Origin of the sequence: Mesorhizobium sp. M0848 (assembly GCF_040319805.1) — a bacterium.
Classification (GTDB): domain Bacteria; phylum Pseudomonadota; class Alphaproteobacteria; order Rhizobiales; family Rhizobiaceae; genus Mesorhizobium.
Genome location: NZ_JAMYOM010000006.1, coordinates 114,093 through 168,926, shown reverse-complemented (window position 1 = coordinate 168,926; position 54,834 = coordinate 114,093). Strand labels below are relative to the sequence as shown.

General features: G+C 63.8%; 62 protein-coding genes (2 of these 62 running past the window's edge). 23 read left to right on the top strand and 39 right to left on the bottom strand.

Features of this window, described 5'->3' with window-relative positions:
• On the bottom strand, positions 1-596 hold the 5' portion of the coding sequence (locus NKH95_RS08825) for an FAD binding domain-containing protein (protein WP_128304201.1). 265 nt of this gene lie to the left of the window's left edge; only the first 596 of its 861 coding nucleotides appear in the window; it begins with the start codon at positions 594-596; the stop codon falls past the left edge of the window.
• Between the two features lie 246 nt (positions 597-842).
• On the opposite strand from NKH95_RS08825, the gene pncA reads away from it, so the two are divergent.
• Together pncA and NKH95_RS08815 are read left to right on the top strand one after the other, a co-directional pair.
• A complete protein-coding gene (gene pncA / locus NKH95_RS08820) occupies positions 843-1,457 on the top strand; it encodes a bifunctional nicotinamidase/pyrazinamidase (protein ID WP_352440580.1) in 615 nt (204 codons plus the stop codon).
• A 205-nt stretch (positions 1,458-1,662) separates the two neighbouring features.
• Entirely contained in the window at positions 1,663-3,108 is a 1,446-nt protein-coding gene (locus NKH95_RS08815) for a sodium:proton antiporter (RefSeq protein ID WP_050592679.1), read from the top strand.
• On the opposite strand, the gene NKH95_RS08810 is transcribed toward NKH95_RS08815, so the two are convergent.
• From NKH95_RS08810 to gcvA (NKH95_RS08775), 8 genes are all read right to left on the bottom strand, one after another.
• The gene (locus NKH95_RS08810) at positions 3,109-3,843 is read right to left on the bottom strand and encodes an ABC transporter ATP-binding protein (RefSeq protein ID WP_023810733.1); all 735 of its coding nucleotides are present in this window, start codon (positions 3,841-3,843) and stop codon (positions 3,109-3,111) included.
• Positions 3,840-4,568, bottom strand: coding sequence for an ABC transporter ATP-binding protein (locus NKH95_RS08805; RefSeq protein WP_352440577.1), 729 nt, complete (start codon positions 4,566-4,568; stop codon positions 3,840-3,842). The genes NKH95_RS08810 and NKH95_RS08805 overlap by 4 nt, the downstream gene beginning before the upstream one ends.
• Positions 4,565-5,527, bottom strand: a complete 963-nt coding sequence (locus NKH95_RS08800; RefSeq protein ID WP_352891356.1) for a branched-chain amino acid ABC transporter permease — start codon at positions 5,525-5,527, stop codon at positions 4,565-4,567. The genes NKH95_RS08805 and NKH95_RS08800 overlap by 4 nt, the downstream gene beginning before the upstream one ends.
• A complete protein-coding gene (locus NKH95_RS08795) occupies positions 5,524-6,405 on the bottom strand; it encodes a branched-chain amino acid ABC transporter permease (RefSeq protein WP_352891355.1) in 882 nt (293 codons plus the stop codon). The genes NKH95_RS08800 and NKH95_RS08795 overlap by 4 nt, the downstream gene beginning before the upstream one ends.
• Before the next feature lie 214 nt (positions 6,406-6,619).
• Entirely contained in the window at positions 6,620-7,924 is a 1,305-nt protein-coding gene (locus NKH95_RS08790) for an ABC transporter substrate-binding protein (RefSeq protein WP_352891354.1), read from the bottom strand.
• Between the two features lie 128 nt (positions 7,925-8,052).
• The gene (locus tag NKH95_RS08785) at positions 8,053-9,501 is read right to left on the bottom strand and encodes a hypothetical protein (RefSeq protein ID WP_352891353.1); all 1,449 of its coding nucleotides are present in this window, start codon (positions 9,499-9,501) and stop codon (positions 8,053-8,055) included.
• A 197-nt stretch (positions 9,502-9,698) separates the two neighbouring features.
• Positions 9,699-11,003: a nicotinate phosphoribosyltransferase gene (gene pncB, locus NKH95_RS08780; protein ID WP_352891351.1), complete on the bottom strand. Its 1,305-nt coding sequence runs from the start codon at positions 11,001-11,003 to the stop codon at positions 9,699-9,701.
• A 136-nt stretch (positions 11,004-11,139) separates the two neighbouring features.
• Complete coding sequence (gene gcvA / locus NKH95_RS08775; protein ID WP_352891350.1) at positions 11,140-12,114, bottom strand: transcriptional regulator GcvA; 975 nt, start codon at positions 12,112-12,114, stop codon at positions 11,140-11,142.
• A 206-nt stretch (positions 12,115-12,320) separates the two neighbouring features.
• Here gcvA (NKH95_RS08775) and speB point away from each other — a divergent pair, with 206 nt between their 5' ends.
• From speB to NKH95_RS08755, 4 genes are all read left to right on the top strand, one after another.
• Positions 12,321-13,382, top strand: coding sequence for an agmatinase (gene speB, locus NKH95_RS08770; protein ID WP_352891349.1), 1,062 nt, complete (start codon positions 12,321-12,323; stop codon positions 13,380-13,382).
• A gap of 78 nt (positions 13,383-13,460) precedes the next feature.
• Complete coding sequence (locus NKH95_RS08765; protein WP_352891348.1) at positions 13,461-14,267, top strand: transporter substrate-binding domain-containing protein; 807 nt, start codon at positions 13,461-13,463, stop codon at positions 14,265-14,267.
• Positions 14,268-14,273: 6 nt separating this feature from the next.
• A complete protein-coding gene (locus NKH95_RS08760; RefSeq protein WP_023810724.1) occupies positions 14,274-14,930 on the top strand; it encodes an amino acid ABC transporter permease in 657 nt (218 codons plus the stop codon).
• Positions 14,927-15,574 carry an amino acid ABC transporter permease gene (locus tag NKH95_RS08755; protein ID WP_128304213.1) on the top strand — a complete coding sequence of 216 codons (648 nt, stop codon included), beginning with the start codon at positions 14,927-14,929 and terminating at the stop codon, positions 15,572-15,574. Before NKH95_RS08760 ends, NKH95_RS08755 begins: the two co-directional genes overlap by 4 nt.
• Before the next feature lie 38 nt (positions 15,575-15,612).
• On the opposite strand, the gene NKH95_RS08750 is transcribed toward NKH95_RS08755, so the two are convergent.
• From NKH95_RS08750 to NKH95_RS08740, 3 genes are all read right to left on the bottom strand, one after another.
• Positions 15,613-16,428 (bottom strand): oxidoreductase, encoded by an 816-nt coding sequence (locus tag NKH95_RS08750; RefSeq protein ID WP_352891346.1) that lies wholly within the window; start codon positions 16,426-16,428, stop codon positions 15,613-15,615.
• A gap of 93 nt (positions 16,429-16,521) precedes the next feature.
• Positions 16,522-17,787: a beta-ketoacyl-ACP synthase II gene (gene fabF, locus NKH95_RS08745; protein ID WP_352891345.1), complete on the bottom strand. Its 1,266-nt coding sequence runs from the start codon at positions 17,785-17,787 to the stop codon at positions 16,522-16,524.
• Positions 17,788-17,831: 44 nt separating this feature from the next.
• Positions 17,832-18,410, bottom strand: a complete 579-nt coding sequence (locus tag NKH95_RS08740; RefSeq protein WP_127297537.1) for a TetR/AcrR family transcriptional regulator — start codon at positions 18,408-18,410, stop codon at positions 17,832-17,834.
• Between the two features lie 80 nt (positions 18,411-18,490).
• On the opposite strand from NKH95_RS08740, the gene NKH95_RS08735 reads away from it, so the two are divergent.
• From NKH95_RS08735 to NKH95_RS08690, 10 genes are all read left to right on the top strand, one after another.
• A complete protein-coding gene (locus NKH95_RS08735) occupies positions 18,491-18,850 on the top strand; it encodes a hypothetical protein (protein WP_023810720.1) in 360 nt (119 codons plus the stop codon).
• Positions 18,851-18,934: 84 nt separating this feature from the next.
• Positions 18,935-19,393, top strand: a complete 459-nt coding sequence (locus tag NKH95_RS08730) for a nuclear transport factor 2 family protein (RefSeq protein WP_128304215.1) — start codon at positions 18,935-18,937, stop codon at positions 19,391-19,393.
• Positions 19,394-19,724: 331 nt separating this feature from the next.
• Entirely contained in the window at positions 19,725-20,483 is a 759-nt protein-coding gene (locus NKH95_RS08725) for an ABC transporter ATP-binding protein (RefSeq protein ID WP_245486190.1), read from the top strand.
• Positions 20,470-21,201: an ABC transporter ATP-binding protein gene (locus NKH95_RS08720; protein ID WP_352610978.1), complete on the top strand. Its 732-nt coding sequence runs from the start codon at positions 20,470-20,472 to the stop codon at positions 21,199-21,201. Before NKH95_RS08725 ends, NKH95_RS08720 begins: the two co-directional genes overlap by 14 nt.
• The gene (locus NKH95_RS08715) at positions 21,198-22,100 is read left to right on the top strand and encodes a branched-chain amino acid ABC transporter permease (protein WP_352610979.1); all 903 of its coding nucleotides are present in this window, start codon (positions 21,198-21,200) and stop codon (positions 22,098-22,100) included. The genes NKH95_RS08720 and NKH95_RS08715 overlap by 4 nt, the downstream gene beginning before the upstream one ends.
• The gene (locus NKH95_RS08710) at positions 22,097-23,146 is read left to right on the top strand and encodes a branched-chain amino acid ABC transporter permease (RefSeq protein ID WP_023810716.1); all 1,050 of its coding nucleotides are present in this window, start codon (positions 22,097-22,099) and stop codon (positions 23,144-23,146) included. Before NKH95_RS08715 ends, NKH95_RS08710 begins: the two co-directional genes overlap by 4 nt.
• Positions 23,143-24,321, top strand: a complete 1,179-nt coding sequence (locus tag NKH95_RS08705; protein WP_023810715.1) for an ABC transporter substrate-binding protein — start codon at positions 23,143-23,145, stop codon at positions 24,319-24,321. Before NKH95_RS08710 ends, NKH95_RS08705 begins: the two co-directional genes overlap by 4 nt.
• A 2-nt stretch (positions 24,322-24,323) precedes the next feature.
• A complete protein-coding gene (locus NKH95_RS08700; protein ID WP_023810714.1) occupies positions 24,324-25,082 on the top strand; it encodes a cyclase family protein in 759 nt (252 codons plus the stop codon).
• Between the two features lie 71 nt (positions 25,083-25,153).
• Complete coding sequence (locus tag NKH95_RS08695) at positions 25,154-26,410, top strand: cysteine desulfurase-like protein (RefSeq protein WP_128304220.1); 1,257 nt, start codon at positions 25,154-25,156, stop codon at positions 26,408-26,410.
• 1 nt (position 26,411) lies between these two features.
• Complete coding sequence (locus NKH95_RS08690; protein WP_352891343.1) at positions 26,412-26,993, top strand: cupin domain-containing protein; 582 nt, start codon at positions 26,412-26,414, stop codon at positions 26,991-26,993.
• 86 nt (positions 26,994-27,079) lie between these two features.
• On the opposite strand, the gene NKH95_RS08685 is transcribed toward NKH95_RS08690, so the two are convergent.
• The 10 genes from NKH95_RS08685 to gcvA (NKH95_RS08640) all read right to left on the bottom strand — a co-directional run bounded on the left by NKH95_RS08685 (position 27,080) and on the right by gcvA (NKH95_RS08640) (position 38,669).
• Positions 27,080-28,483 (bottom strand): MATE family efflux transporter, encoded by a 1,404-nt coding sequence (locus NKH95_RS08685; RefSeq protein WP_352891342.1) that lies wholly within the window; start codon positions 28,481-28,483, stop codon positions 27,080-27,082.
• A 166-nt stretch (positions 28,484-28,649) separates the two neighbouring features.
• Positions 28,650-30,236, bottom strand: coding sequence for an FGGY-family carbohydrate kinase (locus tag NKH95_RS08680; RefSeq protein ID WP_023810709.1), 1,587 nt, complete (start codon positions 30,234-30,236; stop codon positions 28,650-28,652).
• Positions 30,233-30,916, bottom strand: a complete 684-nt coding sequence (locus NKH95_RS08675; RefSeq protein ID WP_023810708.1) for an HAD family hydrolase — start codon at positions 30,914-30,916, stop codon at positions 30,233-30,235. Before NKH95_RS08675 ends, NKH95_RS08680 begins: the two co-directional genes overlap by 4 nt.
• Positions 30,917-30,931: 15 nt before the next feature.
• Positions 30,932-32,410, bottom strand: a complete 1,479-nt coding sequence (locus tag NKH95_RS08670) for a mannitol dehydrogenase family protein (RefSeq protein ID WP_023810707.1) — start codon at positions 32,408-32,410, stop codon at positions 30,932-30,934.
• A gap of 146 nt (positions 32,411-32,556) precedes the next feature.
• Positions 32,557-33,327 (bottom strand): L-iditol 2-dehydrogenase, encoded by a 771-nt coding sequence (locus tag NKH95_RS08665; RefSeq protein ID WP_128304237.1) that lies wholly within the window; start codon positions 33,325-33,327, stop codon positions 32,557-32,559.
• A gap of 2 nt (positions 33,328-33,329) precedes the next feature.
• On the bottom strand, positions 33,330-34,328 hold the full coding sequence (locus NKH95_RS08660) for an ABC transporter ATP-binding protein (protein WP_023810706.1): 999 nt from the start codon (positions 34,326-34,328) through the stop codon (positions 33,330-33,332).
• Positions 34,329-34,397: 69 nt separating this feature from the next.
• The gene (locus NKH95_RS08655) at positions 34,398-35,222 is read right to left on the bottom strand and encodes a carbohydrate ABC transporter permease (RefSeq protein WP_023810705.1); all 825 of its coding nucleotides are present in this window, start codon (positions 35,220-35,222) and stop codon (positions 34,398-34,400) included.
• Positions 35,223-35,233: 11 nt separating this feature from the next.
• Entirely contained in the window at positions 35,234-36,106 is an 873-nt protein-coding gene (locus NKH95_RS08650; protein WP_013528414.1) for a carbohydrate ABC transporter permease, read from the bottom strand.
• A gap of 123 nt (positions 36,107-36,229) precedes the next feature.
• Entirely contained in the window at positions 36,230-37,540 is a 1,311-nt protein-coding gene (locus NKH95_RS08645; protein ID WP_127297546.1) for an ABC transporter substrate-binding protein, read from the bottom strand.
• Between the two features lie 223 nt (positions 37,541-37,763).
• On the bottom strand, positions 37,764-38,669 hold the full coding sequence (gene gcvA / locus NKH95_RS08640) for a transcriptional regulator GcvA (protein ID WP_023810703.1): 906 nt from the start codon (positions 38,667-38,669) through the stop codon (positions 37,764-37,766).
• Between the two features lie 110 nt (positions 38,670-38,779).
• Between gcvA (NKH95_RS08640) and NKH95_RS08635 the strand changes: the two genes are divergently transcribed.
• Positions 38,780-38,965: a hypothetical protein gene (locus tag NKH95_RS08635; protein WP_023810702.1), complete on the top strand. Its 186-nt coding sequence runs from the start codon at positions 38,780-38,782 to the stop codon at positions 38,963-38,965.
• 37 nt (positions 38,966-39,002) lie between these two features.
• On the opposite strand, the gene NKH95_RS08630 is transcribed toward NKH95_RS08635, so the two are convergent.
• Positions 39,003-39,962, bottom strand: a complete 960-nt coding sequence (locus tag NKH95_RS08630; protein WP_023810701.1) for a sugar-binding transcriptional regulator — start codon at positions 39,960-39,962, stop codon at positions 39,003-39,005.
• 259 nt (positions 39,963-40,221) lie between these two features.
• Here NKH95_RS08630 and NKH95_RS08625 point away from each other — a divergent pair, with 259 nt between their 5' ends.
• Complete coding sequence (locus NKH95_RS08625; RefSeq protein WP_352440557.1) at positions 40,222-40,854, top strand: HAD family hydrolase; 633 nt, start codon at positions 40,222-40,224, stop codon at positions 40,852-40,854.
• A 5-nt stretch (positions 40,855-40,859) separates the two neighbouring features.
• Here the strand turns inward: NKH95_RS08625 and NKH95_RS08620 are convergent, their stop codons facing one another.
• The 8 genes from NKH95_RS08620 to ureC form a co-directional block, all read right to left on the bottom strand.
• On the bottom strand, positions 40,860-41,627 hold the full coding sequence (locus tag NKH95_RS08620; protein ID WP_292338211.1) for a class II aldolase and adducin N-terminal domain-containing protein: 768 nt from the start codon (positions 41,625-41,627) through the stop codon (positions 40,860-40,862).
• An 82-nt stretch (positions 41,628-41,709) separates the two neighbouring features.
• Positions 41,710-42,354 carry an urease accessory protein UreG gene (ureG, locus tag NKH95_RS08615; protein ID WP_013528407.1) on the bottom strand — a complete coding sequence of 215 codons (645 nt, stop codon included), beginning with the start codon at positions 42,352-42,354 and terminating at the stop codon, positions 41,710-41,712.
• A complete protein-coding gene (locus NKH95_RS08610; RefSeq protein ID WP_352891340.1) occupies positions 42,351-42,791 on the bottom strand; it encodes a DUF3995 domain-containing protein in 441 nt (146 codons plus the stop codon). Before NKH95_RS08610 ends, ureG begins: the two co-directional genes overlap by 4 nt.
• Positions 42,788-43,459, bottom strand: a complete 672-nt coding sequence (locus tag NKH95_RS08605) for an urease accessory protein UreF (protein ID WP_023810697.1) — start codon at positions 43,457-43,459, stop codon at positions 42,788-42,790. The genes NKH95_RS08610 and NKH95_RS08605 overlap by 4 nt, the downstream gene beginning before the upstream one ends.
• A complete protein-coding gene (gene ureE / locus NKH95_RS08600; protein ID WP_023810696.1) occupies positions 43,452-44,045 on the bottom strand; it encodes an urease accessory protein UreE in 594 nt (197 codons plus the stop codon). Before ureE ends, NKH95_RS08605 begins: the two co-directional genes overlap by 8 nt.
• Complete coding sequence (locus tag NKH95_RS08595) at positions 44,042-44,647, bottom strand: glutathione S-transferase family protein (RefSeq protein ID WP_023810695.1); 606 nt, start codon at positions 44,645-44,647, stop codon at positions 44,042-44,044. Before NKH95_RS08595 ends, ureE begins: the two co-directional genes overlap by 4 nt.
• A gap of 44 nt (positions 44,648-44,691) precedes the next feature.
• On the bottom strand, positions 44,692-45,285 hold the full coding sequence (locus tag NKH95_RS08590; RefSeq protein ID WP_023810694.1) for a hypothetical protein: 594 nt from the start codon (positions 45,283-45,285) through the stop codon (positions 44,692-44,694).
• Positions 45,286-45,377: 92 nt separating this feature from the next.
• Positions 45,378-47,090: an urease subunit alpha gene (ureC, locus tag NKH95_RS08585; RefSeq protein ID WP_502895176.1), complete on the bottom strand. Its 1,713-nt coding sequence runs from the start codon at positions 47,088-47,090 to the stop codon at positions 45,378-45,380.
• Positions 47,091-47,272: 182 nt separating this feature from the next.
• Between ureC and NKH95_RS08580 the strand changes: the two genes are divergently transcribed.
• Together NKH95_RS08580 and NKH95_RS08575 are read left to right on the top strand one after the other, a co-directional pair.
• Entirely contained in the window at positions 47,273-47,656 is a 384-nt protein-coding gene (locus tag NKH95_RS08580) for a hypothetical protein (protein WP_352440556.1), read from the top strand.
• A 129-nt stretch (positions 47,657-47,785) separates the two neighbouring features.
• Positions 47,786-48,274 carry a hypothetical protein gene (locus tag NKH95_RS08575; protein ID WP_352440555.1) on the top strand — a complete coding sequence of 163 codons (489 nt, stop codon included), beginning with the start codon at positions 47,786-47,788 and terminating at the stop codon, positions 48,272-48,274.
• Positions 48,275-48,294: 20 nt separating this feature from the next.
• Here the strand turns inward: NKH95_RS08575 and NKH95_RS08570 are convergent, their stop codons facing one another.
• From NKH95_RS08570 to NKH95_RS08550, 5 genes are read right to left on the bottom strand one after another with little or no spacing between them, the layout of a single operon-like run.
• Complete coding sequence (locus tag NKH95_RS08570; RefSeq protein ID WP_352891339.1) at positions 48,295-48,600, bottom strand: urease subunit beta; 306 nt, start codon at positions 48,598-48,600, stop codon at positions 48,295-48,297.
• A gap of 8 nt (positions 48,601-48,608) precedes the next feature.
• Positions 48,609-49,196, bottom strand: a complete 588-nt coding sequence (locus tag NKH95_RS08565) for a HupE/UreJ family protein (RefSeq protein WP_128304229.1) — start codon at positions 49,194-49,196, stop codon at positions 48,609-48,611.
• A 32-nt stretch (positions 49,197-49,228) separates the two neighbouring features.
• Positions 49,229-49,483 (bottom strand): DUF1272 domain-containing protein, encoded by a 255-nt coding sequence (locus NKH95_RS08560; protein ID WP_027161066.1) that lies wholly within the window; start codon positions 49,481-49,483, stop codon positions 49,229-49,231.
• Positions 49,484-49,493: 10 nt separating this feature from the next.
• Positions 49,494-49,796 (bottom strand): urease subunit gamma, encoded by a 303-nt coding sequence (locus NKH95_RS08555; protein WP_015314510.1) that lies wholly within the window; start codon positions 49,794-49,796, stop codon positions 49,494-49,496.
• 28 nt (positions 49,797-49,824) lie between these two features.
• The gene (locus tag NKH95_RS08550; RefSeq protein ID WP_502895174.1) at positions 49,825-50,658 is read right to left on the bottom strand and encodes an urease accessory protein UreD; all 834 of its coding nucleotides are present in this window, start codon (positions 50,656-50,658) and stop codon (positions 49,825-49,827) included.
• A gap of 216 nt (positions 50,659-50,874) precedes the next feature.
• Between NKH95_RS08550 and NKH95_RS08545 the strand changes: the two genes are divergently transcribed.
• The 3 genes from NKH95_RS08545 to NKH95_RS08535 all read left to right on the top strand — a co-directional run bounded on the left by NKH95_RS08545 (position 50,875) and on the right by NKH95_RS08535 (position 53,213).
• A complete protein-coding gene (locus NKH95_RS08545; protein ID WP_013528393.1) occupies positions 50,875-51,129 on the top strand; it encodes an acyl carrier protein in 255 nt (84 codons plus the stop codon).
• Between the two features lie 5 nt (positions 51,130-51,134).
• The gene (locus NKH95_RS08540) at positions 51,135-52,343 is read left to right on the top strand and encodes a beta-ketoacyl-[acyl-carrier-protein] synthase family protein (RefSeq protein WP_128304230.1); all 1,209 of its coding nucleotides are present in this window, start codon (positions 51,135-51,137) and stop codon (positions 52,341-52,343) included.
• Between the two features lie 165 nt (positions 52,344-52,508).
• Positions 52,509-53,213 carry a glutathione S-transferase family protein gene (locus tag NKH95_RS08535; RefSeq protein ID WP_128304231.1) on the top strand — a complete coding sequence of 235 codons (705 nt, stop codon included), beginning with the start codon at positions 52,509-52,511 and terminating at the stop codon, positions 53,211-53,213.
• Positions 53,214-53,236: 23 nt separating this feature from the next.
• Here NKH95_RS08535 and NKH95_RS08530 read toward each other — a convergent pair whose 3' ends face one another.
• From NKH95_RS08530 to NKH95_RS08520, 3 genes are all read right to left on the bottom strand, one after another.
• Positions 53,237-53,584, bottom strand: coding sequence for a hypothetical protein (locus tag NKH95_RS08530; protein WP_352553299.1), 348 nt, complete (start codon positions 53,582-53,584; stop codon positions 53,237-53,239).
• 85 nt (positions 53,585-53,669) lie between these two features.
• Complete coding sequence (locus tag NKH95_RS08525; protein ID WP_352891337.1) at positions 53,670-54,290, bottom strand: nucleoside triphosphate hydrolase; 621 nt, start codon at positions 54,288-54,290, stop codon at positions 53,670-53,672.
• A gap of 110 nt (positions 54,291-54,400) precedes the next feature.
• Positions 54,401-54,834, bottom strand: the 3' portion of a protein-coding gene (locus NKH95_RS08520) for a hypothetical protein (RefSeq protein ID WP_352793355.1). 667 nt of this gene lie beyond the right edge of the window; 434 of the gene's 1,101 nt are visible here — the last part of the coding sequence; its start codon lies beyond the right edge, outside the window — the gene reads right to left on this strand; the stop codon is at positions 54,401-54,403.

Below are 54,834 nucleotides of genomic sequence, written 5' to 3'. Positions count from 1 at the left end.
TTTTCGACGACCAGACGTGCCGCCACCATGGCAATGGAAATGACGAGATAACGGCGCGCGCCGAGCTTGACGAAAGCCGACATGCCCGTAGCAGCGGGTCTCGGCACGCGGATGGCCGTGACCATCTCACCGGGCAGCAGAGCCGTTCGGCGGTTGCCGAGAATGAAGTCCTGCAGCGGCAGGTGCCGCGTGGCTGCCACCGAGCGCAGCTCGACCTCGGCATCGAGGACGAGCAGGGCAGGCACACCGTCGGCGGCCGGCGACGCGTTGCAGACATTGCCGGCGACCGAGGCGACGTTCTGGATCTGCACCGAGCCGACCTCGCGCGCCGCCTGTTTCAAGGCATCGAAGGCCGGCGGCAAGGGGTGGCGGACGATGTCGGTCCAGGTCGTGCGCGCGCCGATGACGAAATGGTCGCTCGTCTCGGCAATGCCGCGCAGCGAACCCAGGCCGTTAATGTCGAGAACATTGTCGCGGAAGGGTTTGCTGCCCTGTGCCGGATAGAAATCGGTGCCGCCGGCAAGGATGCGCCAGGCGCCCTCGCCAAGCAAAGCGAGCGCTTCGTCGACCGAGGTGGGTTTCGCGTAACGGATCACGCTTTGCCTTCCAGAAAAGGAACTTTCCGAATCCGGTATTTCCGGCGTTCAAGCCGAGAAATTCATTCGTATGCAAATGATATCAAGCCCGCAGGATTTGTCAAAGCCGGAGTTTGCGGCGGCTTCGGCGGCACGCATTTGTTATGTCCCGAGAGGTTGACGCCGCCGGCCATCTGGTCAAGTTTCTGCGTCCGGTCGCGTCAGCGGCATTCTCCACTGGAGCCTGCATACGGAAGAGGAAAGCCCATGGCCGACGAAGCGCTTGTCGTCATTGACCTGCAGAACGACTTTTGTCCCGGCGGCGCGCTGGCGGTTGCCGGCGGCGACGAGATCGTGCCGCTGGTCAACGACCTGATCCGGCGAACCGACCATGTCGTGCTGACGCAGGACTGGCATCCCGCCGGTCACTCCAGCTTCGCTTCCAGCCATCCGGGCGCGCAGCCCTTCACCATGATCGAGATGCCATACGGCCAGCAGACGCTGTGGCCGGATCATTGCATTCAGGGCAGCCTGGGCTCCGATTTCCATTCCGGCCTCGCCTGGACCAAGGCCGAACTCGTCATCCGCAAGGGATTCCGGCCTGATATCGACAGCTACTCGGCCTTCTTCGAAAACGATCGCACGACACAGACCGGCCTTGCCGGCTACCTCCGGGAGCGCGGCATCGACACGCTGACCCTGGTCGGGCTGGCGACCGATTTCTGCGTTGCCTTCTCGGCGCTGGACGCCGTTAGCCAGGGCTTTAAAACCATAGTGCGGCTCGATGCCTGCCGCGGCATCGATCTCAACGGCTCGCTCCATGCCATGCTGCAGCGCATGCGCGACGCCGGCGTGACGCTCGAAGACCCTTTGTCGGATTGAACGGATCGTGGGGCAACAGGTAGAGATCCGATGTTTAAAGGCAGGATTGTCGCCTTCGGTGAAGGTCCCCCTCACCCGGATTGCCAGCCGAATTGCGAAGGGCAATTCGGGGCGATCCGACCTCTCCCCTAGGGGAGAGGAGGCTGCCGGCGCCGAAGCTCGTCTCTTCTCCCCAACGGGGAGCAGGTGGCCGCGTAGCGGCCGGATGAGGGGGCCTTTTTCATATCCGATTCCCCTGTTGGCTGCATGCGCTGCGATAATTGCCGCTACGCTGTTTCCGGCACAAGCTTTCGCGGCGGAGGAACACGGCCTGCCCGGCGCTTCGATGTCGCTGTGGTGGGCGCTGCCCTTTGCCGGGCTGTTGTTGTCGATCGCCACCGGTCCGCTGCTGTTTCCTCATGCCTGGGAGCATCACTACGGCAAGATCGCGGCCCTTTGGGGCGCTCTGGTGGTCCTGCCGCTGGCGGTTGCCTTCGGTGTCCCCACAGCGACCGAAGCGGTGCTGCATGCGTTGCTCACCGAATACATGTCGTTCATCATCCTGCTGTTTGCGCTGTTCACCATTTCGGGCGGCATTCTCATTGCCGGCAACATTCACGGCACGCCGCTGGTGAATGCAGGCCTGCTGCTGGTCGGCGCGCTGCTGGCATCGGTGATCGGCACGACCGGTGCCTCGATGATCCTGATCCGGCCGATCATCCGCGCCAACGACAACCGTCCGTTCAACGCCCATGTCGTGATCTTCTTCATCTTCCTCGTTTCCAACATCGGTGGCTCGCTGACGCCCTTGGGCGATCCACCGCTGTTCGTCGGCTTCCTCAGAGGCGTCGATTTCTTCTGGACGACCGCCAACCTCTGGCGCGAGACGCTGTTCGTCGGCGGTGCCGTGCTGACCGTCTTCCTGGGCATCGACATCATCCTGCACCGGCGCGAGGCTGGCGCGCCGAAGATCAAGGATCCGACACCGGATACCAAGGTGCGTCTGCGCGGCCTGGCCAACCTTCCGCTGCTGGCGGGCGTGATCGGCGCCATCCTGCTGTCGGCAACCTGGAAGCCGGGCGTCAGCTTCTCCGTGTGCGGGGTCAGCCTGGAACTGCAGAACCTGGTGCGCGACGCTCTCATCCTGGCGCTTGCCCTCTTTTCACTTGCCATTTCGCGCAAGGAATACCGCGAAGCCAACGGCTTCAACTGGGGTCCGATATCGGAGGTGGCGAAATTGTTTGCCGGCATCTTCATCTGCATCGTGCCGGTCGTCGCTATCCTGAGGGCCGGCCATGAGGGCGCGCTGGCGCCGCTGGTCGCCCTCGTCACTTCGCCTTCGGGCGGGCCCAATGACCTCGCCTATTTCTGGCTGACTGGGGCGCTGTCATCCTTCCTCGACAATGCGCCGACCTATCTGGTGTTCTTCGAGCTTGCCGGCGGCGACTCCCGGCACCTGATGACGGAATTCGCCTCGACTTTGGCTGCGATCTCGGCCGGTGCGGTGTTCATGGGCGCCAACACCTATATCGGCAATGCGCCGAACTTCATGGTCTACGCCATCGCCAGGCATCGCGGCGTCAAGATGCCGGGCTTTTTCGGCTATATGGCATGGTCGGGCCTGGTACTGATCCCGACATTTTTGGGTGCGGGTTTTCTGTTCTTCGGCTGATCAGCCCACGCCGACATAACGGCGCACCGCCGACGGGTCGGCACGCAATTCCTCGACATCGACCGTCTCGCGGTTGCGGCCGTTTTCGATGAAGGCAACATGGTCGGCGACAGAAAGCACCGCATCGACACGCTGTTCGACTAGGATGGTCGAAACGCCCATGTCGCGCAGCTTCGACACCGTCTCGCGGATCTTGGCGATCATCGACGGCATCAGCCCTTCGGTCGGCTCGTCGAGCAGCAGCACCTGCGGCTCGAGGCAGAGCGCGCGCGCCATCGCCAGCATCTGCTGCTCGCCGCCGGACAGTGTGCCTGAACGTTGCCGCAGCCGCTGGCGCAGCAACGGAAAGAGGTCGAGCACGTTTTCACGCGCCGCCTTGCCCTTGCCGCGCGCCATCAGCCCGATCTCGATGTTCTCCGCCACCGTCATCTCGGCGAACAGCCGCCTGCCTTGGGGCACATAGGCGACGCCGGCCTTGGGCACCTCATGCGCCGGCAGCCCGGTCAACTCTTGGCCAGCCAGTTTGATCGAGCCGGCGCTCGAGGGAACCAGCCCCATGATGGCTTTGAGCGTCGTCGTCTTGCCGGCGCCGTTGCGGCCGAACAGGCACAGCACCTCGCCCTTGTTCAGCACCAGGTCGAGGCCATAGAGCACCTGGACCTCGCCATAGAAGCAGTCGAGCCCCGAGATGGTGAGTGCTTGAGACGTCGCCTCGGCCTTGTTTGTCTCGGTCATGGGGCGGTCCCCAGATAGGCTTCCTGCACCGCCACGTTCCCGCGGATTGCTTCGGGCGTGCCTTCGGCGAGGATCTTGCCGGCGTTGAAGACGGTGATGCGGTCGGCCAGTTGCATGACCACGGGCATGTTGTGCTCGATCAGAAGCACGGTGGCGTTTTTGGCGATCTCGCGCGCCAACGTGATGAAATTGTCGATCTCAGAGTCGGCCAGGCCTTGCGTCGGTTCGTCGAGGATCAGCAGGCGCGGCTTCAGCGCCAGGCCCATCGCCACTTCCAGCAGGCGCTGATGGCCGTAGGACAATTGGCCGGCCGGCATGTGGGCACGATCGGCTAGGCCGGTGCGTTCGAGTGCTGACATGACAGCGGCCTGTATCGCGCTCTTGGAATGGCTGCCATGCCGCAGCGTCAGTTGCGCGGGCAGCGCGACGTTGGCGTAAACGGACAGGTTGGCATAGACGCTGGTGAGCTGGAAGGTGTAGGCGATGCCCCTGCGCACCCTGACATAGGCTGGCAGATTGGTGATGTCGGCGCCGTCGAAGACGATCATGCCGGCAGACGGCTGGATGCGGCCGCTGACAAGGCTGACGAAGGTGGTTTTCCCCGCCCCGTTGGGGCCGATGACGGCGCGGATCTCGCCCGGCATCAGCGCGAAATCGACATTGTCGACGGCGCGCAAGCCGCCAAAGTTGCGCGACAGGCCCTTGGTGGTCAAAAGCGGCATCATGGCAGCCACCCAAGCCAGCGCTGGCGGATGCTGCCCAGAATGCCTTTGGGGAAAAACAGCACCAAAAGGATGAGCGCGATGCCGACGATCAGCAGATAGGCGGAGGTGTAGCCGCTGGTGATGTCGATGACATAGTACATGAACAGCGTGCCGATCAGCGGCCCAAGTGTAGTGGCAGCACCCCCGAGCAGCACCCAGAGCAGCGGCAGGATCGAATACTGCACCGAAGCGAAGCTCGATCCGACATAGCCGAACAGCAGTGCATAGGCGGCACCCGAGGCCGCGCAGATGATGCCGGAGATGACGACGGCGGCGAGCTTGTTGGAGAAAGTGTCGTATCCCAGCATCTTCGTCCGCTCCTCGTTCTCGCGGATGGCGACCAGCACGCGGCCATAGCGGGAGCGGACCATGGCCAACTTGACGAGAAGCACGGTCGAAAACAGCCCGAGCGCTGTCAAGTAGCGCACCGTTGGATTGGTGAGCTCGAGCGATGTCGTGCCGAAGCTAAGCACCCGCGCCGGCTGCGGGACGACCATGCCCTGGTCGCCGCCAGTCCACGTCGCGAAATAAAGAATGAGGAGATAAAAAACCTGGGCGAACATCATGGTGACGATCATGAAGGCGACGCCCGAGGTGCGTAGCGCCAGCAGGCCGATCACCAGCGCCAGCACAGCGCCGCAGGCAATTCCGCAGAGGAAGGCCGCTGGTACGCCCCAGCCAAGCTGGATGACGGCGAGGCCGGCGCCATAGAGCCCGGCGGCAAAGAACATGGCGTGGCCGAGGCTAAGCAGGCCGACATAGCCGAACAGCATGTTGTAACCCATGGCAAAGACCGCCAGCACCATGATGCGGGCAAGCAGGCCGTGATAGTACTCCGGCAGCACGAAGCTCAGCACGAAGAGCAGCGCGATGACGCCGAGATGCAGGGCATAGGCTTTTGCCGGCGAAGCTTCGCTCATCGCGATGCCGTCCCGAACAGGCCTTGCGGGCGGAACACCAGCACCATCGCGACCAGCAGCGTTGCGATGATCTTCGCCAGCGTCGGCGAGAAGAACATCGAGATGATGCCGTCGGAGAGGCCGATCAGCACGGCGGCGACGACCGTGCCGCGCAGCGAGCCGAGACTGCCGATGATGACGACGATGAAGGAGAGCAGCAGCGGATCCTGTCCCATCAGATAATGCGCCTGGCTGATCGGCACGATCAGCACCGCGGCAATGGCCGCCAGCATGGCCCCAAGCGCGAAGACGCCGCCATAGACACGGCCGACAGGGATGCCGAAGGCTTGCGCCGTTTCGCTGTCATACTGCGTGGCCCGCATGACGAGGCCGATCCTGGTGCGGGTCAGCACCAGCCATGTCGCGGTGAGCAGCAGCGCGGAAGCGGCGATAACAGACAGTTTGTAGCCGGAGTAACCGAACCAAGGCAAAAGGATGCGATAGCTGAACGGCGGCTCCACCGGCCGCGCCTCCGGGCCGTAAAAAGTCAGCGCCAATTGCTGGATGATGTAGAGCATGCCGATGGTGGCGACGATGGTGGCTTCCGGATTGTAATTGAGCCGGCGCAGCACCAGCCGTTCGGCGACCAACGCAATGGCGCCGACGATCAGCGGCGCAATGACCAGCGCCGCCAGGAAGCCGAGCGCAGGGTGACCGCCGATGGCCGTGGTGATCCCCCAGGCGAGCACCGCGCCCAGCATGAAGAACTCGCCATGCGCGACATTGACCACCCGCATGACGCCGAACACCAGGGACAGCCCGAGCGCGGTCAGCGCCAGCACCGCGGATGTGACGAGGCCTTCGAGGGCGGCGAGGAGAAGGTGGGGACCGAAGTGCATCGGCTACGCACCGGCGGATGCGCGAGGCACCCCCCTCTGTCCTGCCGGACATCTCCCCCGCAAGGGGGGAGATTGGATGTCCTCACTGGTTTCGCCAACCATCAACGCTCGCAGATGGGCGCCGCCGCACGAACTGCCGATCTCCCCCCATGCGGGGGAGATGTCCGGCAGGACAGAGGGGGGTGCCTTGGCGCTCACGCTGCTGAAGCTAACCTCACAGCGCCTGCGTCGTATAATCCCCCTCGGCCTCGTAAAGCCCGTCCTCGATCTTGGTCTTGTGCACGACCTTGAGCTTGCCGCCTTCGACCTTGGAGATGTTCTGGATGCCAAAGCACTGGTGGATCATGCCGTTGAAGATTTTCGGCCCCTGCGGATGCTCCGGACCTTCGGCGAATTCGGTCAGTGCTTCGGTCGCCTCGACCAGCTTGGCGCGGTCTTCCGGGCCCTTGTAGCCGGCATCTTCCATCGCTTTCTTGACGACGTAGAGCGTCTCCCAGCAGCCGAACATGTGCGCGGCAGTGGAGACGTCCTTGGGATCGCCGACGGCAGCGCCATTGTCGTCGATGCCGACAGCGGTGCGGTAGGCCTTCTGCGCTTCGGAATCATCGGCCTGCGCATAGCGCGGCGAGCCTTCCCAGAAATGGCTGCCGTCGAGGAATTCGAGGCCGGGGCTGTTGATGTCGGTGGCCTCGAGCGAATCGATGAAGCCGAACAGTTGCGGCCGGTTGGAGCCGTAGAACTCGCCGAGCTCCTTGACGAAGGTGAGCACGGCCGGGCCAACCATGACGTGGTAGATCACCTCGGTCTCGGCCGGGATCTGCGGGAAGTATTTGGTGAAGGACGATTCCGTCGGCGGAATGGCGATCTGCGCGATGACCTCGGCGCCTTGCGCCTTCAGTGCCGGCGGCAGGTAGTCGCGATGGTCGTAGCCGAAAGCGAAATCGGGGAAGATCTGCGTCACCTTCTTGCCGGCATTGGCCGCGATCCACGGCGCCATCGACTGGATCTGGCTCTTCACGTCGGTGATGCCGGGCTGGAAGACATAGCGGTTCAGCTTTGTCGAGGCGACGTGATGGCCTTCGCTGACGACGAAATAGGGCATCTTGTTTTCGCCGGCGGCGGGCGCCGAGCCGATGACGACATGCGAGAACAGCGTGCCGAAGACGATGTCGGTCTTGTGCTGGGTGGCGAACTTGCCGACCACCTCGGCGCCACGGCCGGGATCGGTGCCGTCGTCCTCGATGATCACCTCGACCTGGCGGCCGTTGATGCCGCCAGCGGCATTGATCGCCTTGACCGCGGCAGCCGTGGTCTTCTCGTACCAGCGGCCGTAGGCAGCGCCGATGCCGGTGCGGTGCGACTGGAAGCCGATCTTGATCGGCGCCGAGCTCTGCGCCTGGGAATAGCGGACGAAGCCGGGGGCCAGGCCGAGGCCGGCGCCCGCGGCCAGACCCTTCAGCGCCGTGCGGCGGGTGAGCGTGGATCTGGAGAGATCGAAAAACCCATTCTTGTCAGTCACGGCAGTTCCCCTGTTCTTGAGTTTTGACTGGCTGTAACGAGGCAAAAAATCGCATGTATACAAACTAAATCACCAAAGCCCCGACGTGGCAAGCGGGCTTTCCCCGAAGATATGTTGGTCGCCTTTTCTCACCCTGCGGTCGGCGTGGCAAGCAACCAGAGGCCGAAGACGGTGTAGGCGATCATCAGCAAGGTGAGCGGGAGCTGGCTGAGTGCCGCGCGGGAGGGCTGTGGGTGCAGGCGCCAGGCGAAGCCGTGAGCGACGAGGACGGCGAGCACATGGCCCAGGATGATGGCGCCGGCCTGGATATTCCACAGCCACCACGCAGAGTCCGCCCCCGCAACGATGCCGGTCTCGATCTGCATGTCGGCGGTGTCGAACAGGTTCCAGCCCATCGCGAACGGATCGGAAAGTGCCGCGAGCGCATATTGGCCGTCGACGAGCAGCGCCGTCAGATAATGCGCAACGTGATAGGCGAGCGCGATCGGCACGATCGACCACACCAGCAGGCCTGCGGCCTGGCCGAGAGTGTGATCGCTGCCGGCAAGACGCTGGCCGAGCCGGACGGCAAGCAGGAACACCGCGGCCAGCAGCGCGAATGTCAGGATCAGCCCGAAAGTGCCGCTGCCGATCAGCGCGGTGCGGCCGGGAAATTCGAGTGGGTTGATACCGAACAGGCCGAGCCAGAAGAAGGTCTTCGACAGGCCGTCGAAGGATACCGACGACAGGGCTAGTAGCAGGAAAGCTATGCCGCTGGCCGGCAAGGGCTCCGCGGCCAGCAGCTTGGCGCCGGGCCGGCAAAGTGCAAGCCGGCCGTCTTGGTTGCGTTCGACCACGGCGAAGCGCGCCACTATCGAGAAGAAAACCGTCAGGAATTCACCGCTGCGGCTCCAGCCGCGATAGCCGAACGCCAGCATGGCAAGGAAAGAGAACAGCCAGTAGAGGCCGGCGGCCAAGGCCAGTCGCGCCGGATCATCCGGAGCCGGATCGACAAGTTGCAACCAGGCAAAGGCGAAGAACAGTACTACAGCCGGCCAGCAGCCAATCCATCGCGGGAGACGCCATCTCCCTTCATTGTTTCCGCCCGACAGGCGCGAGGTAAGGCGCCACGGCCCATACCAGGGGTTCAGCCATGACCAGAGATCGCCGAAGACACCTTGCAGCAACGTGACGCCGGCCCATAGCAGCGTCCAGATCACCAAAGGCAGAGGGTTGGAAAGCGGGTCGCGGCTGCCGAAAAGGCCGGCGGCGATGAGAATTGCAAAGCCGGCGAAGGATAGCAGGCTGATGGCGGCGCGGGTGGCGTCTCTGAGGGCAAACAAAGGCAGGCGCCGGCGCCAGAAACGGTCGAGCAAATCCGCAGGCAGCAGCGCCAGGACGAGGAAGCTAACGGCCACGGCGAAGGCGCCGCCGACCAGATAGTAGCCGGTCGGCAGGAGCAGGACATGGCCGCGATCGGAGGCGTGCGCGAAGGCCGGGGTGGGGAGGGATACGAATAAGCAGATGAAGCTTGTGATCAAGAGGCGATAACCTTCGCCGCCGCGATCCTTCACACCCCCCTCTGGCCTACCGGCCATCTCCCCCGCAAGGGGGGAGATCGGATGTCGCCCAGGCTTTCGCCAATCTTCAACTTCGGAGAAAAAGGCGGACTGGTCGAAGCGGCCAATCTCCCCCCTTGCGGGGGAGATGTCCGGCAGGACAGAGGGGGGTGGGCGGGAACTCAAGCTATCCGAGATTCCATCTTTGCCGGCGATGCAAGGTCGTCCATCACCGCTCACACCTTGACCAGTTGCTCCACGCGGTCCTTCTCGCCAAAGATCCTGAGATACCGCTCGATCTCTTTCACATCACCCGTCGCCTTGGCCGGATTGTCGGAAAGCTTGACCGCCGGCTTGCCATTGGCCTCTTTGACCTTGCAGACCAACGATATCGCGTCCAGCCTGTTGGTTTCCGTTGGCGCGCAGCCTTCGAAATCATTGGTCAGATTGGTGCCCCAGCCGAAGGACATGCGCACCTTGCCCTTGAAATGGCGGTAGGTCTCCTCGATGGTTTCGACCTCGAGCCCGTCGGAGAAGATCAGCAGTTTCTGGCGGGGATCCTTGCCCTTGTCGCGCCACCAGGACAGGATTTTTTCGCCGCCTTCGATCGGTGGCGCGCTGTCGGGGCGAAAGCCCGTCCAGTCGGCCACCCAGTCCGGCGCGTCGCGCAGGAACGACGCGGTGCCGAAAGCGTCGGGCAGCACGATCAGCAGATTGCCGCCATAGTAGCGCTGCCAGTCCTGCAGCACCTTGTAGGGTGATTGTTTCAGTTCCTTTTCCGAATTGGCCAGCGCGGCGAACACCATCGGCAATTCATGCGCGTTGGTGCCGAGCGCTTCAAGGTCGTTGTCCATGGCCAGAAGTACGTTGGAGGTGCCGGTGAACGCCTCGCCGATGCCTTCCTTGAGCGCTTCGACGCACCAGCGCTGCCACAGGAAGGAATGGCGCCGGCGCGTACCGAAGTCCGAGATGCGGATGCCGGGCAGCGCCTTCAGCCGCTCGGTCTTGGCCCACATCTTGGATTTGGCGCGGGCATAGAGCACGTCGAGCGCGAAGGGCCCGAACGCCCGCATGGCCGCGCGGGATCGGAGTTCGTTGATGATGGCGAGAGCCGGGATCTCCCACAGCGTGGTGTACATCCACGGCCCGCTGAAGGTCAGCTCATACTGCCCGTCGCGCTTCGACAGCTCGTACTCGGGCAGCCGGAAGCCTTCCAGCCAAGCGAGGAATTCCGGCTCGAAGATCTGCTTGCGGCCGTAGAAATTGTTACCGCCGAGCCAGATCATCTCCTTCTTGGAGAAGCGCAGCGTGCGGGCATGGTCGAGCTGTTCGCGCAGTTCGCTCTCGTCGATCTCGTCGGCAAGGCGCACCGAAGTCGTGCGGTTGATCAGCGAGAAGGTGGTGTCGACCTTGGGATACATGCCCCAGATCATCTGCAGCATCAAAAGCTTGTAGAAATCCGTGTCGAGCAGGCTGCGCACGATAGGATCGAGCTTCCAGGTGTGATTGTAGACGCGCCGCGCAATATCGGTCTTAGCCATGTTTCAACACCGCCTTCGCTGCCTGCCATCCACAATCGCGACAGGCCTCATAGCATCGAATCGGCCGGAACGCTGCCCGCTTTCAGGCTGGCCCGACAAAAAGAGCTGCCTGCATGCGGCGGCGCGCAGCCTGGCATCAGCCTGCGGATTTGGCGCCCATCACCCTGAGCGCCGGACGCTTGCGGCGGCTGACGATGCGGCCGGCCACAGGGGCGTCGGCGCGCCCGTCATCCCCGGCCTTCTCGGCGAACAGCCAGTCGATGAACACCTGCACGATCGGCGTCGTCCGCATCTCGTTGCGGCAGACGACATAGAAATCGTCGACCGCCGGCACCGACAGGCTGAACGGCGCGACCAGCATGCCCCTGGCCAGCAGCGCGCTTGCCGTCACCGAGTCGCCCAGCGCCACGCCATGGCCGTGCACCGCCGCCTCGGTCGCCATGCGCGCATCGCCGAGGTGATGGCGGCGACCCCGCTCTAGGTCCAGCGCATCGGCCGCCGCCAGCCAGGTGTGCCATTCGCGGCCGTCATCGCCATGCAGGAAGACATGGTCAGCGAGATCCCTGACGCTGCGGATCGGCCGGTTGTTGATCAGTGTCGGGCTGACCACGGGAAACAGTTCGAGGCCCGACCATTTGCGCATCCAGCAATCGGCCCAGCTGCCGTCGCCATAATGCACGCAGACATCGATGGTGGGCGCCCGCAAATCCTTGGGATCGTTGGAAGGAATAAGCGTCAGCCTTATGTCGGGATATTGCGCCATGAAACTGCCGAGCCGCGGTGTCATCCACAACAACAGAAGCGCCGGCACGCAGGAGACCGAAAGTGTGCCGCTGCTCGCCGGCCTTGTCATGCGCTGGGTGGCGGCCGCGATGCCGTCGAAGGCGGTCGACACTGCCGGCAGAAGCTCCGCGCCATGCGGTGTCAGTTTGACCCGCTGACCGACCCGCTCGAACAGCTTGACACTGAGCGACTGCTCAAGCGCCTTGATCTGGTGGCTGACGGCGCCATGCGTGACATTCAGCTCATTGGCCGCCTTGGTCAGCGAGCCATGCCGGGCCGTTGCCTCGAAGGCGCGCAGCGGATTAAGCGGTGGCAGGCGTTTGGTCATGGGTATCAACTTTATTGTGAGATTTTCTCACAGAAAGCACCCTAACAATATCAATTGATTTTTCAATGCCGCTGCCAGACACTGGCCTGGAACAGCATCAAGACGTGAAATCTGCAGGCAGCCAGCGGGACAGCGGCCCGGCCGGATGACGGTCGGTTCGCAGGCGTCACCCGCGTCGGCACTGTATCAGCCCAGGAGGAGCGGACATGGGATACGATCGCGGCAAGCTCGACGCGTTGCGTCGCAAATATGGTGAAAGCCATGGCGGCGAGATGTTCGACCCGAAATTCCGCAAGGTCGCCGACAAGATCTTCTCCAAAAGCGGCACGCGGCTGGCGCCCTATTCAGGCATCCCGACCTTCCTCGCCGCGCCCTACCGGGAAATATCGGCCGACAATCCGGATTTCGGCGACCTTCAGGTAGCGATGATCGGAGTGCCGATGGATCTCGGCGTCACCAACCGGCCAGGCTCGCGCTTCGGGCCGCGAGCGCTGCGCGCCATCGAGCGCATCGGCCCCTACAATCACGTGCTGGAATGCGCGCCCACACATGAGCTCCGGGTCGCCGACATCGGCGACACGCCGTTTCGCAGCCGCTACCGGCTTGAGACCAGTCATGAGGATATCGAGCGCCGCACCAACCAGATCGTCGATGCCGGCGTCATCCCGCTTTCGATCGGCGGCGACCATTCGATCAGCCACCCGATCCTAAAGGCCGTCGGCAAGAAAGCTCCGGTCGGGTTGATCCATATCGACGCCCACTGCGACACCAGTGGCCTGTTCGACATGACCAAGTTCCACCATGGCGGCCCGTTCCGCAACGCGGTGCTTGACGGCGTGCTCGACCCGACGCGCACGATCCAGATCGGCATCCGCGGCTCGGCCGAATATCTGTGGGAATTCACCTACGAGTCCGGCATGACCGTGGTGCATGCCGAGGAGGTGACCGGTATCGGCATTCCGGCCATCATCGAGAAGGCGCGCAGAATAGTCGGCGACGGCCCGACCTATGTCTCCTTCGACATCGACAGCGTCGATCCGGCCTTCGCGCCCGGCACCGGCACGCCGGAAGTCGGCGGGCTGACGACACGCGAGGTGCTCGAACTGCTGCGCGGCCTCAAGGGTCTCAACATCGTCGGCGGCGACGTCGTCGAGGTGGCGCCGCAATACGACTCGACCACCAACACGGCGCACGCCGCGGCACAGGTACTGTTCGAGATCCTGAGCCTGATGGTGTTCAGTCCGGCGATCACAGGCAAGGGCGCCTGACTTTCAGAAAAGCAAAGGCGGCCGCCGCGCTGGAGCCGGCGGTCGTGTCAAACAAAGCGTCCAGACAGGGGAATAACAATGACAATCCGCAAGACATTTGCCTCCATCACCGCCGTGCTGATGCTTGGCACCGCCGGTTTCGGCTTCGCCACACAAGCCGCAAGCGCCGATGCGCTGGCGGACATCACCAAGGCCGGCACCATCAATGTCGGCGTCTTCGCCGACTTTCCGCCCTTCTCCTCGGCCAGCGCCGATATGAGCCTCAAGGGCTATGACATGGACGTCGCGCAATACATTGCCGACACGCTCAAGGTGAAGCTCAATCCCGTCGCCGTCACCGGCCAGAACCGCATCCCGTATCTGAACGACAAGCGCGTCGACATCCTGATGAGCGTCGGCTACTCGAAGGAACGCGAACAGGTCATCGACTTCGCCGCCGCCTACGCGCCCTACTACATCGCCGTGATCGGTCCGGCGGCACTGACGGTCAAGGGCAAGGAAGACCTCGCCGACAAGTCGATCGCCGTCAATCGTGGCACGCTGGAAGACACCTCGCTCACCGAGGCAGCACCGGCGTCGGCCGACATCAAGCGCTTCGACAACTACAATTCGGTGATCCAGGCCTTCATCTCCGGCCAGACGCAGCTGATGGTCGTCGGCAACGATGTCGGCGCGCAGGTGCTGGCCAAGCAGGATGCGCTGAAGCCGGAGCAGAAGTTCCAGCTTCTGACCTCGCCTTCGCATATCGGCCTCAACAAGAACGAGGACGGCCTGAAGAAGGCCGTCAACGATGCGGTCGCCAAGATGCTGGCCGACGGCAAGCTGGACGAAAGCTCGAAAGCCTGGCTGAAGACGCCGCTCAATCCCGAAAACCTCAAGGATTGAGTTTCCGTGGCCTTTGCCTGGCTCCCGGATGCTCTGGGCGACATCGCGCACGGCGCGGCCACGACGATCCTGCTGATCGCCGTGACCACGCTTGCCGGAACGCTGCTCAGCATCCTGGGTGCCGCGGGGCGACGAAACGGCCCGGTTCTGCTCAAGCGGGCAATCGCCTGTTACGTCGAGGTGATGCGCAACACGCCGTTCCTGGTGCAGCTGTTTTTCATCTTCTTCGGGCTGCCCAGCCTCGGCATCCGGCTCGACCCGCTCCTGGCCGCCATGCTGGCAATGACGCTCAACATGGCGGCCTACACCATCGAGATCGTCGGCGCCGGGCTTGACGCCGTGCCTGGCGGGCAGACGGAAGCAGCGCTCGCATTGGGCTTGCGGCCACGCCAGGTCTTCATCAAGATCGTGCTGCCGCAGGCACTCAAGATCATCTATCCCGCGCTGACCAGCCAGATCGTCATCATGATGCTGGAGTCGGCCGTGGTGTCGCAGATCGCCGTGCGCGAGCTGACCTACGAGGCCGACATGCTGCAGGCACGCACCTTCCGCTCTTTCGAGACCTATTTCGTCGTGACGCTGGTCTATCTCGCTCTGTCGATGGCCTTGCGCCGGCTGCTGGTGTCAGGCGGGCGCCGTGCGCTCGGAGCCGGCGTGTCATGATCGAGTTCACCTTCTGGGACATCGTGCGCAACCTGCTGCTCGCTGCCCGCTGGACGGTGCTGCTATCGCTGGCCGCCTTCATCGGCGGCGGCATCGTCGGCCTGGTCGTGCTGTTCTTCAGGATCGCCAAGAACAAGTGGAGCAGGCGTGTTGCTTCCGGCTACATCGCCCTGTTCCAGGGAACGCCGCTCTTGATGCAGCTGTTCCTGATGTTCTTCGGCCTGCCGATGCTCGGCCTGCGCATCGAACCGTGGACGGCGGCGGCGCTCGGCCTCACCTTCTTCGCCAGCGCCTATCTCGCCGAGATCTGGCGCTCGGGCGTCGCGGCGCTACCCCTCGGCCAATGGGACGCCGGCGCCAGCCTTGGCCTGCACTATCTGCAGGAGCTGAGGCTGATCATCCTGCCGCAGGCCTTTTCGATCACCCGCGCACCCACCGTCGGCTTCCTGGTTCAGCTGATCAAATCGACCGCGCTGACCTCGATCATCGGCTTCGAGGAACTGGTGCGGACCTCTAACGCCATCAACAATGCGACCTTCGAACCGTTCAAGGTCTACGGGCTGGTGGCTCTGATCTTCTTCGTCATGTGCTTTCCGCTGACGCAATACGCCCGCAGGCTCGAGAAACAGGCGGCTGCCCGCTGACGCGCCAAGGCAGATGTCCTTGCGGTTAGCGCTCGATTTCAGGCCGGCAGCCCAAGCTGCTTGCGCAGGCTCTTGTCAAATGCGGACGCGGGGACGAAACGGCGCAGGAAACTGACCTGGCGCGCCATTTTTCCCGCCGCATAGCGTTTCTTCGGAGCGGGATCGGTTGCAGCGGCCAAAACGGTCTTGGCGACCACTTCGGGCGCATCCCCTTTTTCCATCGCCTTCCGCACTGATGTGGTCATGCCGGCACGCGCGGAGTCATAGATCTCGAGCGATTGGTCGGGAGCGGCAAGATTGTCCTCGAATGATGTGCGGGTATAGGCGGGCTCCACCAGCGAAACGCGGATGCCGAACGGGCGCAATTCGTGATCGAGCGACTCCGAATAACCCTCGATGGCATGTTTGGTCGCTGAGTAAAGCGCGAAATAGGGAGCGGGGATGAACCCCTGCACTGAACTCAAATTCACGATTCTGCCCTTCCCTTGGCGTCGCATTGCCGGCAGCACCGCGTTGGTCACGCGCAAGACGCCGAAGACGTTCACTTCGAACAGCGCCTTGGCCTGGGCGGTCGAGGACTCCTCCGCGCCGCCAAACAGGCCCATGCCGGCATTGTTGACAAGCAGGTCTACGCGTCCGGCCTTGGCCAGAACGTCATCGACCATTGTCGCGACGGACGCGTCGTCGGTCACGTCGCAGGTCAGCATGGTCACGCCGGCGGATTGCTGGGAGGCCGCGCGACGGCTGGTTCCGAAGACGCGAAAGCCGGCGCCTAGCAATGCGTCGGCGGTAGCGCGCCCGATGCCGGAAGACGCCCCTGTCACCAAGGCGACGCCGGGATTGGTCTTGTTCATGGAAATCGTGTCCTTCTTTGCGTTGGATCGGATTGGGAAAAGCATGAGAGGCCGGGGCAAAGGGCGTTGGTCATGACTGCGTCCGGCTACCGGTTAGTTCCAGCGTCTGAACAGGGCGCTGGCATTCACGCCGCCAAAGCCGAAGCCATTGGAGATCGCGTACTCCATCTCCATCGGCCGGGGCGCGTTTGCGACGAAGTCGATGCCGTCGCCGGCCGGATCGGCCTCGCCCAGGTTGAGGGTTGGCGGAGCAATCTGATCCCTGAGCGCCAGGATTGCGAAGATCGCACCAAGCCCGCCGGCCGCTCCGAGCAAATGTCCGGTCGCCGATTTCGTCGCACTGACAGCTATCGCGAAATCGCGCCCGAACACGCTCTTGATCGCTTCGATCTCACCCAGGTCGCCGACTGACGTGGAGGTCGCATGCGCATTGAGATGACGAACCTCGCGTGGCGAAATCCCTGCCTGGGCAATCGCGATCTGCATGGCCCGGCGCGCGCCGTCGCCGTCCTCCGGCCCGGAGGTGACGTGGTGGGCATCCGCGGTCGTGCCGTAGCCGACGAGCTCAGCCAACGGCTTTGCGCCGCGCGCCAACGCGTGGCTCAACGCCTCGATGACCAGCACGCCGGCTCCTTCGCCCATGACGAAGCCATCCCGCGATGTGTCGAAAGGGCGCGAGGCTTGAGCGGGTGCCCAATTAAAGCCGGTGGAAAGAGAGCGAGCCGCGGCGAACCCGCCGAGACTGACGGTGTTGATGCACGCTTCCGTTCCGCCACACACGGCGATGTCGGCTTCGTTGGCGCGGATCAGGCGGGCGGCGTCGCCGATCGCCTGGATGCCCGCCGCGCATGCCGTCACCGGTGCGCCGAGTGGACCTTTGAAACCATGACGGATCGAGATGTGGCCCGCCGCGAGGTTCACCAGGAAGGACGGCACCGTAAAGGGAGACAGGCGGCGGGCGCCACGCAGGTCCACCGTGCGCACCGCCTCGGTGATGGCGGGGAACCCGCCGATTCCTGAAGCGATGATCGTGGCCGTGCGCAGGCGCTCCGTTTCCAGGGCAGGCTTCCATTGCGCCTGCGCAAGCGCCTCTTCCGCCGCCGCCAACGCGAAGAGAATGAACCGGTCCACCTTGCGCTGATCCTTCGCGGATAGGACGGCATCGGCATCGAAACCAGTCTCCGGATCTTCGCCCAGGGAGGGAACCACGCCGCCAATCTTGACCGGCAGCTCTCCCACCACATCGTCCGGAAGCCTGCGAACGCCGGACCGGCCGGCAAGCAGGCGTGACCAGGACGCTTCGACATTGGCGGCCAGGGGCGTGACCGCTCCCATGCCCGTGACGACAATCCGTTGCATCTGCTCTCCTGTCCTTGGTGTGCCGGCGGCGCTGCTCGCGCCGTTCAAGTGGCGACTGCTTCGCGAACCTGATCGGCCGCCGCATCCAGAAAAGCCCGCGCAAGGTCGGGATCGTTGACGACCCGCGAGAGCACGACCGCGCCGACCATCGTCGAGAGAACGGCCATTGCCTTTTTTCCGCTCTTTTCGCTGTCGCCCTCGCCAACCCAACCGCCGAGCATCTCAAGGTACGCCTTGATGCCGTCTTCGAATGACGCCTTCACCTCGGCACCCTGCCTGGCTGCATCCGAACCGAGCGCAACGACCGGGCAGCCGTCCATCTTTTCCCTGCGATGGTCCATGCTGAGGTAGAATGAGATCACCCCGTCGAGCGGGTTCCCAGGATGTGCTGCGGTCGCGGCCGACCATTTGTGGGTGGCGCTTTCCATCGCCCGCCTGGACGCCAGCGCCGCCAGATCGTCCTTTGACTCGAATTGCTTGTAAAAGGCACCCTGGGTCAGCCCGGCACCCTTCATCAGATCCTTGAGGCCGATGCCGTCAAAGCCGCGCTCCCGAAAAAGCCGGCTTGCCACATTGATCACGGTCTCGCGGTTTTCCGCGGCCTGAGTGCGACTCACACGCATCGTCATCTCCTTTTTTAGATTGCATTCGTAATCTATACTCTATATAGAGGGTGAACGCAATCTAAAAAAGGACAAATGAGATGATCCGCAAAACCCTGAGCGCCTCGCTCCTGGCGGCGCTGTTTCTTGCAACCCCGGCTCTCGCCGAGGAAGCCACCATCGGACGCCCGATCGAAGGTGGCAGCCTGCACCAGGGACACCTGGACATGGTGGCCTACTACGTTCCGCGCGGCGACCTGCTTGAGGTCACCGCCACTTTCGCACCGAAGACCGGGGGTGATCCGCTGCGGTTCGTCATGGGCCTCGCCAACAGTGACGCCGTGGCGTTTTCCATACCGGGCCACCCGGGCTCGCTCTACGCGTTCTCAAGGTCCGGTAAGGAAGTGACGGTCTCGACCGGGACCGGCACATCCCTGCGAGCCGATGCGACAACGCCCTGACCTGGCGCGCAGGCCGCGGCCGCGCGATGCTGGCCGGGGCTCTCGCGTCCGATCACGCCATCCCAATGAGCCTGGAGAGGTCACATGCTTTACAGCTATTTTGTCGAGAAATCGATCCGGCAGAGCTTCGACGACGTCAACAACCATCGCTGGGACGCGGCGGTGAAGGCCATCGCGCCGCATGTCCATCACCGGGTTGGTGGCGCCCACGCGCTTGGTGGGGAGCGCCACGACAAGCAAGCCCTGCGCCGGTGGTTCGAGCGCCTCGGCCGTGTTCTGCCCACTCTCCATCTCACGGTCAACCACGTCTGGGTGAAGGGCTGGCCGTGGCATACCACCGTGTTTGCCCAGTGGGATGGCACCGCAACCCTGCTCAACGGCGATACGTCCTACGTCAACCATGGTCTCCACGTGTTCACGCTACGGTGGGGCAGGGTTCATGCGCTCGAGGAGTTTTACGATTCACAGGCGGCGGCGCGCGGTCTCGCCGCCCAGGCCGCAGCCGGCCTCGAAGAAGCTGTCGCCGAACAGATAACAAGCTAGCTGAAGCGCGGTCCGAGGACCAAGGTTTAAGGGCCGGTCGCGCTGATCTTTTTCGTCGCGTGCCTTCCGCCTGCGCAGTATGCGCGGAGGGTCGGGAAGCGAGCGCCGGCGCTGGACTGCAAGCCAGGAAACCCAGTGCGGGAGCGCAGCGCTGCATCGATGCCGGTGCTGTCGCGGCAACGGTCGAGCCGAGGCAGGCATATAGCTTTCCTGCTAGGAATAGGCCTTGACATCTTGCCGTTCGAATTGTCCATTTGATGCTTGACCGGGCCGAACGGGGCGGCGAGGGCGGACAGGGGCAAACCGGCGCGTGGATAGACAGTCGAGTCGAGTGCTGTTGAAGACGGTTGGGCTGACAAAAGCCTTTCGAGGGCTGGTTGCCCTGCGGGATCATTCCATCGAGCTGCACGAAGGTGAAATCGTTGGGGTAATCGGGCCGAATGGCTCGGGCAAGAGCACGCTTTTCAACCTGATCACCGGCTTCTCCCAGCCGAATTCCGGTAGCATCGAGATGGAGGGCCGTTCGATCGTCGGCCTGCGCACATCGCAGATCGTCGCGATGGGCATCGCCCGCACCTTCCAGGGTTCTCGCCTATTCGGCAGCCTCAGTGTCGCACAGAACGTGCTGACGGCGGCGCAGCTGCGCCATCCCGTCGGGCCCGCCGATACCGTGCTGCGCGGTCGGCGCTATCGCGAGCGGGTGGCCGCGACGCGGCAGCAGGCCGACGAACTCCTCGACCTCATGGGCCTGACAGATCAGGCCGGCAGGGTCGCCGCGGATCTTCCCTACGGCGATCAGCGGCGGCTGGAGATTGCGCGTGCGTTGGCGACCAGCCCGCAGCTGCTGCTGCTCGATGAGCCCGCAGCCGGGCTTGATTCCAACGAGACCAAGGTGCTGGCGGCGCTGATTCGGACGATCCGTGACCGCTACGGCGTAACGGTGGTCGTTGTCGAGCACGACATGGACCTGATCATGGCGCTGTGCGAACGCATCCAGGTGCTGGCGACCGGCGAGGTGATCTGCGTCGGAACACCGGAGCAGGTACGCGAACACCCGAAAGTGCGGGAGGCGTATCTTGGCCACGCCTAGCCCCGTTCTGCTCAGCGTCGAGAACCTCGAGGTCAATTTCGGCGCGGTGCGTGCGTTGAAGGGCATTTCGCTCGACGTCCATACCGGCGAGGTGGTGGCGTTGGTGGGGGCCAACGGCGCCGGCAAGAGCACGACCTTGCGCACCATTTCCGGCCTGTCGCGGCCGCGCGGCGGCAAGATCATCTTCGATGGCAAGCCGATCGGAGGTATCGCTCCGTCGCGTATCGTAACTCTGGGCATCGCGCAGAGCCCGGAGGGCAGGCGCCTGTTCGGCGGCCTGACGGTGGCCGACAATCTGCGGCTCGGCGCCTGCACCCGCACCGACAAGGAGGCCGTCGTCAGAGATAGCGAGCGCATGTTCATGCTGTTCCCGATTCTCAAGCAGCGGCTGAAGCAACTGGCCGGCACGCTGTCGGGCGGCGAACAGCAGCAGCTTGCTCTGGCGCGCGCGCTGATGGCGGCGCCGCGCCTGCTGCTGCTCGACGAGCCTTCGCTCGGCGTTGCGCCGCTGCTGGTGCGCCACATCTTCAGCGCGCTTGCCGAACTGAAGCGCCAGGGCATGACGATGCTGCTGGTGGAACAGAACATCACGCTCGCGCTGGACCTCGCCGACCGCGCCTATGTGCTGCGCACGGGTCAGGTGGCGCTGTCGGGCCGGTCCGCGGAACTGCGCGACAGCGAACGCGTGGCCCAGGCATATCTCGGGGCGGCAATATGACCCAGCTGGACTATATCCTGCAGCAGATCGTCAACGCGGTGAGCCTCGGCAGCCTCTACGCGCTGGTGGCGGTCGGCCTGTCGATCGTCTTCGGCGTCCTCAAGCTCACCAATTTCGCGCATGGCGACGTCATGATGGTAGGCGCATTCGGGGTAGCTCTGCTGGCGGGGATCGGCGTTCCGTTCCCTGTCGCCGTGATCTGCGGCATCGCCGCGGCGGCCGTCGCGGGCCTCCTCATCGAACGCATCGCCTATCGTCCGATCCGCGACGCGCCCGACGTTGCGCGACTGCTCACCAGCCTCGCCGTCACCTACATCATCGAGAACGTCGGCATCCTGGTGTTCACCTCCTCGCCGCGCAATTTTCCACTCCCCGATATTCTCAACACCTCCTGGGAAATGTCGAACGGCGCCATCACCTTCACCAGCATCAATCTCCTGACCATCGCGCTGACCTTCGTGTCGCTGCTGCTCCTCGGCTGGTTCATCACGCGCACCACGACCGGGCTCGGCATGCGCGCCGCAGCCGAGGACATGTCGGCGGCACACCTTGTCGGTCTGAACGTCAACCGGCTGATCATCGTCGCCTTCATCGTCGCATCCGCCTATGCCGGCCTTGCCGGCATTTTGTGGGCGGCACAGGCCGGCGTGGTGCAGCCGCAGATGGGCTTCACGCCGCTCCTGAAGGCTTTCGTGGCGGCGATCATCGGCGGCTTCGGGTCGATCGCGGGCGCCCTGGTGGGCGGCTACATATTGGGCGCGCTGGAGATATTCATCGTCGCATTCCTGCCGAGCAGCGTCTCGTCCTATCGCGACGCAATCGTCTTCGCCGTGCTGATCGCCTTTCTCCTGGTGCGCCCGGGCGGGCTGCTCCAGCCAAACCGGGAGATAAAGCTGTGAGCCGGGAAGCGCGGATCACACTCCTCGTCCTCGTCGCCCTGGTGGCGGGAGCAGCTGTCGCTTTCGGTGCACCGCACGTGCTGAGCGACTATTTCGTCCGGATTATCCTGCTGATCGCGCTGAATGCAATCCTGGTGCTGGCGCTGTCGCTGAGCAACGGTTTTACGGGCGTGTTTTCGCTCGGTCATGTCGGCTTCATCGGCGCCGGCGCGTATATATCGGGGATACTGTCGATTCCCGTACAGCAGAAGATGGCACTGCTGCCGCATCTGCCGGCGTTTCTGCATGCTTTCAGCCTCCCCTTCCTGCCGGCGACGCTGGTGGCAGGTCTTCTGACGGCGCTGCTTGCCGTGGTCGTCGGTTATCCCTTGATGCGCCTGTCGGGCTATTTCGTTTCGGTGGCGACGATGGGATTCTTGATTATCGTCAACGTGGTGCTGATCAATGCGTCGGATTTCACCCGAGGCGCCCGCACTTTCACCGGTGTGCCGCTGGAGACGACGTTGCCCTGGGTGATGGGTTGGCTCGCCATCACGGTGTTCGTTCTGGCGCGCCTGGTCTATTCGCCTTTCGGGCGCGCCATGAAGGCGGTGCGCGACGACACAATCGCGGCCAGCGCTGTCGGCATCGGCGTGTTGCGGACCAGACTGATCGCCTTCGTCATCGGCGCGTTCTTCTCAGGCGTCGGCGGGTCGCTCTACGCACATTATCTCGGCTCGTTTTCGCCGAACACCTTCTACTTCGCGCTGACCATGAGCCTGATCACAATGCTGGTGCTAGGCGGCATGGGCTCCCTGACCGGCGCGGTGGTTGGCGTCATCTGCGTTTCGCTGTTGTCGGAGGTCCTGCGCTCGGTCGAACGCGGCTTCACGATCGGCGATTTCGCGGTGCCGGCCCTGTTTGGCGCCAGCCAGATCGTGCTTGGCTTCATCTTCATTCTAGTCATGATCTTCCGGCCGAAGGGGATCATGGGGGACCGGGAACTTACGTTCGGATTAACCCAAAGATCGGCAACGGTGAACCAGACAGAGGAACGAAAACGATGATCAAACTCACTCGACGCGACACCATCGGCCTAGGACTGGGCGCATTCTTCGCGCTTGCCTCGGCCAGCACGGCACTTGCTGCCGACACGATCAAGATCGGCTATCCGGCAAACCTGACCGGCATTCAGGCCTCGCTCGACGGTCCGATGCTGAATGGCGCCAAGCTGGCGGCAAGCGAAATCAACGCCGCCGGCGGCGTGCTCGGCCAACAGATAGAACTGGTGATCTACGACTCCAAGAGCGATTCGACGACGATCTCGACCGTCGCCAGCCAGTTGATCGACAGCGACAAGGTCGTCGGCATCATCGGCTTCGCCGATTCCGATTCGGTGCTGGCCATCGGACCGCAGGTCCAGAAGGCGCAGATCCCGTTCATCACGCCCGGCGCGACCTCGCCGAAATTGCCGAGCCAGCTCGGCAACGAGATCTTCCTCGCCGCCTTCGGCGACAACGTTCAGGCTGCGGTTGGCGCGGAATTTGCGCTGAACAAGCTGAACGGCAAGACCGCCTACCTGCTGACCGACATCGGCACCGAATACACAACGCTGCTGTCGGACTACTTCGTCACCGCCTACGAGCATGGCGGGGGCAAGATCTTGGAGCGCGACACCTACAAGATCGGCGACAAGACCTTTACCGCGCAGATCGCCAAACTGAAGGCGCTGTCACCGCAGCCCGACTTCGTCTATGCCTCGTCGAATGCCGAGGAAATCGGCCTGATCTTGAAGCAGATGCGCCAGGCCGGCATCAACCTGCCGGTGGTCGGCGGCGACGGTTACGACACGCCCTTGCTGATCCAGGTCGGCGGCGACGCGGCCAAGGACACCTACTTCACCACCCATGCCTATATCGGTGAGGGCGCCACCCCGAAGGTGCAGGCCTTCATCGACGCCTACACCAAGTCGGCCGGCAATGCCCCGGAGAACGCGTTCGCTGCGCTCGGCTACGATTCGGTCAAGCTGATGACCGACGCGATCAAGCGTGCCGGTGCGCCGGATCCGGCCAAGATCCGTGACGCGCTGGCCGCTACGTCCGGGCTCGACGGCGTGACCGGAACGATCACCTACCGCCCGGGCATTTCGGTGCCGGACAAATCGGTCTCGGTCATCGGTGTCAAGGACGGCAAGCTTGTCCTTGCAAGTGAAGCGGCACCGACCTTCGTCGCGGAGCCGTGATCTTGTCCACTCCGGGTTCCCTTTGGGACATCTACAGGTCGCGGCTCTCCGCCGCGACCTTCACCGACCTGACGCATGCGTTTCATCCGGGCCAGCCGCACTTCCCGGCCTTCCCGGACGAGGAGCGCCGTGCGTTGCTCGATTTTTCGAAGGGCGACGCCTTCCAGGTCCACCACTACGCCTTCGTCGGACAGTGGGGCACCCATGTCGATCCGCCGGTGCACTTCATCGACGGCGGCCGCTCGATCGACCAACTGTCGGTGGCGGAGATGCTTCTGCCGTTGGTCATCCTCGACATCAGCGACAGGGTCGCCGCCGATCCCGACGCGACGCCGACGCTCGACGACATTTCCGCCTGGGAGACACGGAACGGCCGTATCCCGGAAAAGTGTTTTGTCGCGCTTCGCACCGGGTGGTGGCCGCGCTGGCCAGACCCCGTGGCGTTTCAGAACAAGTCGGCCGACGGTATCTCGCATGCGCCGGGCTGGTCGAAGCCGGTGCTGGAGGAACTTTTGGAACGCCGCGGTGTCGCTGCCATCGGGCACGAGGGCATGGACACCGATCCCGGCCGCGCCACTTCCGCGGGTGACGCAAGCCTGGAATACTATGTGCTGTCCCGCGACTGCTGGCAGATCGAGCTCCTGGCCAATCTCGACAAGGTGCCTGACGCCGGCGCGTTGATAATGGCAAGCTGGCCAAAGCCAAAGGCCGGATCCGGCTTCCCGGCTCGCGCTGTCGCCATCCATGAAGCGGCCGGCTGAACGCGTGAAACCGCAGCTGGCGGCGTCTAGGGGCCGCCACACAACGATCACCAGACACACGGAATTCAGACATGGATATAGACACAGTCCGCGATGCTTTTCCGGCGATGGCGAGAGGTGCCGAGCCGAAGAAGCGGATTTTCTTCGACAATCCCGCGGGAACCCAGATGGCGAGCCGTTCGATCGAGCGCATGACGCGTGCCATGATCGAGACCAACGCCAATCTTGGTGGCTATTTCGAAACCTCACTCGCGGCCCAGGCGATGGTCGACGACGCGCATCAGGCGATGGCCGATTTCTTCAATGCCGCGGACCGGCGTGAGGTGGTGTTCGGCCAGAACATGACGACGCTGACTTTCGCCGTCTCGCGCGCCATCGGCCGCGATCTGAACGCCGGCGACGCCATCGTGTTGACGCGCATGGATCATGACGCCAACGTCGCACCCTGGCTGATGCTGGCGGAGGATCGCGGGCTTGAGGTACGCTGGATCGACCTCGATCCAAAAACGTTCGAACTCGACCTGTCGACGCTGGAGGCCACTATCGACGAGGAGGTCAAGCTGGTCGCCGTCGGCTATGCCAGCAACGTTACCGGCACGATCAACGACGTGAAGCGGATCGCGCAGCGCGCACGCGCGGTCGGGGCGCTGAGCTATATCGACGCGGTGCAGTTCGCGCCGCATGGAGTGATCGACGTCCAGGAGATTGGCTGTGATTTCCTGGTTTGCTCGGCCTACAAATTTTTCGGACCGCATCACGGGGTGTTGTGGGGCCGGTTCGATCTGCTGCAGGCGCTGACCGCCTACAAGGTGCGCGCGGCTTCGAACACGCCACCTGGAAAATTCGAGACGGGGACGACAAGCCGCGAGTCGCTTGCCGGGGTGCTTGGCGCCGTCGAGCACTATGCCTGGCTCGGACAGTCCTTCGGCAACGTCCACCCGCAGGCGACGCGGCGCGAGCGCATCGTCGCCGGCATTGAAGTCGCCGACCGTTATGAGCGTGTCCTGACAGCACGGCTGATTGCCGGATTGTCCAGAATTGATGGCGTCTTGGTCCAGGGTATAACCGATGTGGCGGCGCTGGCGCGCCGGGTGCCTACCGTGTCGATCACCGTTGACGGAACCGATCCCGCCGATATCGCCAAGGCGATGGCAAAGGAAGGCATCTATCTCTGGCATGGCCACAATTACGGTTTGGAGCCAATCAAGCGGCTGGGGCTTGCGGACCGCAACGGCGTCGTCCGCATCGGGCTGGCCCATTATAACACCGAGGCGGAAGTCGATTTTCTGTTGGCGAAGCTGGCGGACTGGATGAAGACGCGGACCTGACATGCGCGACAGAAACGGAACCCCGAGGATCGGCGTCAAGCTGCGCCATGCCAGACAGGTGCTTGGCCTCAGCCTGGAAGAGCTCGGCGCCCGCATCGGGCTGACAGAGGGTTATCTCTCGAAGATCGAAAACGACCGCGCGACGCCCTCGATGGCGGCTCTGCACCGGCTGGTGCAGGCGCTGGGCATCAACATGAACGCTATGTTCGGCACGCTGCAGCACAATGCCTCGGAAGTGTTCGTGTTGCGGCAAAACGAGCGTCCGCACATGGAGACGGGACATCGGCGCTCGGGCAACCATGTCGTGCTCGAGCAATTGGTGCCATCCGGTCCGGAATATCTGCTGCAGATCAATGTCCACGTGATCGAGGCCGGCGGCGGCAGCCTCGAGTTGATCAGCCACAAGGGACAGGAATTCGGCTACGTGCTCGAAGGTTCCGTCGAGTTGCTGGTCGAGACGAACGTGGTGGCGCTCGAGGCAGGCGACGCGTTTTATTTCAACTCCGAACTCGGCCACGGCTACCGCAATATCGGTTCGACCACGGCCCGTATCCTCTGGGTCAACACGCCGCCGACATTCTGACCGCCTCTATCGCGGAGTTGTGAAGGCGTTGTTCAATGAGCCAACGCCCACAGGACAACAGCCGCCGGGCCATCGGCCGTTCTGTTTCAATGCCCGAACGCGAGCGGCGGCGCCAACCGGTCGCGCCGCAGCCAGCGCGCCAGCAGCAGCGCGGCCACCACGGCCAGCCCCGTCGACAGGCCGATCCAGATGCCGACGCCATGCAGGCCGAAATGGAAGGCGAGCAGCACGCCGAGCGGCAGGCCGACGCCCCAATAGCCGATCGCGGCATAGATCATCGGCACCTTGGTGTCATGCAGGCCGCGCAGCATGCCGGCGGCCACCGCCTGGGCGCCGTCGAAGACCTGGAACAGCGCCGCGAAGACCAGGAACGACACGGCAAGTTCGATCACCCTGGCATTGGCCGGATTGCCCAGATCGATGAAGGCGCTGATCAGCGGATGCGGCCACAGGATCATCACCAGCCCCATCAGCGCCATGAACGAGACGCCGATGACAAAGGCGGTCCAGCCGGCGCGCGAGACGCCTTCCGGATTGCCGGCGCCGTGCGCAAGGCCGACGCGCACCGTCACCGCCTGGTTGAGGCCGAGCGGCACCATGAAGGAGATCGAGGCGATCTGGATGGCGATCGCGTGCGCGGCCAGGGAATCCGCGTCGATCAGGCCCATCAGCAGGGCCGCCGCATTGAAGATCGTCACCTCGAAGGCGAGGATGCCGGCAATCGGCAGGCCGAGCCGCAACAGGCCCTTGAAGCGCGGCCAGTCGGCGCGCCAGAAACGGCCGAACAGACGGTAGCGGCGGAACTTCTTCTCCAGCATCACCACGGCAGCCATGCCGATGAACATCAGCGCTGAGGACAGCGAGGTGGCAAGGCCCGACCCGGCAATGCCCATTGCCGGCACGCCGAGATTGCCGAACATGAACACCCAGTTGAAGAAGACGTTGCAGGCGACGGCGACGAAGACGATGACCAGCGCCCAGCCCGGCCGTTCCAGCGCCGAGATGAACGAGCGCAGCACGATATAGAAGTAGAAGGGCAGCACCGCCCATTCGAGCCAGCGCAGATAGATGCCGGCCTGATGGGCCAGAACCGGGTCCTGGCCCATGGCCAATAGAATGCCCTCGCCGTGCCAAAGCACGAGCCAGATCGGGATCGAGATCAGGATCGCCAGCCACAGGCCCTGGCGCACGGTGCGGCGCAGGTCGCGCACCGAATAGCGGCAGCGGCCGAGCTCGGTAGCGATCATCGGCGAGGTCGCCAGCATCAGGCCGAGGCCGAAGATCAGCGGCATGAAATAAAGGTTGGCGCCAAGCGCGCCGCTGGCCAGCGTATCCGGGCCCAGACGACCCATCATCATGACGTCGGTGGCCGTCATCGCGGTCTGGCCGAGATTGGTCAGCACCATCGGCCAGGCGAGCGCCAGCGTCGCCCTGATTTCCTGACGCCAAAGATTTTCCGGCGCGCGAGCGCCGGCTTCGATCGCAGACATTGTTCCGCTCTTTCCACCTACGGCACGTCGGCCAGAGCCGGAAGCCGCATGTCAAACGGCAAAACCTTCGGTTTCGCCGCGTTTGCGTCAGCTTCTGGACGAAACGCGACATGAAGGCAAGAGAGGAGGGACGGGAACGGATTGAGCCAGCGACCGGCCCGATGCTCTAGCGGATCGCGTCCAGCATCCGGCGCTGGCGGTGCATCTCGAGGAAAACCTTGTAGTCGCGCTCGAAACGCCCTGATGATTTCGGGTTCGACGGGCGCGTCCTGCCGCCTTGCTGCATGGCAAGACAGGCGGCGTTGAGGTCGGGAAACAGCCCGGCAGCGGTGGCGGCGATCATGCCGGTACCGAGCAGCACCGCCTCGTCGGCCAGCGGCTCGATCACCGTGCAGCCGGTGGCGTCGGCGTAGAGTTCCATCAGCAGCGGGTTCTTGGTGTGGCCGCCGGTGACGTGCAGCGTGTCGATCAGATAGCCGTTCTCGTTCAGTGCCTCCAGCACGTGGCGCACGCCGAGCGCGATGCCGACGGCGGTGCGCCAATAGAGCTTGCACAGGCTGTCGAAGGAGGAATCCAGCGTCAGCCCGCTGACGACGCCGACGGCATGCGGATCGGCGAGCGGTGAGCGGTTGCCATGAAAGTCGGGCAGCACATGCAGCCTTGCGGCGAGGCTGTCGCCCTCGATGGCGCGCAGCTCGGCGACACGCCTGGCGATCTTCGCATGCATGGCGGCATCCGGCTCGCCGCCGGCGCCGTGCCAGCGGATGATGTGGTCGAGCAGGGCGCCGGTCGCCGACTGGCCGCCTTCCGACAGCCACAGCCTGGGCAGCGCCGCGCCGTAATACGGCCCCCAGACGCCGGCGAAAGGCTGCGGATCCGGTGACATCGCCATGACGCAGCTCGACGTGCCGGCGATCAGCGCCAAATGCCGGCCGATGTCCTGTTCGTCGCCGGCAAAGCCGCCGAGCACGCCAAGCGCGCCGGCATAGGCATCGATGACGCCGGAGCCCACCCGGCATTTCTCGCTCAGCCCAAGCTCGGCCGCCGCTTGCGCCGTCAATCGACCGATATCGGCGCCGACGGGACTGGCCTTTTCCGGCAGGCTGCCGTGCTCGAAAAGATCGCCGAGGCCGACGAGCTCGAAGAAGTCGCGCCGCCAGCCTGTCTCCTCATGCGCCAGATAGGTCCATTTGGCGGTCAGCGTGCATTGCGAGCGGGCCAGCGAACCCGTCGCTTGCCAGGTCAGGAAATCGGTCAGGTCGAATAAATAGCCGGCTTCATTCCACGTGTCCGGCAAATTGCGCTTCAGCCACATCAGTTTCGGCGTCGCCATTTCCGGCGACATGACGCCGCCGATGTAATTCAGCACGGCGTGGCCGCTTGCCGTGCATTCGTCGGCCTCGGCGATGGCGCGGTGGTCGAGCCAGACGACGGTGTCCCAGCGCTTGTCGCCCGTGACCGAGACACTGAGCTGGCTGCCTTGCCGGTCGCGCACCACCAGCGAACAGGTGGCATCGAAGGAGATGCCGACAATGTCCTCAGGCTCGACACCGGCTTTTTCGCGGGCAGCGCGCACGGCGGTGCAGACGGCCGACCAGATATCGCGCGAATCATGCTCGGCGTGATCGGGCTTCGGCTGGTTCATGGCGATCGGCCGCTCGGCGCGGCCGAGCAAGGTGCCACTGGTGTCGAGAATGCCCGCGCGAGCGCTCCCGGTGCCGACATCGACCGCGCAAACGAACTGTTTCGTCAAGATGCTCTGTCTCTCGCTCCCAAGCCTGCAATCAGATCGGGCAATTGCAGCATGTCAGCGAATATAAAGTCCGGTTCACTCGACGCAAGCCGCGCTTTCAAGGCGGGATTGCCGGCATGCGATCCGCCGGTGAAGGCGAGCACGCGCATCCCTGCCGCCCGCGCAGCAGCGATGCCGGCCGGGCTGTCCTCGATGACGAGGCATTTGCGCGGATGGGCCCGCATGCTGGCGGCGGCATGCAGGAACAGATCCGGCGCCGGCTTTCCCTTGGCCACCATGGTGGCACTGAACAGATGCGGCTCCATCAGCCCAAGCAATCCGGTGACGTCGAGCGCGTAGCGGATGCGGTCGAGCGTGCCTGAGGACGCGACACAGTACGGCAGCCCAAGCTTGGGCAGCATCTTCCTGACGCCGGCGATCGGCTTCAGCTCCTCGCGGAATTTGCGCATCAATTCGACGCGCATCTCGGTCAGGTGCAGGTCGGTGATATCGAGCCCGAAGTCGCGGCCGAGGATCTCGCGCACGCTTTTCATGCTCTTGCCGAGGAAATGCTCGTAGGCGGCGTCCTCACTGACGCTGCCGCCGGCAAGTTTGACCATGCCAAGCAGCGCCGAGACGGAGAGCGCCTCGCTGTCGACCAGCACGCCATCACAGTCGAAGATGACCAGCTCAGGCGTCATGATGGAGAATGGCTCTCAGAGCTTGCCGGCGAGGTAGCGCGTCAGCGTCGCGCGCGCGCCATTCGCCCACAGCACGTTGAGCGCATGGGCAAAGGCCTCGACAAACGCCGTCGCGCGGCCGACATCGCCATAGATGTCCTCCATGGCGAGCCAGGCGGCGGGAGCATCCTTTGCCGCCTTTGCCGTCGCTTGCAGCCGGTCCCAGCTCGGATCGTTGGGCTCGATGACGGCACCGCTGTCGGTCGTACCGAAGCAATAGCGGCACCAGAGCGCTGATTCCAGCGCCAGGCCGACGACGCTTTTCCCGGCCTTCAGCCGGTCGGCGATGGTCGGGATGATGAATTTCGGCTGGCGGTTGGAGCCGTCGAGGCAGAGCCGGCGCACCGTGTCGCCGATCTTGGGATTGGAGAAGCGGCTCTCGATGAGCTGGTAATAGTCTTCCAGGACCGTGTCCGGCACCGGCGGCACGGTCGGGATGATTTCGTCCCGTTCGAGCTTGGCCAGAAACCCGCTCACCAGCGGCTCCTGCATCGCCTCATGGACGAAATGGATGTCCATCAGCCCGGCCGGATAAGCGATGGTGGCGTGGCCGCCATTGAGGATGCGGATCTTCATCAATTCGTAGGGCGCAACGTCTTTGACGAACTGCACGCCGACCTTTTCCAGTGGCGGCCGGCCGCCGGTGAAATGGTCCTCCAGCACCCACTGCCGGAACGGCTCGCAGAACACCGGCCAGTTGTCCTCAAGGCCAAAATCCTTGGCGAGAATGCCGCGTTCGCGATCGGTGGTCGCCGGCGTGATGCGATCGACCATGCCGTTCGGAAAGGCGACATGCTCGCTGGCCCAGTTCGCCAGATCCTCGTCGATCAAACGGGCCAGGCCGATGACCCCGTCCGAGGTGACATGGCCGTTGTGGGGGATGTTGTCGCACGACATCACCGTGAACGGCACGGTACCCTCGTCGCGGCGGCGCACCAGCCCGGCAAGGATGATGCCGAACACCGTCTTCGGCGTCGCGCCGGGCTGCGCATCGGCGACGATGTCGGGATGGGTCGGGTTGAACACGCCGGAGGCCGGGTCGATGAAATAGCCGCCTTCGGTGATGGTCAGCGAAACGATCTTGATGGCCGGGTCGGCCAGCTGTTCGATGATGCCGGCCGCATCGCCGGGCATCAGGAAGTCGATCATGGCGCCGGTGACGCGTGCGCTCATATGGCCGCTGTCCTGCTCGACCACGGTGGTCAGCCAATCCTGCTCTTCCAGTTTGCCGCGACCGATCTTTTCACCGTCGAACACGCCGGCGCCGATCAGCGCCCAGTCATGGCCGATGCCCGCATTGAACAAATCGTCGAGATAGACGGCCTGATGCGAGCGGTGAAAATTGCCAACGCCGAAATGCACGATGCCGGCCTTCAATGTTGCGCGGTCATACTTCGGACCGGCGACCTCAGTGGGCAGCTTGGAGAGGTTTGAGGACGAGAGTTTCACGGTCATCTGTTTTACCCTTTGGCCGGATTTCGGCCTTCGTTACGCTCCTCTCCCGGTCGGGGAGAGGATAAGGGGTGGCACTTGCTACGCGCCCGCTGATGTCGGCCTCTGCTCCTCGCGGAGGTACGAGGAGCAGAGGCCGTCCCCCGCCCTCAACTCATCCACTGGCCGCCGTCGACATTGTAGGTCTGGGCGACGACGTATTCGGCGTCGGCGCTGGCGAGAAAAACCGCCATGCCGGTAAGGTCCTGCGCCGTGCCCATGCGGCCATAGGGCACCGCCTCGCCGACCAGTTTCTTCTTCTCGCCCCTCGGCCGGTTTTCATATTTGGCGAACAGCGAATCGACGTGATCCCAGTGCTCGCCGTCGACCACGCCAGGGGCAATCGCGTTGACGTTGATGCGGTGCTTGATGAGGTCGAGCCCCGCCGACTGGGTCAGCGAGATGACGGCGGCCTTGGTGGCGCAGTAGACGCCGACCAGCGCCTCGCCGCGGCGTCCGGCCTGGCTCGCCATGTTGATGATCCTGCCGCCCCGGCCAGCGGCGATCATCGAGCGGGCGGCAGCCTGCAGCATGAACAGCGTGCCGGCGACATTGACGGAAAACAATTTGTCGTAGCTTGCCTTGGTGATCTCGACGATCGGCGCCAGGTCGAACAGGGCGGCGTTGTTGATCAGGATATCCAGGCCACCGGTCTTCGTCTCGACGGCTTTCACCGCCGCTTCGATCGAGGCGAGGTCGGTGACGTCGAGCTTGACCGCATAGGCCTTGCCGCCGATCTCGGCGGCTGTCTTCTGCGCCGCCTCGAGATTGATGTCGGCGATGGCGACGGTTGCGCCTTCGCCGGCATAGGCTTCGGCGAAGGCTCTGCCGATGCCGCGGGCCGAACCCGTGATCAGCGCGGATTTGCCGGCCAGTCTCATGCTCACATCGCCTTTCCGTCGGCGCCGAAGCGGTGCAGCTTGGCCTTGTCCGCTGTCAGATAGATGGTGTCGCCGTGACGGACGGCGAGTTCGCCGTCGGCGCGCACTGTCAGCGGACCGACGCCATCGGACTGGACGTGCAGGAAGGTGTCGGAGCCGAGATGTTCGGCGACGCCGACAGTGGCTTTCCATTCGCCCGCCGTGGTCGAGATCTCCAGATGCTCGGGACGGATGCCGATGGTCTTGGCGCCGTTTTTGGCAGCCGGCGCGCCTTCTATCAGGTTCATCTTCGGCGAGCCGATGAAGCCGGCGACGAACAGGTTCTTCGGCGTCTTGTAGAGCTCCATCGGCGAGCCGACCTGCTCGATGTTGCCGGCGTTCAGCACGACGATCTTGTCGGCCATGGTCATGGCTTCGACCTGATCGTGGGTGACGTAGATCATGGTGGTCTTGAGCTGATGGTGCAACTCGCTGATCTCCAGCCGCATGGTGCCGCGCAGTGCCGCATCGAGGTTGGACAGCGGTTCGTCGAACAGGAAGGCGGTCGGCTGACGCACGATGGCGCGGCCGATGGCGACGCGTTGGCGCTGGCCGCCGGAAAGCTGGCCGGGCCGGCGTTCGAGATAGTTGGTCAAGTTGAGCACGCGCGCCGCGTCTCCCACCTTCTTGTCGATGGTCGCCTTGTCCTCACCGGCCATCTTCAGCGGAAAGCCGATGTTCTTGGCCACCGTCATGTGCGGATAGAGCGCGTAGGACTGGAACACCATGGCCAGCTTGCGCTTGGCCGGTGCCTCGCCGGTGACGTCGCGGCCGTCGATGTTGATGGAGCCGCCGCTGGTGTCCTCGAGCCCGGCGATCAGGCGCAGCAGCGTTGACTTGCCGCAACCCGACGGGCCGACGAAGACGACGAACTCGCCATTCTCGATCACCAGGTCGAGACCGGGGATGATGGACGTCGCTCCGAAGGATTTGGAGACGTTCTTGAGCGTGATGTTTCCCATGATTTCCTCCCCGAGGGGTTATTTCTGCCGATTGCTTCGAACAATTCCGTTATTTCACCGCACCACCAATTATTTGACCGCACCAAATGTCAGGCCGCGCACCAACTGCTTCTGGCTGAACCAGCCCATGATCAGGATCGGCGCGATGGCCAGCGTCGAGGCGGCCGAAAGCTTGGCCCAGAACAGGCCTTGCGGGCTGGAGAACGAGCTGATGAAGGCGGTCAGCGGTGCGGCTTCCGTCGTCGTCAGCCGGATTGTCCAGAACGCCTCGTTCCAGGCCAGGATGATGTTGAGCAGCATCGTCGAGGCGATGCCCGGCACCGCCATCGGCGTCAGCACATAGACGATCTCGTTCCACAGCGAGGCGCCGTCCATGCGTGCCGCTTCCAGGATCTCTCCCGGTATTTCGCGGAAATAAGTGTAGAGCATCCACACCACGATCGGCAGGTTGATCAGCATCAGCATGATCATCAGGCCGATGCGGCTGTCGAGCAGTCCTGTGTCGCGGAAGATCAGGTAGATCGGGAACAGCACCGCGACCGCGGGCATCATCTTGGTGGACAGCATCCACATCAGGATGTCCTTGGTCCGCTTGGTCGGCGAGAAGGCCATCGACCATGCCGCCGGTATGGCGACCAGCAGGGCCAAGATGGTCGAGCCGACCGAGAGCAGCACCGAGTTGAAGAAGAACTTGAAGTAGCCGCTTTGCGCCTGAACCTCGGCATAGCTCTCGAACGTTCCCGACGGGATGATGCTGAAACCCTGGATGGCTTCCTGCTCCGACTTGAACGAGGTGATGATCGTGTAGAGGATCGGGAAGAAGATCAGCAGGGCGACAATCCAGGCGGCAACTGTCGCAATCGTCTTGTGCTGGGTGGTGACTGAGCGTGCCATCGTAGCCTCCCTTACTTGTCCAGGTTCTTGCCGACCGCGCGCATGGCGAAGAAGGCAACGATGTTGGCGAGAATGACGGCGATCACACCGCCGGCGGATGCCTGGCCGATTTTGAACTCCAGCAACGCCTTCTGGTAGACGAGGAAGGGCAGGTTGGTGGAGGCGTATCCCGGGCCGCCATTGGTGGTGACGAGGATCTCGGCATAGACGGAGAGGAGGAAGATCGTCTGGATCAGGATGACGACCGTGATGGCGCGCGACATGTGCGGCAGCGTCAGATAGATGAAACGGCTGATGAAGCCGGCGCCGTCCATCTCGGCAGCTTCCTTCTGCTCACCGTCGAGCGACTGCAACGCGGTCAAGAGAATGAGCGTCGCGAAAGGCAGCCATTGCCAGGCGACGATGATGATGATCGCCAGCATCGGATGCTGCCCGAACCAGTCGATCGGCTGGGCCCCGAAGAAGCGGGCTATATCGGCGAACACCCCGTATTGCGGGTGCATGATCATGTTCTTCCAGACCAGTGCGGCCACCGGCGGCATGACGAAGAACGGTGAGATGACGAGAATGCGCACGATGCCCTGGCCCCACATCGGCTGGTCGATCAGCAGCGCCAGAAGGATGCCGCCGATCACCGTGATCAGGAGCACGCTGACCACCAAGGTGAGCGTGTTGAGGATCGATTGCAGGAAGGCCGGGTTGGAATAGAACAGCGCGTAGTTCGAGAAGCCGACGAAGCCGTCGCGGATCGGATTGAGCGGGTTGTACTGCTGGAAGGAGAACCAGATGGTGATGACCAGCGGCACAATCATCCAGACGAACAGCAGCACCACGGATGGCGCCATCATGAAACGGGCAAGCGAACGGGTCTGCTGAGTAGCCATGACGGTCACCCTTCACTGGTCAGACGGAATTTTCAAAAGGCGTTAAAGGCGGCCGCCCGAACTGGGAATTCGGGCGGCCGTTGCCGGTCAGGAGGCGACCGGCATTCGGCGCCGGGAGGAGCCTTACTTGATGTATCCGCCTTCGGTCATTGCCGCGGTGGCAGCGTCCTGGGCCTGCTTCAGGGCATCGTCGACGCTCGACTGGCCGGCAAGAGCCGCCGAGAAGAGCTGGCCGACAGTGGTGCCAAGACCCTGGAACTCAGGGATGGCGACGAACTGCACGCCGACATAGGGCACCGGCTTGACGGTCGGATGCGTCGGATCGGCGGCGTTGATGGAGTCCAGCGTCATCTTGGCGAACGGAGCCGCCTTCTGGTATTCGGCATTGGCGTAGAGCGAGGAGCGCGTGCCCGGAGGAACGTTGGCCCAGCCTTCCTTCGAAGCGACGAGTTCCGCATAATGCTTGCTGGTCGCCCAGGAGACGAATTTCTGGGCGGCATCGGCCTTCTGCGTGCCGGCGGGGATCGCCAGCGACCATGCCCACAGCCAATTGCCGCGCTTGCCCAGGCCATTGTCGGGTGCCAGCGCATATCCAACCTTGTCAGCGACCTGCGATGCCTTGGGATCGGAGACGAAGGACGCAGCGACGGTGGCGTCGATCCACATGCCGCATTTGCCCTGCTGGAACAGCGCCAGGTTTTCGTTGAAGCCGTTGGAGGACGCACCCTCAGGGCCGTCGGCCTTCATCAGGTCGACATAGAACTGCAGCGTGTTCTTCCATTCCGGCTGATCGAACTGCGGCTTCCAGTTCTCGTCGAACCAGCGCGCCCCGAAGGAGTTCGACATGGCGGTCAGGAAAGCCATGTTCTCGCCCCAGCCGGCCTTGCCGCGCAGGCACACGCCGTTCACGCCATTGGCGCGATCGGTCATCTTGTCGGCGGCCTGCCTGATGAAGTCCCAGGTGGGCGCGTCGGGCATCTTCAGTCCGGCCTTCTCGATCAGGTCCTTGCGGTACATGACGAAGGAGCTTTCGCCGTAGAAGGGCGCGGCATAGAGCTTGCCGTCGACCGAAAGGCCGCCGGCGATGGCCGGGATGATATCCTTGGCGTCGTAGTCGTCGCCGAGCTTGTCGAGCGGCAGCAGCCAGCTCTGCTTGGCCCAGATCGGAACCTCATAGGTGCCGATGGTCATCACGTCGTACTGGCCGCCCTTGGTGGCGATGTCGGTGGTGACGCGCTCGCGCAGCACGTTTTCTTCGAGCGTAACCCAGTTGAGCTGGATGTCGGGGTTCGCCTTGGTGAAGTCCTCGGTCAGCTTTTGCATGCGGACCATATCGCCATTGTTGACGGTGGCGATGGTGATGGATTCGGCATGTGCGGCGAACGCAAGCGTGCTGGCCGACAACAAGCCCAGGGTGAGCGTGCGAAGTTTCATCAAATTCCTCCCTTGAACCAAGATGAGCATTTGCCTTGGCTTTGGGCAATTACTCACTTGGCGTGAATTATGTCAAGCCGGATTCGATGCTGCAGCGCAGCACCCGGGCAAACCGCAGGCCGGGACGAGCGGAAATTGCCAGGGCGAGGATCGTCCCGGCCGCAACAGTGAGGCAACAGCGGATAGATCTGCGAGAACCAGGTGCAGCCCGGAAGCTTGCCGGTCAGCAGGCGATCTCGGCCAGCAGCCAGTCGCGGAAGGCACGGATCTTCGGCACGTTGCGGCGCGCCTCGGGATAGACCAGCCAATAGGCATGGCCGTCGTCGCCAACCAGATCGAAAGGTTGGATCAGGCGCCCGTCCGCGAGTTCCGCCTTGAACAGCGCCCTGGTCAGGATCGCGACGCCATGACCGGCGATCGCCGCATTGGCCTCATAGGCCTGCGCGCCCATGCTGCTGCCGGGCCGCTTGGCAAGATCGTGCGAGTGCACGCCAGCAGCCGAGAACCATTCCGTCCACCAGATGTCGCCGGGATCGAGGATAGGCAGCCGCAAGAGGTCGGCCGGTTCCCTGACGCCGCCGATGGTCGCCGCGAGTTTCGGGCTCAGCATCGGCGTGAAGTCGGCATCGAGCAGCTTGTGCGCTTCCAGGCCCGGCCATTTGCCGCCGCCCGAGCGGATGGCGATATCGGTATCCTCGCGGGCAAAGTCGGTCAGGCGGCTCGACGTTTCGAGCCGCACCGCCAGCGACGGATGGGCGATCTGGAACGACCCCAGCCGGTGCGCGAGCCAGTTCGAGGCGAATGTCAGCACCGTCGTGACGCACAGCAAGCCGTCGGCCCCGCCACGCACCGCGGCATAGGCCTGGCCAAGGATGGCGAAGGCCTCGCTGACCGCAGGTGCCAGGCGCTGCCCGGCCTCGGTTAACACGATCTGCCGCGGCCGGCGTAGGAACAGCGGCGCGCCGACACGCTCCTCCAGCACCTTGATCTGATAGCTGACCGCCGCTTGCGTCATGGCGAGTTCGCCGGCGGCCTTGGTGAAGGAAAGATGCCGCGCCACCGCGTCGAACACCCGGATCGCCTGCAGCGGCGGGAGTGGCGAAACCTGTCGCGAGCCGAGGTCCGGCATAAGGCCTCCTTATGGATCATGATCGATGTTCGATTGGCAAAGACCGCCGGCAAGACCGACATTCCCAGTCAACCCGTCATTCGGGTCCAGGATAGCGAAGGTTGACGATCATGACCATGGCGCAGCAAAAATGCACTCCCGCACCGGATCACCGCTGGTTTTCGTGGCTGACGGATGGATTCGGCTGGTTCGCGACCAAAAAACGGGCACATCTCGATATCAGGGACCTGTCGCCGCATCTGCAGCGCGATCTCGGGTTTCTCGATGGCAACGACCCTTTCGGGCGGCACGGCTAGTGCGGTTGGCCTTATCGCAAACCGGTTGTGGGTCCGGTCAGATGCCAGCCAGCAGGGCGGCGGCGGTCCGTTCATCGGTGATGAGGCCGTTGATCAGCCGCCGGTTCGCGGCCGCTAGGATGCCTGGCAGCTTTCGTTCGCCCATGGCCAGTGCGATGACCAGCGATTTCTCGCGTGACGGTAGCGAAGCCGACGACACCCGGTCGTTGGTGATGCCCTCGATCATGCGGCCCTCCCTATCAAACACCCAGCCGACGATCTCCGCGATGCCGCCGGCCTTCTGCAGCGCCTTCAATTCGCTCTCCGAAATGAAGCCGTCTTCGTAGAGCGGCGCCTTGGGGCCGAGATCGCCGATGCCGATGAAGGTGACGTCGGCTTCCGCCGCCAGCGCCAGCGTCGGCTGGATCATCGGCTGGTTGAGCAGCATCTCGCGCTCCTCCGGCGACGAGGCGATGACCGGCAGCGGCATCGGGAAGGAGCGCGCCTTGACCCTGTCGGCCATGGTGAAGATGACGTTGTAGAAGGCGGCCGAGCCGTCCGGCGAGATGTTGCCGGTCAACGACACCACCTTGTGCTGCGGGCATTCCATTGGCGGCAGCTGCTCGATCGCCGCCTTTAGCGTGCGACCGGTGCCGATCGCCATGACGATCGGGGTCGGCGACCGCAGCCGCCGCTCGATCTCGGCGGCAGCCGCCTCGGCGATGCCGATCGTGGTCGAGGACGAATTGGGGTCGCTCGGCACCACCTCGACCAGATCGAGCGCAAAGCGCGATCTCAGCCGTGCCGCCAGATCGAGACAGTTGGCGATCGGATGGTCGACGCGAACCTTGATCAAGCCCTCCGACACCGCCAGCGATACCAGCCGCTGCGCCGTCTGCCGCGAAATGCCGAGCGTCGAAGCGATCTGGTCCTGTGTGTTGCCGGCAACATAATAAAGCCAGCCGGCGCGCGCCGCATCGTCCAGCCTGTTGCTGCCACCATCCTGCCGGCTATTCAAAGTCCTGCCTCCCGAGACCGCCGGTTGTGAGAGCGGCCCATGCCCCACTTTCGCAGGGAACGGCCAACTGCGCAATTGTCAATCTCGGGAGCAATTGCTTGCTGTTCATCGACGTAAGCACGGCCCAGTTTTTCTTCTCCCACGAAGTCTCTGTCGCCAAAGAGACTTGGCCGCGGTCTCGGCAGGCGGCAGGTTCTTGCGCTCCGAAGGTTTATCTCCCGGCTCAAACCCTTTAAGGGATGGCAAAAAGGAGCCTCACATGATGCCGAAAGCGGTTTTCTGGGACATGGACGGCACGCTTGTCGACAGCGAACCGCTGCATGAAGCAGCCCTGATGGCGGCGATGCGCAATGTCGGCCTTGTCCCGCCGGACGATCTGCATGAGCGCGTGCTCGGCGTTGCCGCCTGGCCGGTCTACGAGATGATGCGCGACGAGTTCGGCCTGGACCTGCCTTTCGACGACTGGATCGTGCGCAAATACGAACACTACCTGCCGCTGGTGGAGAGCCTGAAGCCGCGCCCCGGCGCGATCGAGATCTTCAACGAGCTGCGTGCAAGAGGCATCCAGCAGGCCGTGGTCTCGAATTCGGACCGGATGATCGTCGACGCCAATCTGAGCATGGTCGGCCTGATCTACCCCGGCATGAAGACGATCAGCCGCAACGATGTGCGCGAAGGCAAGCCGCATGCCGAGCCGTTCCTGCGCGCCGCGTATCTGGCCGGCGTCGACCCCGCGCACGCCGTGGCGATCGACGACAGCTGGCCGGGCGCCATGGCAGGGCTGGCGGCGGGCATGAAGACGATCTTCTGGCCGGAAACGCCGATGGGCGGACCGCCCGGCGCCGTCGTCATCAACAGCGCCGAGGAATTGCGGGCTGAACTGGGCCTGTAAGGCAATCAGTTCCGGTAGGCCGGTTCCTGCTCGTCGAGGATCGCCTTCAATTCGCTGAGATGGCGTTCGGCCTGGCCGGGATAGTCGTCCATCTCGCTCGCGGCCTTTTCGGCGATCGCATCTGACAGCGTGCGCAGCGGGCGGCCGGTCCAAAGCGCCTTGATGTAGGTCTCGGCGGCGCGTTCGAAATAGAACATGCGGTTGAAGGCATCGGCGACCGTATCGCCGATGACCAGCACGCCGTGATTGCCCATCACCATCACCTTGACCTTGGGATCGACGAGAAGCTGCGAGCAGCGCTCGCCCTCCTCCTCGAAGGCCAGCCCGCCATAATGCGCGTCCACGACATGGCGATTGAAGAACATCGCCGAATTCTGGTCGATCGGCGGCAATGTCGAGTCAGCGAGCGATGCCAGCACCGTGGCGTGGATCGAGTGCACATGCATGACACAGCGCGCGTGACGCACATTGCGATGGATGGCGCCATGCAGCCCCCACGCCGTCGGGTCGGGCGCATTGGGGCCGGAGAGCGTTTCTGGATCGTTGGCATCGATCATCAGAAGGTCGCTCGCCTTGATGCGCGAGAAATGCACCTGGTTGGGGTTCATCAGGAATTGTGTGCCGCCATCATTGACGGCCAGCGAGAAATGATTGGCCACAGCCTCGTGCATGTTGAGCCGCGCCGTCCAGCGGAAGGCGCAGGCGAGATCGACGCGCTCCTCATAGTAGGGCAGGTTGGTCAGCGTTTCCTTTTGCAGACGGGCAAGGCTCATCGAAAAATCCTCCGGTTTCGGCAAGAATGCCGTGGCCAGTCGATCCCCGCAACCGGTTTTGGTTGGTGCAGGGATAGCTGTCTCACGCCGCCGTGCTGGCAGCGGCAGCGCCGGCTCGCAGGCCGCCATGCTCGATGATGAAATCGATCACCTCCTGCAGCCCCTTGCCGCGCGACAGGTCGGTGAAGCCGAACGGCCGCTTGCCGCGCATGCGGCCGGCGTCGCTCTCCATGACATCGAGGTTGACGTTCACGTAAGGAGCAAGGTCGCTCTTGTTGATCACCAGGAAATCGGAGCGGGTGATTGCCGGCCCGCCCTTGCGCGGGATCTCCTCGCCCTGGCAAACCGAGATGACATAGAGCGTCAGGTCGGCGAGATCGGGCGAGAAGGTGGCGGCGAGGTTGTCGCCGCCGGATTCGATGAAGACGATGTCGAGATCCGGGAATTTCCTGTTCATCTGCGCGATCGCCTGCAGATTGATCGACGCGTCCTCGCGGATGGCGGTGTGCGGGCAGCCGCCGGTCTCGACACCCATGATGCGGTCCTCGGGCAGCGCCTGCAGCCGCGCCAGCATCATGGCGTCTTCCTTGGTGTAGATGTCGTTGGTGACGACGGCGATGGAAAACTCGTCGCGCAGCGCCTTGCACAGTTTTTCGGTCAGCGTCGTCTTGCCCGAACCGACCGGGCCGCCAATGCCGACGCGCAGCGGACCATTTGTCTGTGTCATGTCGGAAACTCCGTGATGGCGAGGATGGCAAAGCCGAGCCCGATCAACAGGCACAGCGGCGAATAATAGCGGACATCGAGCCGCGCGAAAGGCTGTTCCGGCGTCAGCCGCCGCCACCACGGCGTGAAGCCGGCTATGCCGCGTCCCAGGAACACCAGACCGATGAGCAGCGAGGTGGCGGCGAGCCCCTCCTGGGGGAAGGGCGAGGCAAAGACGCCTATGAGCGCAAGCGGCCACAGCGTCGCCAGGCACAGGCACGCGGCGACGGCGAAACTGGCGAACGGCGTCGGCATCTCATCGATGCCGCGAAAGCCGACGACGGCGTGAGCGCAGGAGGCCGCATCCTGGCCCGGCCAGTTGCCGCCAAGGCCCCAATAGGCGTGCAGCGCGGTAATCAGGAGTAGAACGGTCGAAAGCGAGAAGGCGAGAAGGATCATGAACGGAACAATCGCGAATACTGGGTTTCGTGCTTCATCGCCATGACATCGGAAACGAAGGCGCAGCCACCGAGATCGTCGAGTGTCGAGCGCGCGGCGCGGGTCGCGGTCGCCAGGGCCAGTGGCTCGAAGCCGGCCAACAGAGCTGTGGCTTTGCTCTGGCCGACGATGCCAAGCCGGATCGCTGCCTGCACGAGGTTGGAGAAGAAGGTTTGCAGGAAGGCCGACAGCGCGTCCTGAAGCCCGATGCCGTTGCCGCCGGCAATGGCGCCGACGGCGACGCAATAGGCGCATTCAGCCGGCAAGCGCTCCAGCACTGGATTTGGCCAGGCCGCCGCCGCTTTGAGGAAGGCCGCACCCTGCAGCATGGTTTCGGTGTGGCGTTCGCGCGAGCCGGCCAGCGCCTCCGCGAGTGCCGCTACTTCATCGAGATCGCCTGCGTTGCGCGCGCGGCGCCAACTCTCGGCGAACAGCACGGCATCGTTCCAGCCGGAGCCCATCTCGACCAGCGTTTCCAGCCAGCAGGCGAGGCTGTCGGCATCGGCAATCAGCCCGTCATGCACCGCGCGCTCGAGACCATGGCTGTAGGAAAAGCCGCCGACCGGAAAGGCAGGCGACAGCCACGCCATCAGCCGCAGCAGGGCGATGTTCGAAGGCTGGTCAGTCATGATCGTGGCGATGGCCGGCATGACTGTGCGAATGGGAATGCGCTTCGCCATGAGAATGGCTGTGCGCTTCCGCGTGGCTGTGCGCATGCGCATGGCCGTGATCATGGCTTTGCCCATCATGGCCGGAATAGGCACCGCGCACCGGTTTGAACGGTTCGGACACGTCGGTCACGGTGGCGCCCAGCCCCTCCAGCATCGCCTTGATGACATGGTCGCGCAGGATGAGGATGCGCCCGGCCTCGATGCTCGCCGCGAGATGGCGATTGCCGATGTGCCAGGCGAGCTCGGCCAGATGCACGCCGTCGCGGGCGCGGATGTCGTAGACCTCTTCCGGCGCCGCGATGATCTCGATATGGCCGCCATCCTCCAGCACCAGACGGTCGCCATCGTTCAAGGCGACGGGCTCGGGCAGGTCGACCAGCACCTTGCTGCCGTCGGCAAGCTCGATGGCGCGGCGGCGCAGATGGCGTTCGTCATGGGCGAGAATGGCCCGGCCGGACGGTAGGGTGGTTCCGGCATTGCCGGCGGACAGCACGGAGACGGCGCGCGGGAATTTGGTGAAGTCGGTGTTGAGGTTGAGCTTCATTTCATGGATCCTCCATTTGCTTGTGCCCGCACACGCGCAGGCCGCGCCAGCACGCGGTCGAAATAGGCGTTGACGCGTTCGGACTCGATCTCAAACCGGCCGGCACGCGCCCAGCCGCCCATGTCGCCGAGCAGCACGTCGACGGCGGAAAACCGAGCGCCCAGCGCAAACGGTTTGTCGCCCAGCCGCCGCTCCAGCGCCTTCAGCTCCGAGGCAAAATCGTAAGCCGCCGCAGGACCGACATCGACGCGTACGTCCTTCGGCAGCAGGAAGCGATGGCGCAATTTGTTCCACAGCGGCGCTTCAAGCTCGCTCTGCGCAAAATGCATCCAGGAATCCATTTCGGCGCGACCGGCTAGGCCTGGGTTGGCGCTCATGCCCATGTCCGCGTGCTTGTCGGCGAGATAGACGCAAATCGCCGCCGAATCCGTCACCGTCAGTTCGCCATCGATGAGGATCGGCACCTTGCCCGATGGGTTGAGCGCATAGGCTTCCGGTGAGCGCAGCCTGACCTCGACGAATTCATAAGGCTGCCCGAGCTCCTCGAGCATCCAGAGAACGCGGCTGACCCGGGATCCGCGCGATCCAACGGCCTTGTACATGTCGAACCCTGCCTTTCCCCAACAAGCTAGACCATCGCGTTCGTTCAGACGATGGTGTCGAAGAGCCGCAGGATGAACGATATCTGATAGATGAGCGCCGCCGTCACGAAGGCGATATGGAAGCGGCGGTCGCGCACCAGGATCGCAATGATGCAAAGCGCGACGAAGACCGGCGTGCGGAACAGGTACTCGCTGCCGAAGCGGGCGAAATGCTCCGGCCCCTTCAGCAGCGTGTCGACCACGTCGAGCATATAGGTCGCCGCCAGCAGGCCGAAGAACCACGCCCGGCGCGAATAGAAGAAATCCTCGTAGCTGGTGTAGTCCAGCATCGAATCGGGAAACAAAAGCGCGCACAGCAGGAACAGCGTGATCGCGTAGAAGATGATGAACAGATACTTGCCGAAGGTCCAGGTTTCGATGGCGTAGAGGCCGAACTCCCACCACCAGAAATGCACCAGCATCAGGAGCACCGAGACGACCCAGGCCAGATGCACGGGATAGAGCTTGTATTGGCCGGGATGCTGGACGATCCGCGCCACCCCCGACAGCAGGCGGGCGACGCCAAGCCCGATCACCATGCCCATGACGATGCGGATATGCGGGAAGATGTCGTGGGCGGAAGCGATTTCGGTGGCCATGCTCGATCACAATGCAACTGGTGGTCGGCCGCATATTGCTGCCTCCCACCAAGGGCTGCAACGGATAAGGCTCGCCCGGTCGAATCGCCGCTTCAAAACAGAAAATACCTCTGCGCCATCGGCAGCACCGTCGCCGGTTCGCAGGTGAGCAATTCACCGTCGGCACGGACCTCGTAGGTTTCCGGGTCGACTTCGACATGCGGCGTGGCGTCGTTGAGCACCATCGAATGCTTGCCGATGCCGCCGCGGGTGTTTTCAACGGCGACGAACTGCTTGTCGACGCCAAGCCTGCCGTGCAGGCCTGATTCGAGCGCGGCTTTCGAAACAAAGGTCACCGACGAGTTGGTCCTTGCCTTGCCATAGGCGCCGAACATGGGCCGGTAGTGCATCGGCTGCGGCGTCGGGATCGAGGCGTTGGGGTCGCCCATCGGGGCGGCGGCGATCATGCCGCCGATCAGCACCATGTCCGGCTTGACGCCGAAGAAGGCCGGGTTCCACAGCACCAGGTCGGCGCGTTTGCCCGCCGCGATCGAGCCGATGTCTTTCGACAGTCCATGCGCGATGGCCGGGTTGATCGTGTATTTGGCGATGTAGCGGCGGACGCGGAAATTGTCGTTGTTGCCGGTCTCCTGCGGCAGCGAGCCGCGCTGGCGCTTCATCTTGTCGGCGGTCTGCCAGGTACGGATCGCCACTTCGCCGACGCGGCCCATGGCTTGGCTGTCCGATGAGATGATCGAGAAGGCACCGATGTCGTGCAAAATGTCTTCCGCCGCGATGGTTTCCTTGCGGATGCGGCTTTCGGCAAAGGCGATGTCTTCGGGGATCGACGGCGACAAATGATGGCAGACCATCAGCATGTCGAGATGCTCGGCCAGCGTGTTGACCGTGTAGGGCCGCGTCGGGTTGGTCGAGGACGGGATGACGTTGGGCAGGCCGCAGACCTTGATGATGTCGGGCGCGTGGCCGCCGCCGGCGCCCTCGGTGTGGAAGGCGTGGATGGTGCGGCCCTTGATAGCCGCGACGGTGTTCTCGACAAAGCCGGATTCGTTCAGCGTGTCGGTGTGGATCATCACCTGCACGTCATAGTCGTCGGCGACCGACAGGCAGCAGTCTATCGCCGCCGGCGTCGTGCCCCAGTCCTCGTGCAGCTTCAGCGAGCAGGCGCCGCCCAGCACCATTTCCTCGAGGGCTGCGGGCAGCGAGGCATTGCCCTTGCCCGACAGGCCGATGTTCATCGGGAAGGCATCGAAGGACTGGATCATGCGGGCCATGTGCCATGGCCCCGGCGTACAGGTGGTGGCCAGCGTGCCGTGCGCCGGACCGGTGCCGCCGCCGAGCATAGTGGTGATGCCTGACATCAGCGCCTCTTCGATCTGCTGCGGGCAGATGAAGTGGATATGCGCATCGAAGCCGCCCGCGGTCAGGATCTTGCCCTCGCCGGCGATGATCTCGGTGCCGGGACCAATGATGATGGTGACGCCATCCTGCGTGTCCGGATTGCCGGCCTTGCCGATGGCCGTGATGCGCCCGTCCCTGAGGCCGACGTCGGCCTTGAAGATGCCTGCGCTAGCATCGATCACCAGCGCGTTGGTGATGACGGTATCGACGGCGCCTTGCGCCCTGGAAACCTGGCTCTGGCCCATGCCGTCGCGGATCACCTTGCCGCCGCCGAATTTCACCTCTTCGCCAAGGATGGTGAGATCCTTCTCGACCTCGATGAACAGTTCGGTGTCGGCAAGGCGCACTCTGTCGCCGACCGTCGGGCCATACATCTGCGCATAGGCGGCGCGGGTAATTCTGGCCATCAGCGATTGCTCCTGAAATGCGGTTTGCCGAAATGCGGTGGGATTGAAGCGCGGCTGCACATTGCTGCCATCCTATGGTCACGCAATGACCCGCTGGGCGACACCTTCTGATCCCATTTGGCGGTTGAGGTTAGGGGGTCACCCCAGACCGACCGTTTGCCAATCGATGGAAAGGAAAATCCATGCGCAAAACAATAATTCTTGCCGCTGCTGCCAGCCTGATGCTGGCGGGCGCCGCGGGTGCCCAGCAGCAACCCGCGCCACAGCCCGCTCCGGCGCCGGCAACGCCTGCTCCAGCCACGCCCCAGGCTCAGCCTGCGGTGCCGACGATCCAGAGCGTCAACATCGTCGACATCACCGAGCTGCCGAAGGACACCCAGACGCAGGTCAACCAGGTGATCGCCCAGCGTGGCGATGACGGCCTGAAGAAACTGCGCAGCTCGATCGACGCCACGCCCAAGGTGAAGTCGGCGCTGGAAGCCAAGGGGCTCAGTTCGGCGCAAGTCGTCGCCGCCAGCATGGAACCCAATGGCGCACTGACCCTGATCACCAAGAAGGCGAGCTGACGAGACGGCACGGCGGGCCGGCATCCGGCCTGCCGGCCGCATCGGGAAAGGAACCTTCGCCGGGCGGGATTCGTTTTGTTCTTTTCGCGCTAACCCGCGCCCCGAAACGACTTCTCTCAGGAGCGAGCGATGGCGATCACTTCTTTCTTGACCAGAATGCAGGCAGTCGCCGCCACGGCGTTCTTGGCGGCGGCAGGGTCTGTTGCCGGATTGAAAGCGCAAGGGCTGGAAAGCACGGAGACCGTCAACCGCATCGTCGGCTCGCACGTCAAGCAGGAAGAGGCCAAGGCCACCGCCGAAGCCCGCAGCGTCAACACGGCGATCGACCGCACGCGTGAAAACATCGGTACGGTGCGCAAGACGTCCAAGCTCGACAAGGTCGACATCGTGTTCCTCACCGACGCCGCGCGCAGCGAAGGCGGCCCGCCGCCGGAGATCGAAAGCAAGGTCAAGCAGCATCAAGACGACATCACGGAGCTGCGCAAGGAGATCGAGGCCAACGCGCTGCTGTTCAACGCCATCGAATCGCGGCGCGTGCAGGCGCAGGATGTCCTCGCCGTCGAATTCGACAATCCCGGAAAGATCGTCATCTACGCCGCGGCCAAGCCATCGAACTGAGCTGAGCGCGCCGGGAGATCTCACAGCTTGCCCATCACCTTCTGCTGAAATCCGTAGACCTCGCGCTTGCCGCCGAGCGGCACCAGCGTGACGTCGCGCTCCTGGCCCGGCTCGAAACGTATGGCCGTGCCCGCGGCAATGTCGAGACGCATGCCCCTGGCACGCTCGCGGTCGAATTTCAGCCCCTCATTGGTCTCGAAGAAATGGTAGTGGCTGCCGACCTGGATCGGCCGGTCGCCGCTGTTGGCGACTTTCAGGGTGACGGTCGGCAGGCCCTTGTTGAGCTCGATGTCGCCGTCCACCGTGATGATCTCACCGGGGATCATGGTCACCCTCACACGATGCCGAAGGCGAGGCCGATGCCGATCGCCGCGCAGGCGGCACCGGCAGTACGGGCCAAGCCGCGGAACCGGATGCCGAGACCGAGACCGGCGGCGATGCCGGTGGCATGCAGCAACAGCGTGGCGATGGCAAAGCCGGCCATGTATTCAAGCCCGCCGGCATTCTCCGGCACCTCGGTGCCATGCGCGTGGCCGTGGAACAGCGCGAACAGGCCGATGATGGCGACGCCGGCCGAGACCGGCAGATCGACCGCCAGCGCCACCAGCAGCCCGAGCGCCACGATTGAGGCCAGTATGCCGGGTTCGACGAAGGGCAGCGGCATATGCAAAATGCCCAGCGCGCCGCCGACCAGCATGACACCGACAAAGGCCGCCGGCCAGGCAAGAACCGCCTTGCCGCCCTTGATCGCTGCCCACAGTCCGACCGCGATCATCACCGTCATGTGATCGAGCCCGGAAAGCGGGTGCATGAAGCCGGCCGTGAAGGAGGAGGCCGTGCCGATGCCGACATGGGCATAGGCCGGCATGGCAGCGGCCAGCAGCAGGATCGCCGACAGGGAGAGGCGTTTGGCAGGGATCATTCTATTGCCTTTCGTTTTGCTCGGTCTGGTGTTTACGCCGCCTTGCGGGGGCCGCAGCCTTCGGCCTTGAGAACGCGTTTACTCGACGCCGGGTATTTCTTCAGCATCGCTGCCGGGCGGATCGGCCGCGCCGAAAAACCACCGCCGCAATTGGGGCAGATGCCGCCCAACACCTGTTCCACGCATCCGGCGCAAAAGGTGCACTCGAAGGTGCAGATCAGCGCATCCGTCGCCTCGGGCGGCAGGTCCTTGTCGCAGCATTCGCAGTTGGGACGCAGCTCCAGCATCCTGTCCTCCTCAACGGATCGGTTCGTGCACGGTCACCAGCTTGGTGCCGTCGGGAAAAGTCGCCTCGACCTGCACGTCATGGATCATCTCGGCGATGCCTTCCATGACTTGCGCGCGGCTGACGACATGAGCGCCGGCTTCCATCAGTTCGGCGACCGGACGGCCGTCGCGGGCGCCTTCGACGACGAAGTCGGTGATCAGCGCGATCGCTTCTGGATGGTTGAGCTTGACGCCGCGTTCGAGCCGCTTGCGCGCCACGATCGCCGCCATGGCGATCAGCAGCTTGTCCTTTTCCCTCGGCGTCAGGTTCATGCGTTTCCCTGGATTGGTAGAGACAGGCCTATAGTGACCATAATTTGGGCAACCCCGCCCTTCCGTTGAGCAATTCGACGAGTGGAACCAGCCGCTGGCGCAGCCGGTAGCCGTCCCCGGCGTAGAGCCTCGCAAGAAGCTTGCCAGATTTCTTCACGCACCAGGCGCTGGCGCTGCCTTGGTCGCCGACGATCTCCAGAACCTGGTCGAGCAGGGCCTCGGCGTGCGGCGACACCAGAAGCAGCGTCGCCACCGCGATCGCGCCGCCGGCAACGGCCGGGCGGTCGAGCCTGGCGGCGATATCGGGTCCGATGCGGAAATCCTCGGCATGAATGAGGGCGCCATCCTGGCGCACGCGCCAGCGGTCATGGAAGTTGCCCTGCGTGGCGCGCTCGCCCATAGCCAGGCGACCGAAGACGGCGGCTTCCAGCACCAGCGCCTCGGCGCCGACGGCAAGCTCGACGTCGAGCGTGCGGGCAAAGGCCGCCCGGTCGAAGACGATGGTTTCCTGCGGCAGCCAGGCGATGCGGCCGTTTTCCCCGACCGACAAATTGACCCGCACTTCGGCACGGTCGGATGCCGCCCGGTAGATCTTCTCGCAGGCCTGCGTGGTGATCGATGCCGAAGCGGCCGCGCCGACATCCACGTCCCAGGCGATACGGTCGCCGCCGGTCATCCCGCCGGCGGTGTTGATCAGCACCGCTTCGAGCGGATCGGCCGAGACGGCCGGCATTCTTATCTTGGCGGCGCCGTCCTGATAGAGGCGCCGCAGGCGCGTGCGGCCCTCACGGAGCGCGCAGGAAAGCCGCGCGACGCCCGCAACGCGCTGCGTCGAAATCCCGCCATGTTCGCCCATATCCATGCCTGCACGTTAAGCACTCCGGCGGCTTTGTCGATATGGAGTTCGATATAGCTTGTTGCTTGACAACGTTTCGGTTTCTATAGAGGGAACCACCTTGGTACGGTCATGCTGCGCTTGGCGGGGGTATTAAACGACGACGGCGGCTTGATACCAGGAGAAAAAGGGGCGCTGCTCAGTTGGCGTCGGGAAACGTCGAGATAGTGGGGAAGGAACCGAATGGCCGACCAGCTGGCAACGGATATCATCGCGAAGATCAAGGCTCATGCCGAGCCGGGCGGCGAAGAAATCACCACCACCACCGAATTGACCTCGCTTGGCATCCATTCGCTCGAGCTGACGGAGATTATCTTCGATCTTGAGGAAGAGTATGGCATCGAGATCGAGATGAACACGGTCGACGCCTGGAGCAATCTGAAGAATGTCGGCGACATGGTCGAAGCTGTGCGCGCGCTGATCGCGAAAAAAGCCTGAACTGAATGCGGCAGCGCGTTGTCATCACCGGCATGGGCGGCATTTGCGGGCTCGGCACCAGCGCGCCCGCGATCTGGAACGAGATGCGCGCCGGCCGCTCGGCCATCGGCCAGATCACAAGTCCCCAACTGCATGATTTGAAGGTCAAGGTCGGCTGCGAAATCAAGGCGCTTCCCGATCACGGCATCGACCGCAAGCAGACCGTGTCGATGGACCGCTTCAGCCTGCTGGCGACGATCGCAGCCAGGGAAGCCATGCAGCAGGCCGGCCTGACTTCGAATGAAGCCACCACCTATCGGATGGGCACCGTCGTCGGCGTCGGCGTCTGCGGCTGGGAGGCGATCGAAGAGAGCTATCGTGCCATCCTGGTCGAGGGCAAGAACCGCGCCGGTATCTTCACCGTGCCAAAGGTTATGCCAAGCGCGGCCTCCGGCCACGTCAGCATGAGTCTGGGCCTGCGCGGCCCGGTCTTCGGTGTCACCTCGGCCTGCTCCTCATCCAACCACGCCATCGCCTCGGCCGTCGACCAGATCAGGCTTGGCCGCGCCGACGTGATGGTCGCCGGCGGCACCGATGCGCCGCTGGTCTGGGGCATCCTGAAGGGCTGGGAAGCATTGCGCGTGCTGGCGCCCGACACCTGCCGGCCATTCTCGGCCGACCGCCAGGGACTGTCGCTCGGCGAGGGCGCCGGCATGGCGGTCCTGGAGACGTATGAGCATGCCATGGCGCGCGGCGCCACCATCCTTGCCGAGGTCGCCGGCGCCGGCCTCTCCGCCGACGCCTCCGACATTGTCGCTCCGACCGTCGAAGGGCCGACGGCGGCCATGCGCGCCTGCCTGGCCGATGCCGGCTTCAATCCCGAGGATGTCGACTACCTCAATGCCCATGGCACCGGCACCAAGGCCAACGACCAGATCGAGACGGCAGCGATCAAGCGCGTCTTCGGCGACCATGCCTACAAGCTTTCGGTGTCGTCGACCAAGTCGATGCACGCCCATTGCCTGGGCGCATCGGGTGCGCTGGAGATGATCGCCTGCGTGATGGCGATCCGCGAAGGCATCGTGCCGCCGACGGCCAATTTTCGTGAGGCCGATCCCGATTGCGACCTCGACGTCACGCCGAATGTGCCGCGCGAGCGCAAGGTGCGCGCCGCGATCAGCAACGGCTTCGCGTTCGGCGGCACCAATGCCGTGCTGGCCTTCAAGGCCGTCTGAACGCAAAGGCCGGGCGCGCGATCTGCCCCAAGCAGGCCGTTCCGTTGACTGTTCGCGCGCAACGAAACCCTTGCACGCCATTGATCGTGCCGTGCGCCGCGTCTAATCCTTGGCCGACCCGCCAAAACCGCGCCGCTTGGCGCGAATCCTCATTCAGGAGTTTCCATGGCCGACCTGTCCGCCTTTCCGATCGCAACGCGTTGGCCGGCCAAGCGTCCGGATCAGCTCCAGCTCTATTCGGCGACAACGCCGAACGGCGTGAAGATTTCGATCGCCCTGGAGGAACTCGGCCTGCCTTACGAGCCGCATTGGGTCAACATCGGCCAGAACGAAAGCTGGACACCGGAATTCCTGTCGCTCAACCCCAACGGCAAGATACCGGCGATCATCGATCCGAACGGTCCGGACGGCAAGCCGATCGGCCTGTTCGAATCCGGCGCCATCCTGCTCTACCTCGCTGAAAAGACCGGCCTGCTCATGCCCATCGATGCTGCGCGCCGCTACGAGACCATCCAGTGGGTGTTCTTCCAGATGGCCTCGGTCGGGCCGATGTTCGGCCAGGTCGGCTTCTTCCACAAATTCGCCGGTCGCGAGATCGCCGACAAACGCCCTCTGGAGCGCTATCGTGACGAGTCAAAGCGACTGCTCGGCGTGCTCGACGGCCGGCTGAAGGGGCGCAAGTGGATCATGGGCAATGACTACACCATCGCCGACATCTCGCTGCTCGGCTGGGTGCGCAACCTGATCGGCTTCTACGAAGCCCGCGAACTCGTCGGCTTTGACGATTTCGTCAATGTCTCGACATGGCTGGAGCGCGGCCTGGCGCGGCCGGCGGTGCAGAAAGGCCTGACCATCCCCGCCAAGGGATAGCCGAACCAGCCTCCGAAGCGCGGCTATTTTGCCTTCGCTTTGGCTTTCGAACCGCCTTTGCCCATGACGGAAGCAGCGAGCGACGCAGCACCTCGGGCGGCGACCATGACCGCGCCGGCAGCGACGTTGGCCGTCGCCTTGGCCGTGCGCATCGCGCTGCCGCTCACGGAGTCGCTGGAGCTTGCGGGCTTCTTCGGCTTTGCGGCTTTCGGCGCGGCTTTCGCTGCGGTCGGCACCACTTTCTTCGGCGCTGCCTTGCCGAAGGCCGGCTTGGCGTCCTTCGAACGGGCTGTCATCGCCGGGCCGGCGCCGGCCTTGGATTGGGTCGCCTTGCCCTTGGCGGGCGCGGGCTTTCTTGCCTTGATTGCCATTGGACCGAATCCCTCTTTTGGCATAATTGCCGTGTCGGGATAACGGCCTGAAAGTCTTAAGGTTCCCCTTGCGCAATCCGTCGAATCAAGCGGAAAGGCCGATCACCAGATCGGCAGCCCGGCGCCGCGCGAGCACGCGTTCGATGTTGGGCAGGTCGTTGGACGCGATCCAGGCGCGCGCATCTTCGTCGGAGCGGCCATGTCCGTGCCAGCGCTCCATCAGGCGGCGCTCGAGTTCGTTGCGCGGCACGTCGACGAAGATCGAGAAATCGAACAGCGGCGCCAGCCGCGACCACGGCTCTTCGTCGAGCAGCAGGTAATTGCCCTCGACCAGGATGAACTTGGTTTGCGTGGCGACGATCGAGGCGGCGGCGCGCGACAGCTCCATGCTGCGGTCGAAGACCGGGATGGCGATATCGGCTTCGCCGGCCCGGATACGCTTCAGCAAGGTTTCGAAACCGGCAAAGTCAAAGGTTTCCGGCGCACCCTTTCGGGTGCGCAAGCCGCGCCGCTCGAGCACGGCGTCGTCATAGTGGAAGCCATCCATCGGCACGACTTCCGAAGCACCTTCGGGCAGCAGTTCATGCAGCCGCGCCGACAGCGTCGACTTGCCGGAGCCTGGTGGCCCGGCAATGGCCACGATGAAGCGGTTTGCCTTGCCGGCACGCTTGAAGATGGTGGCGGCGAGATGGGCGATTTCGGACATGAGAGCCTCTCTGGCAGGAGCTTCAAATCCACCATGTTCCGCATGATGATTTCGGCCACATCTTGGCGGCAGTTCACGGAAATTTCAAACCCTGCGGCCGCGCAATCCCATCAAGCGGGCGCAGGCTGGCCAATGCGCAGGAAATCGCTGTCGAAGGGAACCTCCCGCGTCGCGCCACCCGTCACCAGTCGTATGCGGCCATCCGCCGTCGTGATCGCCTGTGGCGGCTCGCCGCCGGCCAGCGGAATGGCGCCGATGACATGGCGAAAGGACACGCTTTGGCCTTCGCCCAGTGCAAAGGCGGTCGCGACCCCTTCGCGCTTCAGCCAGTTGTCGCCGATCGAGGCGGCATGGCCGACGGCGGCGCGGCCATCCTCGATGCCGAGCACGCCCAGGTGGCGACCGCTCCAGGGCGCGTAGTCGCGCCCGCCATTACTGAGCCACAGCATGGTGATCGGCAGTTCGGCCGGGTTCTTCAGCACCAGCACCAGATCGTCTTCGGCCTCTCGTGCAAGCGCGGTCCAGCCCGGCCCGCCATGATCCG

Coding starts and splice junctions, on each gene's coding strand:
- pncA (WP_352440580.1), top strand. CDS start 843: ATGGCCGACGAAGCGCTTGTCGTCATTGACCTGCAGAACGACTTTTGT.
- NKH95_RS08815 (WP_050592679.1), top strand. CDS start 1,663: ATGAGGGGGCCTTTTTCATATCCGATTCCCCTGTTGGCTGCATGCGCT.
- NKH95_RS08810 (WP_023810733.1), bottom strand. CDS start 3,843: ATGACCGAGACAAACAAGGCCGAGGCGACGTCTCAAGCACTCACCATC.
- NKH95_RS08805 (WP_352440577.1), bottom strand. CDS start 4,568: ATGATGCCGCTTTTGACCACCAAGGGCCTGTCGCGCAACTTTGGCGGC.
- NKH95_RS08800 (WP_352891356.1), bottom strand. CDS start 5,527: ATGAGCGAAGCTTCGCCGGCAAAAGCCTATGCCCTGCATCTCGGCGTC.
- NKH95_RS08795 (WP_352891355.1), bottom strand. CDS start 6,405: ATGCACTTCGGTCCCCACCTTCTCCTCGCCGCCCTCGAAGGCCTCGTC.
- NKH95_RS08785 (WP_352891353.1), bottom strand. CDS start 9,501: ATGGCCGGTAGGCCAGAGGGGGGTGTGAAGGATCGCGGCGGCGAAGGT.
- pncB (WP_352891351.1), bottom strand. CDS start 11,003: ATGGCTAAGACCGATATTGCGCGGCGCGTCTACAATCACACCTGGAAG.
- gcvA (WP_352891350.1), bottom strand. CDS start 12,114: ATGACCAAACGCCTGCCACCGCTTAATCCGCTGCGCGCCTTCGAGGCA.
- speB (WP_352891349.1), top strand. CDS start 12,321: ATGGGATACGATCGCGGCAAGCTCGACGCGTTGCGTCGCAAATATGGT.
- NKH95_RS08765 (WP_352891348.1), top strand. CDS start 13,461: ATGACAATCCGCAAGACATTTGCCTCCATCACCGCCGTGCTGATGCTT.
- NKH95_RS08755 (WP_128304213.1), top strand. CDS start 14,927: ATGATCGAGTTCACCTTCTGGGACATCGTGCGCAACCTGCTGCTCGCT.
- NKH95_RS08750 (WP_352891346.1), bottom strand. CDS start 16,428: ATGAACAAGACCAATCCCGGCGTCGCCTTGGTGACAGGGGCGTCTTCC.
- fabF (WP_352891345.1), bottom strand. CDS start 17,787: ATGCAACGGATTGTCGTCACGGGCATGGGAGCGGTCACGCCCCTGGCC.
- NKH95_RS08740 (WP_127297537.1), bottom strand. CDS start 18,410: ATGCGTGTGAGTCGCACTCAGGCCGCGGAAAACCGCGAGACCGTGATC.
- NKH95_RS08735 (WP_023810720.1), top strand. CDS start 18,491: ATGATCCGCAAAACCCTGAGCGCCTCGCTCCTGGCGGCGCTGTTTCTT.
- NKH95_RS08730 (WP_128304215.1), top strand. CDS start 18,935: ATGCTTTACAGCTATTTTGTCGAGAAATCGATCCGGCAGAGCTTCGAC.
- NKH95_RS08715 (WP_352610979.1), top strand. CDS start 21,198: ATGACCCAGCTGGACTATATCCTGCAGCAGATCGTCAACGCGGTGAGC.
- NKH95_RS08705 (WP_023810715.1), top strand. CDS start 23,143: ATGATCAAACTCACTCGACGCGACACCATCGGCCTAGGACTGGGCGCA.
- NKH95_RS08695 (WP_128304220.1), top strand. CDS start 25,154: ATGGATATAGACACAGTCCGCGATGCTTTTCCGGCGATGGCGAGAGGT.
- NKH95_RS08690 (WP_352891343.1), top strand. CDS start 26,412: ATGCGCGACAGAAACGGAACCCCGAGGATCGGCGTCAAGCTGCGCCAT.
- NKH95_RS08685 (WP_352891342.1), bottom strand. CDS start 28,483: ATGTCTGCGATCGAAGCCGGCGCTCGCGCGCCGGAAAATCTTTGGCGT.
- NKH95_RS08675 (WP_023810708.1), bottom strand. CDS start 30,916: ATGACGCCTGAGCTGGTCATCTTCGACTGTGATGGCGTGCTGGTCGAC.
- NKH95_RS08670 (WP_023810707.1), bottom strand. CDS start 32,410: ATGACCGTGAAACTCTCGTCCTCAAACCTCTCCAAGCTGCCCACTGAG.
- NKH95_RS08665 (WP_128304237.1), bottom strand. CDS start 33,327: ATGAGACTGGCCGGCAAATCCGCGCTGATCACGGGTTCGGCCCGCGGC.
- NKH95_RS08660 (WP_023810706.1), bottom strand. CDS start 34,328: ATGGGAAACATCACGCTCAAGAACGTCTCCAAATCCTTCGGAGCGACG.
- NKH95_RS08655 (WP_023810705.1), bottom strand. CDS start 35,222: ATGGCACGCTCAGTCACCACCCAGCACAAGACGATTGCGACAGTTGCC.
- NKH95_RS08650 (WP_013528414.1), bottom strand. CDS start 36,106: ATGGCTACTCAGCAGACCCGTTCGCTTGCCCGTTTCATGATGGCGCCA.
- NKH95_RS08645 (WP_127297546.1), bottom strand. CDS start 37,540: ATGAAACTTCGCACGCTCACCCTGGGCTTGTTGTCGGCCAGCACGCTT.
- gcvA (WP_023810703.1), bottom strand. CDS start 38,669: ATGCCGGACCTCGGCTCGCGACAGGTTTCGCCACTCCCGCCGCTGCAG.
- NKH95_RS08635 (WP_023810702.1), top strand. CDS start 38,780: ATGACCATGGCGCAGCAAAAATGCACTCCCGCACCGGATCACCGCTGG.
- NKH95_RS08625 (WP_352440557.1), top strand. CDS start 40,222: ATGATGCCGAAAGCGGTTTTCTGGGACATGGACGGCACGCTTGTCGAC.
- NKH95_RS08620 (WP_292338211.1), bottom strand. CDS start 41,627: ATGAGCCTTGCCCGTCTGCAAAAGGAAACGCTGACCAACCTGCCCTAC.
- ureG (WP_013528407.1), bottom strand. CDS start 42,354: ATGACACAGACAAATGGTCCGCTGCGCGTCGGCATTGGCGGCCCGGTC.
- NKH95_RS08610 (WP_352891340.1), bottom strand. CDS start 42,791: ATGATCCTTCTCGCCTTCTCGCTTTCGACCGTTCTACTCCTGATTACC.
- NKH95_RS08605 (WP_023810697.1), bottom strand. CDS start 43,459: ATGACTGACCAGCCTTCGAACATCGCCCTGCTGCGGCTGATGGCGTGG.
- ureE (WP_023810696.1), bottom strand. CDS start 44,045: ATGAAGCTCAACCTCAACACCGACTTCACCAAATTCCCGCGCGCCGTC.
- NKH95_RS08595 (WP_023810695.1), bottom strand. CDS start 44,647: ATGTACAAGGCCGTTGGATCGCGCGGATCCCGGGTCAGCCGCGTTCTC.
- NKH95_RS08590 (WP_023810694.1), bottom strand. CDS start 45,285: ATGGCCACCGAAATCGCTTCCGCCCACGACATCTTCCCGCATATCCGC.
- ureC (WP_502895176.1), bottom strand. CDS start 47,090: ATGGCCAGAATTACCCGCGCCGCCTATGCGCAGATGTATGGCCCGACG.
- NKH95_RS08580 (WP_352440556.1), top strand. CDS start 47,273: ATGCGCAAAACAATAATTCTTGCCGCTGCTGCCAGCCTGATGCTGGCG.
- NKH95_RS08575 (WP_352440555.1), top strand. CDS start 47,786: ATGGCGATCACTTCTTTCTTGACCAGAATGCAGGCAGTCGCCGCCACG.
- NKH95_RS08570 (WP_352891339.1), bottom strand. CDS start 48,600: ATGATCCCCGGTGAGATCATCACGGTGGACGGCGACATCGAGCTCAAC.
- NKH95_RS08565 (WP_128304229.1), bottom strand. CDS start 49,196: ATGATCCCTGCCAAACGCCTCTCCCTGTCGGCGATCCTGCTGCTGGCC.
- NKH95_RS08560 (WP_027161066.1), bottom strand. CDS start 49,483: ATGCTGGAGCTGCGTCCCAACTGCGAATGCTGCGACAAGGACCTGCCG.
- NKH95_RS08555 (WP_015314510.1), bottom strand. CDS start 49,796: ATGAACCTGACGCCGAGGGAAAAGGACAAGCTGCTGATCGCCATGGCG.
- NKH95_RS08550 (WP_502895174.1), bottom strand. CDS start 50,658: ATGGATATGGGCGAACATGGCGGGATTTCGACGCAGCGCGTTGCGGGC.
- NKH95_RS08545 (WP_013528393.1), top strand. CDS start 50,875: ATGGCCGACCAGCTGGCAACGGATATCATCGCGAAGATCAAGGCTCAT.
- NKH95_RS08540 (WP_128304230.1), top strand. CDS start 51,135: ATGCGGCAGCGCGTTGTCATCACCGGCATGGGCGGCATTTGCGGGCTC.
- NKH95_RS08535 (WP_128304231.1), top strand. CDS start 52,509: ATGGCCGACCTGTCCGCCTTTCCGATCGCAACGCGTTGGCCGGCCAAG.
- NKH95_RS08530 (WP_352553299.1), bottom strand. CDS start 53,584: ATGGCAATCAAGGCAAGAAAGCCCGCGCCCGCCAAGGGCAAGGCGACC.
- NKH95_RS08525 (WP_352891337.1), bottom strand. CDS start 54,290: ATGTCCGAAATCGCCCATCTCGCCGCCACCATCTTCAAGCGTGCCGGC.